Below are 57,671 nucleotides of genomic sequence, written 5' to 3'. Positions count from 1 at the left end.
GAGCAATTTAAAGCATTAAAAGGGGTAATTAAGGGGCATTTAGAGCTGATGGATGCAGTCATGCCACCTATTCCTCAAAATTCGGAACACGTATAAGGAGCACCGCCGTGCAGACATTATGGACTATACAAGATTGGCAACAGGCTTATACAAATCAAACTATTCAGTTGAATGACTTAAAGCGTTATGTTGCTGAACTCTGCAATGATGATCACGCTTGGATTTCAATAGCCAGTGCAGAGCAAATACAGGCGCAGATTGATGCATTGGTCCATCAGGATATCGCTGATCTTCCGTTATATGGCGTGCCATTTGCTGTCAAAGACAATATTGATGTTGCTGGATTTTATACCACTGCGGCGTGCCCAGACGCGGCTTATTTAGCAACGCAAGATGCAACCGTAGTGGCTAAGCTTAAATCTGCTGGTGCAATCGTGGTGGGCAAGACCAATCTAGATCAATTTGCCACGGGATTGGTTGGCGTACGTTCACCCTATGGGGCAGTAAAAAACAGTTTCAATCCGGATTATATCAGCGGTGGATCAAGCTCTGGCTCAGCGGTTGCAGTAGCAAATGGGTATGTACCATTCGCCCTCGGCACTGATACAGCAGGTTCTGGCAGAGTTCCCGCGGGTTTCAATAATATTGTCGGACTCAAACCAACCAAAGGCTGGTTTTCAGCCACAGGTTTAATCCCTGCATGTCGAAGTATTGATGTGATCTCAATTTTTGCAACTCAAGTAGAGGATGCTTGGACGGTAGCACAATTGATGCAAGGTTATGATGCGACCGATGCTTATTCAAGACAGCATCCGAGAACAGTCCCGACACAATTTTCGAAGGGCAAGATTGCAATCCCAGATCACTTAGAATTTTATGGTGATACTCAAAGTGAGCAAGCATTTCAAACAGCCATTGCTCGAATGAAATCGCTCGGATTTCAAGTTAAAGAGATTGATTTCACAGTATTTAATCAATTGGCTGCTGCATTGTATAACCGCTCATGGGTTGCGGAGCGTACGCATGCCGTCGAACACAAAGTTCGACGTGAGCAATGTCATCCGGTAATTAAGCAAATTATTGATCAAGCTGATCACTTCAATGCTGTAGATGTGATGCAAGATGAGTATCAGCGTGCAGAATGGGCTAGGCAGATCAATCTTCAATTAAAAAATTATGATGCGTTGATGGTGCCAACAGCTCCTACGATTTATCGCATTGCAGATGTTGAAGCAGATCCGATCCAAAAGAATTCGCATATGGGGGCTTATACCAATTTTGTTAATTTTGCTGATTTATCAGCATTGGCACTCCCAAATGTCATCCGTGATGATGGTTTGCCAAGTGGTATCACTTTAGTTGCTGGCGCTTGGATGGATCAAGCTTTGGCACACTTCGGTCAGCAATGGCAAGCGACTTCAGGATTAAATTTAGCAACGTCAAAGCAAGGTTATCAAATTCGTAAATCAATAGGATCTGAGCACACCGTTAAATTGGCAGTGGTGGGAGCACATCTTACAGGCATGCCGCTGAATTTTCAGTTAACGAGCAGACAAGCCACCTTGGTTAAAAAAACGCGTACTGCGCCGTATTACAAACTATTTGCTTTAAAAAATACTCAGCCACCTAAGCCGGGGCTACAACGAGATACATCAGGTCATTCTATTGAAGTGGAAGTGTGGGATATACCAAGAGCATTGTTCGGTGACATTGTCGCTGAGGTCCCAGCACCACTTGGTATTGGCAATGTACAACTCATTGATGGAACATGGGTGAAAGGCTTTATATGTGAAAAACATGCTTTAGCAGATGCACTTGATATCAGTCACTTTGGTGGATGGCGTGATTATATTCAAGCCTCAAATTTTACCAATACTAAATTTAAGTGCACGAGCATTGGTGAGGTGGTGCAATGAAAACGATGGTATGGGGAGTCATTGGAACTGCACTGTTATTCGTGGGTTGTGATAAAACCGCAAAAATTCCAGAACCAAGTCAACATGCTCAAGCAGAAAAATCAATGCAACCGATTCGGATTGGTTACAGTGATTGGCCGGGATGGGTGGCATGGCAGGTTGCTATTGAGAAAGGGTGGTTTAAAGAAGCTGGATTAAACGTAGAGTTTAAATGGTTTGATTATTCAGCCTCTATGAATGCTTTTGCAGCAAACCAATTGGATGCGGTTTCTGTTTCACATGGGGATAATTTGGTCATCGCCTCAGGTGGAACGCGTGGCATTATGATTTTAGCAACTGATTATTCATCAGGGAATGATGTCATTCTTGCAAAAGAGGGCATTCATAGTGTGGCAGATCTTAAGGGTAAAACGATTGCAGTCGAAAAAGGGCTAGTCGATCATAATTTATTGAATACCGCACTTTCAGATCAAAATATATCAGCCAATGAAATCAAACTAATTAATGCAGCAACCAACGAATTACCCCAAGTGTTTAGCAGCCAAGCTGTTGATGCCATTGCTGTATGGCAACCTGTAGCAAATCAAGCTTTAAAAAGCGTAGCTGGGTCCAAAATCATTTATAGTTCTCAAGATAAACCAGGATTAATCTATGATACGTTGACGGTAAATATGACGCATTTATCTAGGCATCAAGCAGAGTGGAAAAAAGTGCTACAAGTATGGGATCGAACCGTCAAATATATTCAAGACCCTGTGACGAGAAGCGATGCTTTGATGATTATGTCAAAGCGTGTTGGTGTAGAACCTGAGCAATATGAACAATTTATTCAAGGCACACATTTGTTGGATCTTGAGGAAAATCAAAAGGTATTTAAACGTTCTTCCACTTTAGATTCTATTTATGGATCAACTTATCATGTCAATAAGTTTAATCTTGAAAATGGAGTATATACGGTAAAACTAGATATTGATGGACTGATTTATCCAAAATTGGTTGAATCATTTAAATAAAAAAAGCCCAGTGCAGAGGGGCTTGCACTGGGCACAAAGTTGGACTGAATGATTGGTCGGTAGAGCAACAGACTTGCCTACCTTGTATGGATTAAGAATAGATAAAAATGAAAAAACTAGGAAACGGATTAAAATTATAAAATCAATCGTTTTATGCGATGAATGCATTAGCGTGTATGAAGTGTCTATAAATCAACAAAAAATCACATATTTTTCACGAATGAACAATTAACATCGAAGTTTAATGCGTATAAAAAAGGATCATGTGCGTTGTATACAACAGCTGACATTTCTAGAATTATTGAAATGGCATGGGAAGATCGGACACCCTTTGAAGCCATTCTGCTGGAATACGGATTAAACGAAAGTGCAGTTATTCGATTGATGCGACAACAATTAAAAAAAAGTAGTTTTGAAATGTGGCGTAAACGTGTTGCGGGGCGGAATACCAAGCATCTTCACAAGCGCTCACCAGATATTTTAAGAGCTTACTGTATTCGACAATATAAACCGAAGTAGGCCTATTGGGAGATAAAGCTTTGCGTATTTTAAAACAACGAAAATGGTGGATTCTCATTCTGCTCATTTCGATGGGTGGGATATATTTCATTTTCCGTTGGTGGCAAGGTCCTGTTGTCGAAACTTACCTAATCGAAGAAAAACCACTGATTCAAACAGTGGTTGCTTCAGGTCGTGCTGAAAATGTAGCACGTAGTGAAATTGGGAGTGAAATTTCGGGTGTGGTCATTGAGCGACGCGTGCAAGAAGGTCAACGAATAGCAGCAGGAGATGTACTGTTAATTATTCAATCTGATGATTTAAAAGCACAAGTCCGTGAAGCAGAAGTTGCGCTAGAGGAATTGCGGAAAATTCGCTATCCACAAGCGCAGGTTGAATTGAAAACGGCAGAATTCCAATTACAACAAGCCAGTCGCGAAGCAAGACGTCGTCAGCAAACGGAACCGGGAGTGCTTTCTGTTGAAGAAAAAGAACAAGCTTTAGAAGCTGAACGCTTAGCCAGAAATCAATTATCTGCGGCAAAACTTAAGGCGCAAAGCCTTGCTCCAGGTCAAGTGGAAGAAAAAACCTTAAGCGAAAGATTAAATGCGCTACGTGCCCAATTGGCAAAAAGTGAAATTCGGGCACAAGTATCGGGTACGATCTTGACGCGTGAAGTCGAAAAAGGGGATGCGATTCAACCTGGAAAGGTGCTCTTTACAGTCGCAGTTGATAGTCCAACGCAAATTAAAGTGGCGGTGGATGAGCAAAATTTACCTTATCTGAAATTAGGTCAAAAAGCGGAAGTGATTGCAGATGCTTATCCAGAGCAAGCATTTCCAGCTGAAGTTAACTTTATTGCACCTAATATTGATCCTCAACGTGGTACGGTTGAAGTCAAATTGGCGGTGAACTCTGTACCCAATTTTTTGAAGCAAGATATGACGGTCTCAGTGAATGTCGAAACAGCACGTCGAAATAAAACCAAAGTAATAGCCAATGACGCGCTTATTGACCCTTCAACCACGCAAGCTGAAGTTATGGTGGTAAGAGAGGGCAAGGTCCAACGTCAATCTGTAAAATTAGGGTTGCGTGGGACTGCCATGTCTGAAATCTTATCAGGGTTGGATCACAATGATCAGGTCGTTATAAAGCCTGATCAAGTAAAAGCGGATCAGCGTGTCAGAACTAAGCAGGTACAAGCACTTTGAAGATGAAGCGTTTATGGACCAATTGGCTCATCGCTGTTGGGTTTTTACGCGAGGGTCGCAGTCAAACACTGATGATTATTGGTGGTGTTGCTATTGGTGTTGCCGTTATTGTCTTTATTAGTGCATTAATTCAGGGGCTTCAGTCCAATTTGATTGAGCGTACGTTGGGTACTCAGGCACATATTAGTTTACATGCACCAGATGAGGTCAATCGCGTCGTTAAAGTGCCTGAGGGCGTAGCACACATCATCCATGAAGATCAAAGGGCTCAAAGACTCAAGTCGATCAATAACTGGCAAGAAGTTCTTGAAAATCTAGACAATATCAAGACGCTCAATGCCGTTTCTCCCATGGTTTCAGGGCCTGCACTGGTAAAACGGGGGGAAGCGATTCAGTCAGTTGCGATTATGGGGATTGATTTACCACGGTATCAACGTATTGTACCTTTGCAAGAGTATCTAAAAACTGGTCAGCTTCGTTTAAAAGCAGATGATGTACTCATCGGAAGTGAGTTGGCCAAAGACCTTGGTGTGCGCGTAGGCAGTAAAATTCGCGTTGATAACGGTCAAGATATTAACGCCGTCATGAATGTAACGGGTATTTTTGAACTCGGGGTCAAAGAACTAGACTCACGCTATATGTATATCGATCTAAAGCGGGCACAGTCTTTATTGGGTTTGCCGGGTGGGGTTACCATTATTGATCTTCGTATTTCTGATATTTTCTCCGCAGATCAGGTCGCAACTCAAATTCATCGTCTCACTGGATTAAAAGCTGAAAGTTGGATTGAAAGTAATGCGCAATTGATGAATGCGATTTCAGCGCAAAGTCTTTCAACCAATATGATAATTATATTTGTTGGAATATCTGTTGCATTTGCGATCGCTAGCGTACTCTCCATTACAGTGGTACAGCGTACACGTGAGATCGGAATCTTGCGTGCGACAGGTGCGAGCCGTGAACAAATTTTGATGATCTTTCTCATTCAAGGTGCGATTTTCGGCTTACTTGGTTCTATTGTTGGAATCCTGACCAGTTATGCATTGGTTTGGTCATTTAATGAATTTGGCCCAGGATTATTTTACATTCCAATTTCACCTTATTTGATTGGATCAGCTTTATTACTTGCAACATTGAGCGGTTTAATTGCAGCGGCGATTCCTGCCCGTCGTGCAGCGCGTTTAGATCCTGTGGAGGCAATCCGTCATGTCTAATCATGATGAAGTACTGCGTTTAGAGGCTTTGAAAAAGTCTTATAACATTGGACAACCAAATGAAATTGAAGTGCTGCATGGGATTGATTTTGCGATACATCGTCAAGATTTTGCTGCGTTAATTGGACCTTCTGGTTCAGGTAAGAGTACGTTATTAAATATTTTAGGTTTACTCGATCAACCCACCAGTGGTGAAATTTATTTACTTGGTCAACCAACCAGTCAAATGGAAGATCAACAAAGAACGGAATTGCGTGGAAAGAGCATAGGATTTGTGTTTCAGTTTCATCATTTGATTCAAGCGTTCACCGTTATTGAGAATGTTTTGATGCCTCTAATGTTGGCGCATGGCAAACCCAATCAACAAGCTTTGGATCGAGCACATGATTTGTTAAAAGCGGTAGGATTGAGTCAATTTGCACAACGAAAAGCCAGTCAACTTTCTGGTGGGCAGCAACAACGTGTCGCAATCGCCAGAGCTTTAATCACTCAGCCTGCTTTACTCCTCGCTGATGAACCTACAGGTAATCTAGACAGTCAAACAGCGAGCGAAGTCTTTGAGCTGTTTCGTGAAGTAAATGAGCAACAAAATTGTGCGGTATTGTTAGTGACCCATGATCCACGATTATCCGCTACATGTGATCGAACCATTCAACTGGTAGATGGGCGAATTGAACGTGATGAAATGATGTCGTGATTAAACCAAGGCTGCATTTAAAATGGTGTGGTCAAAAGGATTGATGTTGCATGCTTTATCCTGACCGTTTGTGTGATCAGGATATAGCGCCTTATTTAGAATGACTGACCTTGGTCATTCTTGGAATTTTAGGTAAGTCGGCGAGTGCTGGATCAAGTTCATCTTCTTCAGCATGTACCAAAGCATCTACACGTTGTCTTAAATATTTAAATTTTTCAGTGAGCATCAATTCATGCTGACGTGGTCTTGGTAGATCAACCTCAATGATTTCCTTAATTTCGCCAGGATTGGCCTTCAATGCCACAATCCGATCGGCCAGTAAAATCGCCTCGTCCATATCGTGTGTCACAAAAATAATCGTGATATCGATATTGGCCCAAAGATCGATCAGATGCTTTTGCATTTTTTGACGCGTATGAGGATCTAAAGCTCCAAAGGGTTCATCCATTAAGAGAATTTTTGGCTGATTCACGAGCGCGCGAGCGATGGCAACGCGTTGTTTCATCCCTCCAGAAAGTTCATGAGGGTATTGCTGCTCAAATTTTTCAAGTCCGATAATGTTGATCCATTCGCGGGCTTGCGCCTCAGCTGTAGCATTGCTGGCACCTCGCATGAGTGGACCAAACATGACATTTTCTTTTACCGTTTTCCATGGAAACAGTGTGTAGCCTTGGAAAACCATGCCACGCTCTGGACTCGGTCCGGTGATGGTTTCACCGTCTACCAGTAATTCACCACTGGTATATGGATCAAGACCTGCCACAATACGGCTAAAGGTAGACTTACCGCATCCTGAAGGACCAATAACACAGATAAATTCACGTTTATGAATTTTTAAATCTAAAGCATTTAAAATGGTGCGCTCAGTTTTTCCGTGGCTAAATTTCTGGGTGAGATTTTTCGCTTCTAAAATGACGGGACGAGCGTAAATTTTGTCAAAGTAAGCGCGGGCATCAAAATCTGAGGGTTGAATTAGTGAAGACATTAGCGAGCTCCCGTTTTCCATTTAAATAAGTGCTGTCCAAGTTTCATTAAAATCACGTCGCAAATCAGACCAATCAAACCGATAATCAAAATTGCGGCGAAAACATTGTCAAAGTTTTGATAGCGAGCTTGTTGAGTGATGAACCACGTGATACCGGATGTACTTCCTATGAGTTCCGCAACGATTAAATAGGTCCAAGCCCAACCTAAAAGTACACGAAGGTTTCGATAAATTTCTGGGAGTGCAGCAGGGATGACCACATAAAATAAACTTTTGATTTTATTGGTTCCTAAGGTGAATCCAGCTTCAATAAGACTGCGGTCGACCAGACGGGTGGTATTGGCAATAATCAGAATTTGTTGGAACAAGGTACCAATCACAATAATGGCAATTTTAGGTGCGTCATTAATGCCCAAAATCGCAACAGCAAGAGCGCCAAAGGCTGGTGCAGGCAGATAGCGAAAGAACTCTACAAAAGGTTCAGTTAACTGAGAAATTTTATGAGAAAAACCGCAAAGAATACCCAAAGGAATCCCGATCAAAGAAGAAATAAAAAATGCGGTAAACACCAGTTTAATGCTGTGCCATAAACTTTCATGAAACCATGGTGCATTTGCTTGAGCGGGTGGCGTTGTAAATGCGGTCACTAAGGCTGTAGCGACTTCATCTGGTGCGGGTAGGTAAATGGGATTGACCAAAATTCCCCGAGGTGGTGGCAGTCCTTGATCGACTGCCAATTGCGCTTCAGCATAATAATCTTCTCTACTGACACGGCTATCGAGTTGTAAAAATGTTGTGCTACCAGAATCTGTGATTTGAACTTGGGGATGCCAAATAAAAGGCAAATAACTCACTGCACACCAGATTAAAATTGGAATTAAAAACGATCCAAAACCAAGCAAAAATTTATGCTTTTGACTCAATTCTCGTGCAACATAGCTCATCGTTGCCACCTCAGTAATACAAAAAATAAAATTCGTATGATTAGGTTGCAAAATCGATGCCATTTTCGAAGCGTGCTTTAAAAGCGCTAAATTTTTAAGTTTTCATTCATTTTTCTTATGTACATTCTTTCAATATCAAGGTTTCGATCATCAAAATATGATGGAGAATTACAACTCTTCACTTGATGGTGATCACTATCACGTTTTAAATGCAGATAGAAAAGATGAGAGCCTGCTTAAATGAGATCGGCTAAATTTGCGACATTCTTAGCATGTATGTTCATGTTCCAAAGCCTTTGGAATGTGGCGGCGGCTTTTTGTGTTCATGAAAGCGACTCAACATCGACACAAAGTTTTCACTTTGGTCATCATCAACCTGTACTTTGCCAAGCCGATCTTTCAAATAAAAGTCCGAAGTCCCAAATTGAAAAAGGCTTCGTGCTTGGTGATGATCAAAGCGTGACGCTAGAAGAAAAAGCGCAAATCGATGTTTTGGATCATCAAGATCATCTGCCGTCAATGTCTCAGTTTATTCTTGCTGTAAACGAGAATTTGCCTTCATCACAACACATCGAAAAGATTTACCAAAATCACTTTCTTTGGATTAATGCCTATCAATCGCCTCATTTAGGTAAAATCCCTCCGCCTCCTGAATTAACCCCGCTATTGGTGGGGTAGCCTAAAAATTTCCCACCACTTATTTTTAAATTAGTGGGAAATTCATATGTCTTTTAAATTAAAACATTCCATTCGATTATGGCTGGTTTTAGGTTCGCTTAGTTTGGGTGCAAATGCTCAAGCAATGACAGTCAATTCGCTTGAACAAGCACTCGTTCAAGTGTCTCAATATCAACAATCAGAACATATTTGGCAGCAACGACAACAAATGTCAGAACTTGCTGTTAAGCAAAGTCGACTTTGGCAAAACCCGTCCATCAATCTCTCTCGAGATGGTTTTGGTTCGAGTCAAGATCAAGAATTGAGTCTTGGTATTAGTCAGCCGATCGACATTTTTGGTCAAAGACGGATTCAAAAAAATATAGCGCGTTTGGCTGGGCAACAAAATGAATTGCAAGAAAAGTTGTGGGAAGCACAAAGCCAATTAATCGTGAAGTATGCTTGGTCACAGTTTTTAATTTCGCAATCTGAAGCACAAATTCAAAAGTCTCAACTGCAAGTCAGTCGTGAAACTTTAGACAGCGCTAAAAAACGATATCAGGCAGGAAGCATAGCCTTGGTTGAGTATGAACGAGCGCAGATTGAAGCGGCAGAAAATGAACGCAATTATCAGCAAGCCATTTTAAATAAAGAAATTGCAAAACGTAATCTTTCTAATCTCTGGGGAGAAACTGAAGCAGAGGTGAAGGTTGATTCAAATCGGATTTATTGGCCTGACCAAGTTGAACAGAATGTTCAAAATTATATTTCTGCAGGTTATTTAGAAAAGCTTTATGCACTCAATGTTGTGCAGGCTAATCAACGAATTGAGCAGCTTAAAATTAGAGCAAAACCAAATCCAAACTTGAATGTAGGGATGACGCGAACAAAAGCGCCCAATGAGACAAACGATACTAGTTTATCTGTGGGTGTCGATATTCCGTTCAATATTTTTAATCGTCAACAATACCAAATTCCGCTTGCACAACGTCAGCAATCTCTACTTGAGCGTCAACAACAAAGAGAACTCAAACAACAAATTTTAGAGATTGCAAACTCATTTCATCAGGTGCGTGGCTTAAAACTGCAGTATGACGCTGTACTGAGACAAAAAGACTTGTCTGAAAAAGTACAGATGCGCTCTTTGCTCGGTTTTAAAAATGGAAAACTTTCAATCACTGAGGTGCAACAAGCAACGACACAATTACAAAATATTCGGCTCAGTCAAATTCAGCTCTTAAGAGAGGCATGGCAAACCGCACTAGCTGCTGAGGCATTAAGTATCGGTATTAGTTATGAACAAATTAGTCGTTCAGATGCCTATACCCAATTACTCAAAGAGGCTGTGTCACAGTCAGAAAATTTCATCAATATAGGGGCAGAATAAAATGAGATCTATACAACAAGGAAAAATAAACCAAGCATTCCTCATCGCCCTCATTATTGGGGTGACGATAGTTATCGGGATTTGGATTTTTTTCAAAGATAATAAGAAAACAGCAATTGTTGAGAGTGAAGAGCAAGCTGAAATGTCGAATGGCGCAGAAGCTGAGCATGCAGAAGAAGATGAGATTGAACTCACATCTAAACAGCTAGTCGAACATAGTATAAAAATAGAATCAGCTCAATTAGGTGCAATTCCGCGATACACAAACTTGCCTGCAAAATTGATGGTAAATACAGATCAACAAGCGCATATTTCCCCTAATTTTGCTGGTCATGTTGAACAAGTGAATGTAGCACTGGGACAAGAAGTAACTAAAGGTCAAGTACTTGCAGTATTAAGTGTCCCAGAGCTCATTGACCAACAAGCGAATTTGAGAATGGAGCAATCCAATTTAGATTTGGCACGCCAAGATTTGCAACTTGAACAACGGATGTGGTCGCAGGGGATCTCCGCAAAACAGGATTTGCAACGTGCTGAAAATGCATATCGTCAAGCACAAATCACAGTGCAAAGTGCCAATGCACGTTTACAAGCTTTGGGAGCTTCAGCAGGTTCTAATGGTCGTTTTACCATTCGTTCGCCTATCTCGGGCGTGATCAGCCAAAAAGACATTGTGGTGGGTGAAAATGTGCAACTTGCAGATCAGATTTTCATCATCGAACAATTAAAAGATTTATGGCTCGAATTTGTGCTACCTGCAGATGCGAGTAATCAAATTGGTGCACAACAAAATATTCAATTCAAATCTTTACAGTCAGGTCAGACTTATACAGCAGTTGTGCAATCGTTAACGTCGCAAGCAGATGCGCAGACTGGTCGCTTGATTGTTCGCGCTAAAGTTCAAGGAAAGGCAAGTGAGTTAAGGCCAAATTTGATGGTAAATGTTGAACTTCAAAGACCTGATGCATCGAATGTATTACGCGTTGCAAAAAATGCAGTGCAACAAATCGGGGGTAAATCAGCAGTATTTATTGTTACAGAACAAAAAAATGGAAAACTCCACTTTAAAGCGCAACCCATTGAAGTAGGTGAAATGTCTTCAGATGGTCAATGGGCAGAAATTAAGTCTGGTCTTCAGACGGGGCAAAAATATGTCAATCAAGGCAGCTTCTTACTGAAATCGGAGTTAGAAAAAGGAGAAGCTGACCATGGGCACTAATCATGACATGCCGAAGGCTGAAGGGCTATTTGAGCGAATTATTCAGTTTTCAATTCAACAAGCGATTTGGATCATGCTGTTTGCTTGTGCTTGGATTGCTGTTGGTGTTTATAGTTATCAAAAATTGCCAATTGATGCAGTTCCAGACATTACCAATACACAGGTTCAAATTAATACCCAAGCCAATGGATTTACTGCGCTCGAAGTTGAGCAACGCATTACGTATCCAATTGAAAATGCCATGGCGGGGATACCAGATCTTGAATTAACACGTTCGATCTCTAGGTATGGTTTATCTCAGGTCACCATTGTCTTCAAAGATGGCACTGATATTTACTGGGCACGTCAACAAATTAATCAGCGTGTGCAAGAGGTTCAATCCGAATTACCTGATGATATCGCACCTACCATGTCTCCAGTATCTACGGGACTGGGTGAAATTTATCAATGGGTATTAAAAGCAGACCCGAAGGCTAAAAAGCCTGATGGTGCTTCATACACAGCAATGGATTTACGCGAAATTCAAGATTGGATCGTGCGTCCACAATTGCAACGCGTAAAAGGCGTTGCTGAGGTGAATAGTATTGGAGGATTCAATAAAACATATGTTGTTTCGCCAGACTTGAATCGTATGCAACAACTACAAGTCAGTTTGACGCAACTTCAACAAGTACTTACTGAGAACAATGAAAATCGTGGAGCAGGATTTATTGAAGATGGAGGTCAACAACTTACAGTACGAGTTCCTGGAACACTGAATACGATACAGGATATTGAAAGTACAACGGTGGTTACCTTAAATGGAAATCCTGTCCGTGTTTCAGATATTGCTTCAGTGTCGATTGGACATGATCTTAGAACAGGCGGAGCGACCTATAACGGAGAAGAAACCGTACTCGGCATCGCCATGATGATGATGGGTGAAAACAGCCGTAGTGTTGCACAAGCTGTTGATCAAAAAATTCAAGAAATTCAAACCACACTGCCCGAAGGCGTAAAAATTGAAACTGTTTACGATCGTACCACCTTAGTCGAGAAAGCCATTAAGACAGTTCAAAAGAACTTAGTCGAAGGGGCGATTTTGGTGATTGTGATTTTATTCATTTTCTTGGGAAATATTCGAGCAGCTTTAATTACAGCATGCGTGATTCCACTTTCGATGTTATTTACATTATCAGGTATGGCACAGCAGAAAATTAGTGCCAACCTTATGAGTTTAGGTGCGCTAGATTTCGGAATTATTGTAGATGGGGCGGTGGTATTTGTCGAAAACTGTATTCGCCGATTAGCTCATGCCCAAGAACAGTTAAGACGACCTTTAACACGTTCAGAGAGATTTAAAGAAGTATTCCTTGCTGCTCGTCAAGCGCGCCGTCCTTTAATTTTTGGTCAAACGATTATTTTAGTGGTGTACTTGCCCATATTTGCTTTAAGTGGTGTTGAAGCAAAAATGTTTCACCCTATGGCACTCACCGTAGTATTAGCTCTTATTGCTGCGATCATTTTATCCATTACTTTTGTTCCTGCTGCAGTGGCTTTATTTGTAACAGGTGAAGTAAAAGAAACTGAAAGTAGATGGATGTTATGGTTAAAGAAAAAATATCTAAAAGCATTAGATATGACTTATTTATATCGAATGGTCATGTTAACACTCGCAGTTAGTATTTTGGTTTTAACAGGGTTGTTGGCGACACGTCTAGGAAGTGAATTCGCACCGCAATTAAGCGAAGGTGATTTTGCTATTCAACAAATGCGTTCACCCAGTACCAGCTTAGAAGAATCATTAAGAATGCAGGAAATGACTGAGAAACTTTTGCTTCAAAATTTTCCAGAAATTAAAAATGTTTTCGCACGAACGGGTACTGCTGAAGTGGCTACAGATGTGATGCCACCCAATATCTCAGATGGATTCATCATGTTGAAACCTCGCCAAGAGTGGCCGAATCCCAAAGAAAGCTTAGATGATTTAAGGTCACGTATTGAAACTTTTTTGGAGACTTTGCCTGGTAACAATAGTGAATTTTCTCAACCCATTGAATTGCGTTTTAATGAGCTCATTTCTGGAGTCCGCAGTGACATAGGTATAAAAATTTTTGGCGATGATATGCAGGTGTTAAATAATGAAGCTGCCAAAATTGCCAAGATTGTGCAAAAAATCAGTGGCAGTACCGCAGTCAAAGTAGAACAGACTTCAGGTTTACCCTTATTAAATATAGACGTAAATCGTTCTTTAGCAGCGCAATATGGTCTTTCGGTTCGTGAAATACAAAATTTAGTCGCTTCAAGTATCGGTGGTCAACAAGTCGGTGAAATTCTACAAGGCGACCGCCGTTTTGATTTTGTTATTCGACTTACTGATCAAGATCGGACAGTCATGGGGATTGCACAATTACCCATACAACTCCCCAATGGTGGGACAGTAAGACTGGCAGATGTGGCTACAGTTTCAAATATTGATGGTATGAATCAGGTGAGTCGTGAAAATGGCAAGCGTAGGATTATTGTGACGGCAAATGTTGAAGGGCGAGATCTTGGTTCATTTGTCCAAGAGTTGCAATCTAGCCTCACGACATATGCATTACCGAGCGGCTATTGGATTGAGTATGGTGGGCAGTTCGAGAATTTGGCATCTGCCAAAGCTAGAATGACTATCGTGATTCCATTGGCTTTGATTACGATTTTTATCCTGCTGATGGCTGTATTCAAAAATATAAGAGAAAGTTTATTGGTCTTCACGGACGTACCCTTTGCTCTCACGGGGGGAGTCTTATTTTTATGGTTACGTGATATTCCCATCTCAATGTCTGCGGGTATTGGTTTTATCGCTTTATCAGGTGTCGCTGTTCTGAATGGACTGGTTATGTTGACCTTTATTAAGGAGCTAAGAAGTGAATACAGTTTAAAAGATGCCATTTGGCAAGGTGCAATGTTGCGATTACGTCCTGTGCTGATGACTGCTTTTGTGGCGTCTTTAGGATTTGTTCCAATGGCGCTCGCTACAGGTACGGGTGCCGAAGTACAGCGACCGCTTGCGACAGTGGTTATCGGTGGAATTATTTCATCCACCATACTGACGCTACTACTTTTACCTGTATTGTATAGGTGGATGAATCAAGCAAAAGCAGAACAATAAATTAAACAATAGCATTACGTATATGAATCAGATTCTCTCGTTGTTTTACGTAGGGGATCTGATGAGGAGTATAAAATGGGTAGTTCGCATAATCATGATCACAGTCATGTGGAGGTCAGTAAAGACAACGCAAAGAAACTAACTTTTGCTTTAGCCTTAACCACGACATTTTTAATTATTGAAGTTGTTGCTGCATTTATTACTCAAAGTTTAGCTTTGCTGTCAGATGCTGCACATATGTTTACTGATGCTGCTGCTCTAGCCATCGCGTTGGTTGCAATTAAGATTGGTCAAAAGCCTGCAGACAATAAGCGAACTTTTGGTTACCAGCGATTTGAAATTTTGGCAGCACTATTTAATGCGGTGATGTTATTTATCGTTGCAATTTATATTTTGATAGAAGCGATTCATCGATTAAGTAATCCTCCTGAAATTCAGAGTGTTGGAATGATGATAGTCGCCGTCATTGGCTTAATCATTAATTTAATTTCGATGAAGATTCTTTTTTCGAGTAGTAAAGATAGCCTCAATGTCAAAGGGGCATATCTAGAAGTATTAAGTGATGCACTTGGTTCTGTAGGTGTGATCATCGGTGCTGTGATTATTTATTTTACAGGCTGGGTACTTATTGACACGATTATCGCAGTCCTGATCGGATTTTGGGTCTTACCACGTGCTTGGATTCTCGCCAAGCAAAGTGTAAATATCCTACTTGAAGGTGTGCCTGATGAGATTGATATTGAAAAGCTCCGTACAGATTTATTATCGCTTGAAGGAGTTAAGGACATTCACCAATTAAAAGTTTGGGCGATCACATCCAAAAAAGTCATGCTCACAGTTCATTTGGTTGCACCGAATGTCGATCCTAAACGTTTACATCAACAAGCTTTTGAAATGTTAAGTCATGATCACCATATTACTGAAATGACCTTGCAGATAGAAGATGATGCATATCACCATGAACTAGAACATCAGCATTAAAAAAAGCCCCGAAAAGCGCTTTTTTACATATAGAGAATTTAAATTGATCTACACAGATTCAAGTGTTGCGGTTTGGGTTGAAGTGTGCAGCCCATTCGTTGATGACTTACGGTATTGAGCACCACGATGATCATCTGGAAGTAATGGTCCATGACCAAACAACTTTTCTCTCAGTGTCCCCTTGGTATATTCTGTAGGGTAAACACCGCGACGTTGTAACTCAGGAACGACGTATTCGACCACGTCTTCAAAAGATTGATGTGCCAAAATATAAGCCAAATTGAATCCATCAATGCCAGTTTCATCCACCCATTCTTGAAGACGATCGGCTACTGTGCTTGGTGAGCCGACAATCACGGGGCCATTTCCACCTACACTGGTCCATTTTGCAATTTCTTCAATGGTCCAAACTTTATCTGGATCTGCTTCTACGTAAGATTGCAACATAGACTGAATGGCATTGGTATGAATATATTCAACCTGGTCTGTAGCTTTGAATTGTGAAAAATCTACACCAGACCACCCTGAAGCGAGTGTTAATCCACCATCATAACTACCGTAAGATTGATACTCTGCAAATTTAGCCTGTGCTTTTTCGTCAGTTTCATCGACCACAATCGCAAGCATCGTATAGATTAAAACAGCGTTTGGATCTTTACCTTCTTCAATAAGATTATGGCGAATTCCTTGTGCTAACTTTTTTACAGCAACTTTCGTTGGTGCAGATATAAATACGCATTCTGCATTTTGACTGGCAAATTTTTGTCCACGCTTTGATGCACCTGCTTGGTATAAAACAGGTGTGCGTTGCGGAGAAGGTTCACAGATATGAATACCTGGCACGCTAAAATATTTACCTTCATGTTGGATTGGATGAACTTTGGTGTGATCCGCAAAAATACCAGCGGCTTTGTCGCGTCGTACCGCATCATTTTCCCAAGAACCTTCCCAAAGTTTATATAAAACTTCCAGATACTCGTCTGCAATATCATAACGATTGTCGTGACTCACTTGGGTTTTTAAACCTAAGTTTTTAGATCCGCTTTCTAAATATGAAGTCACAATATTCCAACCCGCGCGACCTTTGGTGAGATGATCCAATGTGCTCATACGTCGTGCGAAGGGATAAGGATGTTCGAATGAAATAGAGGTGGTTACACCAAAGCCTAAATGTTGGGTGACTGCTGCCATTGCTGGAACAATCTGAATTGGATCATTCACAGGAACTTGAACAGCACCATTTAAAGCATGTTGAGCCGATTGATGATACACATCATAAATACCCAAAACATCTGCAAGAAAAATACCGTCAAAAATACCTTTTTCTAATATTTTTGCTAAATCAGTCCAATATTCCAAATCTTTATATTCTGTAGAGCGATCGAGCGGATGACGCCATAAGCCTGGGGACTGATGTGCAATGCAATTCATTTCAAAAGCATTAAATCGTATATGTTTAGTCATAATGAAAATATAAAATAATTAAATGTTTATATTCTGATTATATGAAATATCATACTTATTATTTAATGAGAAAAACTGCAATATACATAATAAAAAAATAAATGATTTGATTATGTTTGAAATCAGATTAGTAAATAAAATAATCGTATAAAAAATTAAAATAATTAGTGCTAATTTAATTTTATTCAATTTTTTTTGAAGAGAATAAAATGACCGCACAAATAGATATAAAATTGCATGAAGCTGAAATTTCAAAAGAATTCTACCAAATTCATCAGCCAGCGCATGTGATTAAGACAGATCAAGAAGCGATTCAAATCGCACAACAGCTCGCTGAAGATTTTGCAAAGGAAGCCTCCATTCGTGATCATGAACGCCGTTTACCTTTGAGTGAAATTAACAAGTACTCTCAATCAGGGCTTTGGGCAATTAACATTCCAAAGCAATATGGCGGTGCAGGAGCGAGCTACAAGACTCTCGCTGAAGTTGTTAAAACCATTTCTAGCGCTGATCCATCACTAGGTCAAATCGCACAAAATCATTGGGTGTTTCTAGAGCATATCCGTTTAGATGCCACCGAAGAACAAAAACAATTCTTTTTTAAAGCAGTACTGGGTGGAGAGCGTTTGGGGAATGCTTTCTCAGAAAAAGGGTCTAAGACGGTTGCCGATCTCACCACAAAAATCGAATTTGATGCTTCTGGCAATGGGATTGTGAATGGACAAAAATTCTTTGCGACTGGAGCTTTACTGGCACACCGCATTCCAGTTGTTGCGATTGATGCTGAAGGAAAACCATTTGCTGCAATCGTGCCACAAGGGACAGAAGGTGTAAAAATTACCAATGATTGGAGTGGGTTTGGTCAGCGTACAACGGTCAGTGGATCAGTCGAATTAAACAACGTTAAAGTAGATGCAAAATATATCGTTCCAATTTATCAAGCTTTTGTAAGACCGACAGCAGCTGGAGCAATTTCTCAATTTATTCAAGCTGCTGTAGATGCTGGGATTGCACGTGGTGCGATTCAAGAAACGATTCATTACGTTCGTAACTTTGCACGTCCATGGATTGATTCAGGTTTAGATAAAGCAAGTTCAGATCCATATACCATTGCCAATATTGGTGAATTGAAAATTAAGCTGCGTGCTGCTGAAGCCGTTCTGGATTTGGCAGGATTAGCGATTGATTTAGCACTTGCTGAACCGATCGAAGATCATATTAATGAAGCAACATTGCTCGTGGCTGAAGCAAAAGTCTTAACGACTGACATTGCGATTTTAGCAGCGAATAAACTATTTGAGCTTTCTGGCACGCGTTCGACCTTATCAGAATTAAATTTAGATCGTTATTGGCGCAATGCCAGAACACACACTTTGCATGATCCCGTGCGTTGGAAATACAACATTGTAGGAAATTATTTTCTAAATGATGTCCCACCACCACGTCATCCATGGAGCTAAGGAGAAATTTATTATGACTATATTAAATCAGAATGAAGAACTTTCACTTGGTGCCAACTATGAAGAGGTTGCAGCAAAGTTTCGACCGATTTTTAAGCGGATTGCAGAAGGGGCCGTTCAACGAGAAACCGATCGTGATTTGCCTCATGAACAAATTAAATGGTTAAACGATGTAGGTTTTGGTGCATTACGTGTACCAAAAAAATATGGCGGTGCAGGTTTTACCCAACAGCAACTTTTCCAAATCTTAATCGAGTTGGCGACAGCGGATTCAAATATTGTGCAAGCTTTACGTGGACATTTTGCATTTGTCGAAGACCGTTTAGTGGCCCATAAAGATCAATCACAAGCGTTTTGGTTTAAGCGATTTGTAAATGGTGAAATCGCAGGAAACGCTTGGACAGAAGTCGGTAATGTTGAGATAGGCGACGTCATTACCCGAGTGAAACAAAATCAACAAGGCGAATATGAAGTTTCAGGAGAAAAGTTCTATTCTACAGGTACTATTTTTGCCGATTGGATTGATCTTTTTGCCTATGATGAGACCACTGATCAGCATGTGATTGCAGCGGTCTCAACTAAAGCTAATGGAATTAAAGTACATGATGATTGGGATGGATTTGGTCAAAAAACCACTGGAAGCGGGACGCTAAAAATCAACCAAGTGTCGATTGAACGAGATCATATTTACCCGTTTGATCAGCGTTTTAAATATCAAACAGCTTTTTATCAAGTTGTACATCTAGCAACACTGACCGGCATCGCATTTTCTGCGGTGGAGACCTTTAGTGAGGAAGTGCGTAAGCGTACTCGAATCTTTAGCCACGGGAATGCTGATCTTGTCCGTGATGATGCTCAGATTCTACAAGTGATTGGTAAGGCATCTTCCCAAGCATTTGCCAGTCAAGCCATTACTTTAAAAACAGCTGCAGCACTGGATGATGCATATTTAAGTCACTTTAATGCTTCATCTGAAAAAGATCATGAGATTAACCAAATTGCGGAACTAGAATCTGCTCAAGGGCAGGTAGTCATTTCAGATCTTGTACTTGATTTAACAACTAAACTATTCAATAGTTTGGGTGCTTCAGCCAGCGCTTCGTCGAAGCAGTTAGATCGTTTCTGGCGTAATGCAAGAGTTGTATCCTCACATAATCCGATTATTTATAAGGAGAAAGTGGTGGGTGCTTTTGTCGTGAATCAAACTGAATTGCCATTTGTATGGCAAATTGGTAATAGTCCTTTGGCGAAACACTTGAAAGCTCAAGTGGCTTAATTGATGTAATTTCGATGATGCTGCTAAGAAGGTCCTGTTAAGGACCTTTTTACTAGGTTCTTAAATAAGAGTCTAATAGCCTAAGCGATTTAGATAGATCACTTTAAAAAACACTAAAAAAAGACACTAAAGAATAGTGTCTTAACGATTTAAAGCGAGCTTAAGAAGCCTTATCTGTTTGCAGAAGCCCTGATTCATCAACTTTACCGATACGCCATTGATAAGGGGGCAACGCACCATTTACGCTAAAGTCTCCGACAATTCGATCTTTATAAATTCTTGGGTTGTGTGATGCGAGCGTACGAATATTTCGCCAGAAACGATCTAAAGCTAAGTTTTTATCAGTGGCTGATGCTCCTAGAGCATCAAAAATGATGGTCGAAGCATTTAATGCAAGTGTGGTGATAATGGTTTGAGATTGAGCAACCTCTAATTCTGCTATGGCATTTTGATCTGCTTCGAGTTGTTCATTATCATTCAACCCAGCTTCAAAAGCACGTTGTATAGCCTGTGCATTTTTTTCAATAATTGCTGCAGTGGTGTACGCGACACCACGAATTTGACCCACCACTTGTAGGATTTGAGCATCATTACGGACGAAGGAAGCATTGGCATGCGTATAATTTCTTTCACGTTTATAAACCTCAGCTGATACTTCATAGCTTGCTGCTCTTGTAAGCCCTGAAATAATTGCCAATTGAATCAGTTGATAGAATGCTGCTGAATATTTAAAGCGCTGTTGGTCTCCGATGACATCTTGTTGATTCACAACAACATCAGTGAACTTAGTAGTACCACTTGCTGTAAGAATTTGACCAAAACCATTCCAGTCATCCACAATCTCAACACCTTCAGCATGTCGAGGGATTAGAATACTGGCTGATTCTCCATACAAATCAGTAATACCCACATCAATCCAGTCTGCATACAAGCTTCCTGTGGTATAAAATTTTTGTCCATTCAATATCGTGCGTCCCTCAGCATCTTTGGAAAGTCTCGTTTTAAATTCATGAATGGACTCATTTCCACCTTCAGACCATGCGCTTCCAATAATTTGACCTTGAGCCACTCTAGGAAGCCATATAGATTTAAACTGTGGGTCGCGGCTGAGCAGTAAATCTTCCACAAAGCCAAAATGTACGCGAAGTGCCTGCGGTAAATTTGCATCAGCTTCGGAAAGTTCGATTAATAGATTAAATAATTCTGGAATAGTTGCATCAAATCCACCTTGCGAACTGGGTAAGCGAAGTCTCGTAAAACCGATGTCTTTTAACCATTGAATCTGTTCAAAAGCTAAAATTCGCTTTTCTTCGCGTTCTGATAGCGAAGCTTTGATTTTTTCAAATGTTGGTCTAAATAACGAGGCGAGGCTTTCATAACGTGAAGATGGTCCTTGTCCCCATACAGCATTAATTTGTGTGGTCAGTGCGCTGGGACGGTGTTGTAATGCAGTTTGAGTTTTTAAATTAACGATATTCATAATACTCAGTCTTTATTTTAAATTAAAATAAAATAATAGCGCTTATAAAATGGGTGAAAATCGATTTATTGTGATATGTAAATATAATATATTGGATTAATAAAAAATTAGATATTATCTTAAATAAAGAAAATGATATTCAATAAAATGAATTGAGATATAATAATATTGTGATTGAAAAAAGGATTTAAATTAAATGATTAAAGATTTTAAATCGAATACTTATATTTGTGATGATCATGTCATAGATACGATTTATTGGTTGATGCACCACCAAGATAGTTATGATCGGTTTGAGTTTGATGCATTTAGTCAAAAAATAACGGTACACCATGCCAATGGAACAGATGAAATTAAGCCGGGACAGTATCTTAATGCCAGTTATGGCATATTGATCACATCATAAAAAACCGAAGCAAAGCTTCGGTTTTTAATTAAGCGAAGCTTTGAAATTAACTTGCCATTGCATCTATAGTCAGCTCTGATACAGTCGGCTTCGCTTTTTCTGCTTTTAGACCTAACTTATCGAATAACTGCTTATCTTTGCCTTCACCAGCATTAGGTGTCGTTAAAAGCTTTTCACCTGAGAACAAAGAGTTAGCACCTGCCATAAACGCTAAAGCTTGATCAGAATCAGAAAGAGATTCACGACCCGCTGAAAGTCTTATATAACTTTTTGGCATGATAATGCGCGCTACGGCAATAGTGCGAATCCATTCAGTCACATCGAGTTTTTCAACATCTGCTAAGGGTGTGCCTTCGATCGGTACAAGCATGTTGATTGGTACCGATTCTGGATGAATAGCTAAGGTCGCAAGTTCATGTAATAGACCAATACGATCTTGAGTATCTTCACCTAAGCCAACAATTCCACCGCTACACACTTTCATGCCTGCTTGGCGTACAAAGTCTAAAGTATTTAAACGATCATCATAAGTGCGTGTGGTAATCACATTTGGATAGTACTCACGAGAGGTATCTAAATTGTGATTGTAATAATCTAAACCTGCTTCTTTTAAACGTTCCGCTTGTGATTGATTGAGCATCCCTAAGGTCATACAAGTTTCAAGTCCTAGGGCCTTTACCTCACGTACCATTTCAAGTACATAAGGCATATCGCGTTCATGAGGATTTCGCCATGCAGCACCCATACAAAAACGAGATGATCCAGAAGCGAGAGCTTCTTTGGCTTCATTAATTACTTTTTCAACAGCAATTCTTTTTTCGGCCTCAAGTTTGGAATCATAACGTGCAGATTGAGAACAGTATTTACAATCTTCAGGACATTTACCCGTTTTGATCGATAGTAATGTGCTGACCTGAATGGTATTTGCATCAAAGTATTGACGATGCACGCGTTGTGCTTCGAAAACTAAGTCCATGAAGGGTTGTTCATAGAGTTTTTGTATTTCTTCACGCGTCCAATCATTGCGTACTTGCATAATTTATCCATCAATTAAAAAGCTACTTATTTGATCATACTGTAATTTTAATAATGCAAAATCGTAAAATATGACAATAATGACTCAAAAAAATTATCAAATTTGCCAACTCAATAGAAATTAATCATTGTGGATTTAGTTACAAACTTGACTATTTTTATGCGTTTTTCGCCGCAGAATTATTTTTTGGGAACTTGATGTTGAGAACTTGTTGCTAACGTGTGCTTAAAATTTCAGATCATGCTCAAAATGGTGATTTTGTCTTGTCAAGTCATCTTGGAAAAGTAGTGTTAATTGTTTCTTTTTGAGTGTTGTTCTTGTACTGCCCAGTCAATATGGATTTGCACAATCTCACTAGACTGATTTCTTTTTAGTATCAATTGCTCAATATTGTTTGGATGATACGGTGCATTCCCGATTCCAATCGCAATATTCCGCATAAAGCTTTCATAGCCTGTTCTACGCAGTGGACTGCCTTCTGTGTTGGCTAAGAATGTTGCTTCGTCCCATTGCCATAATTCTATTAAAGAAAGACGATCCAGCCCATGACGGGGATGGAAATCAGCAACCGTTGTGGTTTGTGCGAAACTATTCCAAGGACAAATCAGCTGGCAATCATCACATCCAAATACGCGATTACCTATGCCACGGCGTAGTTCTTCAGGAATCACGCCTTGGTATTCAATGGTCAGATAAGCAATACATTTTCGGGCATCTAATTGATATGGCGCTACAATCGCCTGCGTTGGACAAATATCAATACATGCTGTACATGAGCCGCAATGTGCACTGGCAGGCTCGTCAAAGGGTAATTCAAGAGAACTAAACAGTTCACCGAGTACAAAAAAGGAACCCGATTTTTTGTGGATGAGCAGGGTATGTTTACCTGTCCAACCCATACCAGCAGATTCAGCGAGTGATTTTTCAAAAATAGGGGCTGAATCGGCGAAAGGTCTTGATTCAAACGGACCGACTTTTTCACGAATAAGGTTTGAAAGTGTTTTTAATTTACCGCGCATGGTTTTATGGTAATCCCGTCCGCGTGCATATCGCGCAATAACGGCAGAATTAGGGAAATCAGGTACTGTTCGAGGTTGAGGTCGTTCAACCAAATAATTCATTCTGACGCAGATAATACTTTTTGTATGGGGAACCAACAGTGTTGGATTAGCACGTTTTTCCAAATTTTCTTCGAGGAACTTCATGTCACCATGAAATCCTTGATCTAAATATGCTTTTAATCGAGGTAATTCATCTTGAGCATCAGGTCGGGCAATGACACAATCAGCGAAGCCCAGTTCCAATGCTTGAGATTTAATCCAAGCTTTAAGCGCATGAGGATCAAATTGCTGTGTTGGAATACGAGCTGGTATAGATGAGAGAGATTGAGTCATAAATAAAAAAAGGAACGATAATGCATCAACAAGTTTATCACAGCAGTGAGATACAAGCTTGGGAACAGCGCTGGTTTGACGATCAAAATAGTGCTTTTGGTCTTATGCAGCAAGTTGCTTGGATGATGGCACAAGAAATCATCACAATTCTTCAAGGTATTGAAAAAAAGAAAATCCGTATCGCAGTCTGCTGCGGCAAAGGAAATAATGCAGGGGATGGTTATCTTGTTACGTACTATTTAGCACAGCACTCTTTATCACGACATTGTTCATTCAACCAAAATCTAGAAATCGATATTTTTTCTTTTTCACAAGTCGATCATCACTCGGCTGACTCCTTGCAGAGTGCTTATAAAATGAGTCAATCCATACCACTTAAGCAGTTCACCGATCTGAACCATTGTAAGGGTTATGATGTCTATATTGATGCATTATTTGGAATTGGAATTAATCGTACTTTAAGTGAAGACTGGCAGAGAATTATCCATCATATTAATGAGCAAGACGGCGTCAAAATTGCGATTGATATGCCGAGCGGTTTAGATGCAAATACAGGTCAACCATTACCAATGGCTATTCATGCTCAGCATACGCTTACCGCACTCGCATATAAGGTAGGGCAATTTGTAGGGCGTGCACAGGATTTTATAGGACATCTAAAACACATTCCCATTTTACCATGTGACTCAGATTTAAAACCTGTGGCCCGATTAAGCCCAGTCAAAACAATTTTGCCGCGACGACACTCTACAGGACATAAAGGAACGTATGGGCATGTGCTCGTGATTGGCGGTCATGCACAAATGGGAGGTGCGGTGATTATGGCGGCTGAAGCTGCATTTGCCGCTGGGGCGGGTAAAGTCACGATCGTGTGTGATGCTAAACATCATTCAGCAATTTTGTCACGATCTCCCAATGTAATGGTGCAGGATATTAATCGTTTCGATCCATCACAACGAAAAAATTTGCTACAGCAAGTCGATTCGATTTGTTTTGGAATGGGGTTGGGACGTGATGATTGGGCAGCTGAGCAATATGATCAATGGATGAGTATTCTGTCCTCTACGAACAAACCGACTGTACTCGATGCTGATGCATTGTGGTTCTTATCTGAAAAGCCCATTCGACTCAATGAGAGAACTTACGCAACGCCACATCCTGGTGAGGCTGCAAAACTTTTACACTCTAGCGTGGCGGAAGTTGAGCATGACCGCATCAAAGCAATTAAACGATTACAAACACTGTATGCTGGTGAATGGGTATTAAAAGGTGCAGGAAGTTTAACGATTGACGCGCAGCAAACCATTTGGATTTGCACCCAAGGTAATCCAGGAATGGGTACAGGTGGAATGGGGGATATCCTTGCAGGAATGATTGCTAGTCTTAAAGGACAATTGTCTAATTCCATTCAACTTCATGAAATTGTTAACTTACATGCCATGGCAGGTGATGTATTGGCTCAACAGGGTGAACGTGGTTTGTTAGCTCAGAATATGGCTCAAGCGATTTATCAAATAGTAAATCTAAAATAAAATTCAGGGATAGATATGCGATATTTAAAATTAACGATACAAGGTCTTGTTCAAGGGGTCGGATTTCGTCGCTGGTTTATGGAACAAGCCTTAAAGTTGCATTTAACTGGTTACGTTAAAAATATGGATAATGGGGATGTGGAAGCTATCATTGTTGGCACATATAAAGATGTAAATGACATGATCAAACTGGCCATGGCAGGGCCTCATAATAGTAAAGTTAAGCAAATCTTCTATGAAGACTTAATTGACATCAAAGAGCGTGATTTCGATAACTTTCAAATTCGCCAATAAGTGCATTGAGTGTCGAGAGACTTTTAACGTCGACGACTACTGCTGCGGCTTCGTCCACGTGCCATTCCACCTAAAGCATTTAAGACAGCCAATTTACTCATACTGCCAGAGGCATGTGCATGGCAAATTGCTGCGGCAAGTGCATCTGCAGCATCGGCTTGTGGTTTAATACTTAAATTAAGTATGCGCATAACCATCATTTGAACCTGTTCTTTATCAGCAGCGCCATAGCCAACAACAGATTGTTTAATTTGACGCGCAGTATATTCAGCCACTTGTAGATCTAAATTGACCAATGCCGCTATAGCTGCACCGCGTGCTTGACCAAGTTTTAAGGCAGAGTCAGGATTGACCGCCATAAATACCTGTTCCACAGCAGCTTCGGTAGGACCATGAAATTTAACGATTCTTTCAATGCCTGAAAAAATTCGTTTTAGACGCTCAGGCATGTCAGGTGTTTCAGTGCGAATTGTTCCAGCATCAACAAAAGTGAGTTTTTGCCCCTCTTTTTGAATAATACCGTAACCTGTTAGACGTGAACCAGGATCAATTCCGATAATTAATGACATTCCATGACTTTAAAAATAAAATAATGCCCATATTGTTACATAAGCGTATGAAAAAAGCTTGATACAGATTGAGCAGATGATTACGACCCTATATTTAAATTTTTGAGATTAGATTACATTTCATGAAATTAGCTCTTATTGTTTTAATCGGTATAGTCCTTGAAATCTTCGTATGGGTCGGTGTGGGTGATCTAGTCGGAAGTATGTGGTATGTATTCTTCTGGTTTATTGCTGCATTCTTTATTGGTTTAAATATGGTTCGTTCTCATGCATCAGGTTTAATGCCACAGATGCAGCAAATGCAACAAGGTCATATGAGTGCTGATCCGAATTTGACCAATAACTTACCTAAAATTATTGCGGGTATTTTCCTTTTGATTCCGGGGTTAATTTCCGATCTATTCGCCTTACTTATTCTAATTCCACCTGTTCAAACAGCATTTAAAGCGGTGATGATGAAAACCATGATGAAGCGTCAGCAAGCCATGATGGAAAAAATGATGGGTGGTATGATGGGAGATATGGGCGGCATGGGTGGTCAAGCAAATGGTCAGAATCCATTTGCAGATTTAATGCGCCAAATGCAAGAAATGCAAAGCCAGCAGCACGGTCGTGGTTCAAATGACTCTACTATCATTGATGGTGAAGCAAGAGAAATTACACCTGAAGCAAAGAAAATTGAAATGAAAGACGTTAATCAAAAGTAAATTGCGCATGTTCAAAACCAGATGTAATGTCTGGTTTTTTTATTTTTGTATCTCGATTTTCCTAAAAAACAGTATAATTCAAACAATTTTTATTCATTTTTGATTTATGTCTCTATTACTTACCATCTGTGTCCTACATCTTGTTGCTCAATTGAGTCCTGGACCTGATATTTTGTTGATTGCCAAATGCGCAGCGTCAACCACAAACGCAAACACGTTGAAAGTTATTTTAGGTATTTCTATTGGAATTTTATTTTGGGTGATTTTAACTTTATCAGGTTTTGCACTTTTGATTGCCCAATTCCCATGGATTCAACAAGTCTTAATGTTAGTCGGTGGTTTATTTTTGGCAAAAATGGGCTGGGCGATGCTAAAGGGTGGTTGGCAAACCTATAAGTCTTTTAAACTTCATGCAATTGATGAAAATCAGTCACCTCTAAAAGCTGAAAAATATTTTTTGATGGGGTTGTTTACAAACCTATCCAATCCTAAAACACTGATTTATTTTAGTAGTGTATTTTCACTTGCCTTAACCGCTTCAGCACCAGAGATGTTGAAAATACAACTTGCAGTCATTATTCCGATTCAAACGTTTTTAACCTTTACGTTTTTGATGGTCGTTTTAGCGCGCCCCAAAATTAAACAGCTCTACCAGCGTTCAGGGCATTACATAGACATGGTATCGGGTGGTCTATTTTTGATCTTTGCAGTCTGGTTGTGGATCGATGCGCTTATTTTGCTTAACTGAATCCTGATCTAACTCTTCTGTTTGAGTCAGAACGAGCGTGTCTTGCTGATAACGTCTTGGTCGCAAAGTTGCTTCAGTATTTTCAGAACCTTGATAAGAGCGACTTCTGTTTGCTCTTTCCCTCAACCCGCCTTTCTTAATTAATTGAATCATCGTCATATCATCATTTTTTCACTACGTTTATTTTACTTCAATTTATGATTTCCATGCGGATTTGATGGGTGAGTGCGTGAATAAAATATGCATAATCTCTAGAAGAAAAAAGAATGATAGAGCAGGTTGTCAAAAAAATTTCATATAGATATCTGATAATACAAGATATTGAATGAAGACATAGATGGTTGCTGTTTTATAGCTACATCATAAGGTTGATTATTGGTGAAGGCTTATATAGTATAAATATTAGCCTCTAAGGTGATGTGGATAAAAATAAAAAAGACAGTCAAATCGGGAGGATGAGTATGCTGTATCAGTATCATTGTGCGTGTTGCGACAAGGTGGTTGCTTCGACAGACAAAGTGTGTTCTGAATGCGGATCACAAAATATCAGAACACCTTATGGTTTTTGGATATTTTGTATCATTGCGTGTTTAGCCGCAGCCATTGTGTTTAAAGTGGCCCATTTATATTTACAAGATAACCAAAATGTCCCTGTGAAGCAGTCGTTTTTGGACACGCTTCATCAAAGTGATAAAGCAAATTGAATCTATAAAAAAGCCCACATCAATGTGGGCTTTTTTATTTGGAAATTACAAACCAGCTGATGCTTTAAGCGCTTCAACTTTGTCTGTCTTTTCCCAAGTGAATGCAGTATCAGAACCTTCACGACCAAAGTGACCATATGCAGCAGTTTGCTTATACATCGGTTGAATGAGATTCAACATACGTGTAATTCCATATGGACGTAAATCGAAATGCTCACGTACCAATGCAATAATCAATTCTTCAGAAACCTTAGCAGTATTGAATGTATTGATTGAGATAGATGTTGGTTCAGCAACACCAATCGCATAAGACACTTGAATTTCACATTTATCGGCTAAACCAGCGGCAACAATATTTTTTGCAACATATCGACCAGCATAAGCAGCAGAGCGGTCTACTTTAGATGGATCTTTACCAGAGAAAGCACCACCACCGTGACGAGCCATACCACCATATGTATCTACAATGATTTTACGACCTGTTAAACCACAGTCACCGACTGGACCACCAATCACAAACATACCCGTAGGGTTGATGTGGAATTTGGTATCCGCATGGAACATATCTGCTGGAATTACTTTTTTCACGATTTCTTCAATGACAGCTTCTTTTAAATCAGTCTGTGAAATCTCAGGATCGTGTTGAGTCGATAATACGACCGCATCTAAACGAACAGGTACGCCATTTTCGTATGCAAAAGTCACTTGGCTTTTCGCATCTGGACGTAACCATGGCAAACTTCCGTTACGACGAAGTTCTGCTTGTTTTTCCATAAGACGGTGCGCATACGAAATAGGAGCAGGCATTAAAACATCTGTTTCGCGACTCGCGTAGCCAAACATTAAACCCTGATCGCCAGCACCTTGATCTTCAGGTTTTTGACGATCTACACCTTGAGCAATTTCAGGAGATTGTTTGCCAATCATGTTGATGACAGCACAAGTCGAACCATCGAAACCTAAATCAGAATGATGGTATCCAATGCCATTTACGGTTTGGCGTACAATTGCTTCAAAGTCTACATTTGCAGTTGTTGTGATTTCACCTGCAAGAACAACAGCACCTGTTTTTACAAGCGTTTCACAAGCAACCCGCGCATATGGGTCTTCTTTTAAGATTGCATCCAAAATAGCATCACTGATTTGGTCAGCCATTTTATCTGGATGGCCTTCGCTTACAGATTCTGAAGTAAATACAGCGTACTCGCGCATAAGTCCTATCACAGTTATTTCTAAAGACGCAATATGGTACATCGACTTAACGTTAAGGACTAGCTTAACCTGACTAAAAAGCATGAATTTATGTCATTTTTGTGTTTTTTTAATTGATATCATCATCTGTTAAATTGATAAGCGAAAACTTTTGTACAAGACTTATTCTTTTTAAAACTGAACTGAAATAAAAAACAGCTTAAGTTGCTTCGAAAGAATGTGAATATATGATTCAACATCAGTACTTTAAAAATAGGCCACGCGACCAAAAAATATTGGATTGAATTGAATATTGATAAAACCGACTCGCTTTGTATGAATTTTTTCGCTTTAGGGCTGAAATATACGTTTCTGGGCTTTACGCTGTTTGATTTTTTTAAGACAATACACCCAGTTTTTGAATTTTATTCATTTCCCATCTTTAATTTATCGGACACTGATCTATGACAACCCCGCTGAATGAACGTCGCATTGCTAACGCAATTCGTGTACTTGCAATGGATGCTGTGCAAAAAGCAAATTCTGGACATCCAGGTGCACCAATGGGGATGGCTGATATTGCTGATGTTGTATGGCGTGAATTCTTAAATCACAATCCGACAAACCCTCAGTGGGCTAACCGTGACCGTTTTGTATTATCAAATGGTCATGGCTCAATGCTTCAATATGCATTATTACATTTGACTGGCTATGATCTTTCAATTGAAGATTTAAAAGCATTCCGTCAATTGCACTCAAAAACACCGGGTCACCCAGAATTAGGTTATGCACCTGGTATCGAAACAACCACTGGTCCATTGGGTCAGGGTATCGCGAATGCTGTTGGTTTTGCTTTGGCTGAAAAAACCTTAGCAGCGCAATTCAACAAAGAAGACATTAAAGTCGTTGATCATTTCACTTACTGTTTCTTAGGTGACGGCTGTTTAATGGAAGGTGTTTCTCATGAAGCATGTTCATTGGCAGGTACTTTGGGTCTAGGTAAATTAATTGCTTACTATGACGACAATGGTATTTCAATTGATGGTGAAGTAGAAGGTTGGTTCTCTGACGATACAGAACAACGCTTCTTAGCTTATGGCTGGCAAGTATTGAAAGTTGATGGTCACGATGCAGATGCATTACGTGCGGCAACTTTAGAAGCGAAAGCTGAAACGAAGAAACCAACAATCATTATCTGTAAAACGATTATTGGTTTAGGTTCACCAAACAAACAAGGTAAAGAAGATTGCCACGGTGCACCGCTGGGTAATGACGAAATCGCCTTAACACGTGAAGCGTTGGGTTGGACTGAAGGTCCATTCGAAATTCCTGCTGATGTTTATGCAGCGTGGGACGCGAAAGAAAAAGGTCAACAAGCAGAAGCCGCTTGGAACGAAGTATTTGCACAATATGAAGCAAAATATCCAACTGAAGCGGCTGATCTTAAACGTCGTTTAAGCGGTGAATTACCTGCTGACTTCGTTGCAAAAGCGGATGCATATATTGCTGAAGTAAATGCACAAGCTGAAACGATTGCAACTCGTAAAGCAAGCCAAAATGCAATCCAAGCATTTGCCCCAATGCTGTCTGAAATCTTAGGCGGTTCTGCTGACTTAGCAGGTTCTAACTTAACACTTTGGAAAGGTGCACAAGGCGTTCAAGACAATGCTGCAGGTAACTACGTACACTATGGCGTGCGTGAGTTCGGTATGACTGCAATTGCAAACGGTGTAGCACTTCACGGTGGTTTCATTCCTTACGTAGCAACATTCTTGATGTTTATGGAATATGCTCGTAATGCAGTACGTATGTCTGCACTGATGAAACAACGTGTGATTCATGTATACACACATGATTCAATCGGTTTGGGTGAAGATGGTCCAACACATCAACCAATCGAGCAAATTGCATCTTTACGTGGTACACCAAACCTCAACACATGGCGTCCATGTGACACAGTTGAAGCGGCAATTTCTTGGAAATCTGCTTTAACTCGTAGTGAAGGTCCAACAGCGTTGATTTTCTCTCGTCAAAACTTAGCTTTCCAAACCCGTACAGAAGCACAAATTGCCGATGTTGCAAAAGGTGGCTATGTATTGGCTGAAGAAAAAGGTGAATTGAAAGCGATCATCATTGCAACAGGTTCAGAAGTTGCATTGGCAATGGAAGCTTATGCACAGCTTGAAGGTGTGCGTGTTGTGTCTATGCCATGTGCTGAAGAATTTGTTAAGCAAGATGCGGCTTATCGTGAGGCAGTTCTTCCATCTAACATTCGTGCACGTGTTGCTGTAGAAGCAGCACATGTAGATTACTGGTGGAAATTTGTAGGTCTTGATGGTCGTGTGATTGGTATGACTACGTATGGTGAATCTGCACCAGCGAAAGATTTGTTCCAACACTTCGGTATTACGACTGAAGCAGTTGTCGCAGCAGTGAAAGAAATTACTGCTTAATTCTTAGAATTAAGTGTTTTAAAAGGCGTCCCAACTGTGGGGCGTCTTTTTATTTTTATGTATCTATATAGATACATTCATTCCCTAGATTTCAGATTGGAAGTGAGTAGCGCAATGAGTTTGTATGAGCAAATTAGTGATGAAATTACTTTAATGGATGCGGGTGAGCAAAAGTGGATTGGTGAAGACTTACCACTTGAAGCGATGGTAGCAGTAGAATTATTGCTACAAGATATGGCTGAAGAGAAAATCATTAAAGTACGTCGAAAAAATCGTGAAAAAACTTCAGGATTAAAACAGATTGATCGTATTCTGATTGAAAAGCTTTAACAGTCATAAAAAAGCCTCCTATGAGGCTTTTTTATTATCCTATTTTTATTACTTTACCGTTAATTAGCCGTAGTTCAGACACGGTAAAATTTAATTTTGGATCAGCGTTTTGTTGAATTGTCCATTCACCACTTACTCTGAAAGATGCAGCTGAAGCGTAAGTATCTTCCATAAACTGGAAATACGTGATTAAGCCATCTTTAACTATTGCTTTAATTGAAAAAGGTGAAGTAAAAGTGCGCTTAGCGTGAACAGATGTATAAGTAAATTGACCGAACACAGCCACTGTTTCATCTTCAGCTAAAATATCTGTGATTTGAAAATCATCGATCGTCCAATAAGTTCCGACATTAGAAAAAGTATATATATAGACATCACGACCTGTAGAAGTACCAGCCCAAGGTTCAATTTGTTTAAGTTCAGGATTGTTGAAATTTAGCGAAGTATAAATGGCATCTTCAGCCACTAACTTTTCTGAAGCAATCGCTACTCTTGATTTATCAGTATTATATAAAAAAGCCAATACGACATCTTTAGGTGCTTTAGTTTTAAGCGCTTTATCAATCGCTTGTTGTTGTTCACTCATCATTATTCTCCAGTTTAGTATAGTAATCTAAGTATTATAAATGAGACAAAATATTATTATATTGTATAAATGTTTAATTTAATCTCATATTTAAGATATATGTTAATGTTAACTGCTTATTAGTAGAAAGCTTAAAGATGAAAAACATGATCTATACACAAGTGATAGTCATAATCTGATCAAATTGATTTGATAAAAGTGACACTTTCTTAAGGTGCGTTCTAATCTTGCAACAAACTGTTCTATCTGTACTGATGCAAGAATTTCAGAATGCTATACATTATTCACTATCCATTTCATAAATGTTTTTAAAAAATTTGAGGAAAAATTGATGAACTTTAAAACAATAGCGTTAAGTGCCGTAGTACTTTCTGTAGCAACAGTTTCAGTTGCTAAACCAGTTGAGTATAAAATCGATCCAACTCATACAGCGACAGTATTTACTTGGGATCATTTTGGTTTTTCTACACCATCAGGTAATTTTAGCGATATCCAAGGGACGATCAAAGTAGACAATGAAAAGCCTGCGAATTCAGCAGTGAATGTTACAATTCCACTTTCAAGTATCAATACAAATGTTAAAGCATTAGATGAACATTTATTGAAACCAGATTTCTTTGATGCTGAAAAATATCCGAATATCACTTTTAAAAGTACTAAAGTTCAACCAAATGGTAAGAACAAGTATAAGATCACAGGTGATCTAACGATTAAAAATGTTACTAAGCCTGTCGTACTAGATGCTGTTTTGAATAAACAAGCTGAACATCCTATGACGAAAGCGCAGTCTATTGGTTTCAATGCAACGACTTCATTTGACCGTTCTGCATTCGGTGTTGGCGCATATGTGCCTAATGTAGGCGATAAAATCACGGTGAATATTACAACTGAAGCTTCAGTCGCAACTGATAAGAAATAATATTCTTCAAAAAAGTACATTTTAGAAAGCACCTACGGGTGCTTTTTTAATCACGATTAAAAATTAAGAAACATCCAAAACTGATAAAAATACTACCTGTTATAAGATCAATCTTCTTGCTGATTTTTTGATATATTGTGTTTACTTGTTTAGCAGAAAAAATAAAAGCAACTATCGCAAACCAAATTAAGCTTTCAACAAAAATTAACATTAACAGTGAACTCTGCTGTATCAGAGTTGCATCACTATTCATCGCAAGCGCGAAAACACTACTGAAGTAAACTAATGCTTTAGGATTTGCCATATTGGTGAGAAAGCCTTGAATGAGTAAAGAACTGTATTTTTTCTTGACTATGCCTTTTGTAACGTAAACTGAAGCAGCTACTGATTTCGTTAGCCCTGATTTACAGAGTTGAATACCTAAATAAATGAGATAAACCCCTCCTAAGATCATCATAATTGTTTGGAGCCAAGCCATTTTTTGGAATAGATAGTGTAATCCACTCATAGCACAAATTGCCCAAACTAAAATACTAAGAGAAATTCCTAATGCTGCAAAAAGTGCATGTATGCGAGACTGTCGAACCGCACTTTGCGTGACAAATAAAAAATCTGGTCCAGGACTAATAAGTGCAAAGAAATGAATGATGGCTAAACTGAACAGTGGTGACATTTATATCTTCATTATAATTTTTGGATATTGAGTTTAGGTATAGCACAATCCAATATCCTGATCTACAGTTGGGTTGAAGGCTATCAAATCAAAATCATTTAATCTGTTCAATAAAACGGCTTAAGATTGAACTTGCCACAGATTCAAGTTTTTCAGCATAACGATGGTTATCTGCACGTAATTGAGTAATATCGATACCCGCTTTACGCAATTCGCAAGTATGACCAATCAACCATTTCTCTAAACTATCTGAGGTCACTTCAGGATGGAACAGGAGTGCTAAAATATTAGATCCAACTTGAAAAGCCTGATTTTTATAAATTTGAGTGCTCGCCAGAAGTTTCGATTGCGAGGGAAGATCAAAGGTATCACCATGCCAATGCAAAACTGGTACACCATTTAAAGAATTTAGAACGTTGTCTTGTTCATTTACAATATCTACCGTACTCCAGCCAATTTCTTTGGTGTGGCCAGCATATACTGCACCGCCCAAGGCTTTTGAAATGAGTTGAGCACCTAGACAGATGCCAAGCGTAGGGCGTTGGAGTTTTAATCTTTCTTTAAGTAAGTCTATTTCTGTTTGTAGGAAAGGGTAATCTTCTGTCTCATAAACACCAATTGGTCCACCCAAAATAATGGTCAGACCTTCGTACTTTAATGCTACTGAAAGATCATCCACACCTGCATCAAAATATCTGACCCGATAACCCAGTTGATATAGTGTCTCCTCAAAAGAACCTAGATCTTCAAAGGCTAAATGCTGTATTGCATATACTGTTTCAGGAAGCTTTCTCATGATGTGACGTTCTTAAAAGAATGATGAGGAGATTATAGTATAGAACTTTTGGAACTAAGGCTTCGTCCATAAAACAATATAAAACGATTTATTTCGCAATCCCATTTTTTAATAATGTCTTGAGCATAGCTAGACTAGAATTGAGAATATCTTTTTTTAAGCGTTCATCTTGAACTCCACGCGCTAATAGTACGGAGCCCACCATTTGACAGAGTATTGCCCAAGCGAAATCAGGTTCTGGAGCGTGTTGCGCGAATAGTTTGTAACCACGCTTGAGTTCGTTTTCAAAACATTTTTTAATGTCAGCATCAGCGCGTGAAACTTCAGCAGTAAGTGAGGGTAAAACACAGCCTTTTTCTGGGTGTTGAACGTGTAATAGAGAAAGATATCGGTTCATTTCAAAATCTAACCAAGATTCTGGATCTTGATGAAGATTCATTTCCCACTGTTGAATACTTGCTCCGATTTCAGATTCGATTAAGGCTTTAAATAAGTCGTTTTTTGAAGAAAAGTGAGAATAGAAAGCACCGCTGGTCATATTTGCAGCGTGCATAAAGCCATCAACCCCAGTATTGTTAAAACCTTGTTTTTTTGCGAGTTCACCACTGGTTTTTAAAATTTCGCGACGTTTTTCTTCTTTGTATCCTGCTTTATATCTCATATTGAATATTCAATAACCATTGACTGTGCCTCAAAACTATAACATAGTGATCGTTATGATAACGATCGTTATTTAATGGAGAGATGATGAACGATCAGCAGTCAGAAATTAATCATTCAGAAGAAAAATCAACATATAACAAGGTCGCACTGATCATTGGTGCAGGAGATGCCACAGGCAGTGAGATCGCAAAACGCTTTGCACGAGGTGGATATACTGCTTGTATGACTCGACGCAATGCAGACAAGCTTGCACCTGTCATCCGAGAGATTGAAGCACACGGTGGTAAAGCTTATGGATTTGCTTCAGATGCAAGAAAAGAAGATCAAGTGATTCAACTGATTGACACAATTGAACGTGACATTGGTCAGATTGAAGTATTGGTTTTTAATATTGGAGCAAATGTGCCGTGTAGCATTCTAGAAGAAACAGCACGTAAATATTTTAAAATCTGGGAAATGGCTTGTTTTAGTGCTTTTTTAAATGGTCGTGAAGTCGCTAAACATATGGTCGCAAGGCAGCGCGGCACTATCATTTTCACTGGTGCAACAGCAAGCATCCGTGGTTCAGCATATTTCAGCGCTTTTGCTGGCGCTAAACATGCGTTAAGAGCCTTAGCCCAAAGTATGGCAAAAGAGTTAGGGCCTCATCATATTCATGTTGCGCACATCATTATTGATGGGGCGATTGATACTGATTTTATTAAAGATACTTTCCCTCATTTGTATGAAAAAAAACAGCATGACGGTATTTTGAATCCTCAACATATAGCTGATAACTATTGGCATATTGCTCATCAACCAAGAGATGCTTGGACACATGAATTGGATTTGCGACCATGGTCTGAACAGTGGTAATCATATTTAATAAGGATAAGACATGACTACACAACAACAAAAAGTTGAATTTTATTTCGATCTTGGCAGTCCATTTAGTTATTTGGCTTTTTATAAGCTACAAGAAATCACCAAAAAATATAATGCAGTGATTGATTACACACCAATTTTATTGGGTGGAATTTTTAAGTCGACTGGTAACAAGAGTCCAATTGAGGTGCCTGTTAAAGGGATCTATTCAATGCAAGACTTAAGTCGTTGGTCAGATTATTATCAGATCCCGATGCAGATGAATCCATATTTTCCAATGAATACATTGACTTTAATGCGTATATTAACGGGAGTCAAAATCTATCATGATGAATATTTTGAAGTGATTTTGACCAAGCTTTTTGATGCGATGTTTAGAAAGCCCTTGAATTTAGCCGATCCAGAAGTTCTGATAAATTTATTTCAAGGTGATGCAATCGACGGTCAGCAACTTTTGGATTTAAGCCAAGATCCGGTGGTAAAACAAAAATTGAGTGATGAAACAAACAATGCCGTACAACGAGGGGTATTCGGAGCACCTACATTTTTTTTGCGGGAAAATATGTACTGGGGGCAAGATCGCTTGCATTTTGTAGAGCGCGAATTACAAAAATAAGTGAAAAAGAAATTAAATTGAGACTCAGCTAAATTTATTAAAAATATTGATGTGATATAACGAATAAGAGAGTACGAAATTAACAGCTTGAGGGAGTCACGATGACCCATAATGTTTTAGCTTACGCAGCGCTTGATTCTAAAAGTCCATTGGTTCCATATACGTTTCAGCAACGTCAAGCTCGCCCCGATGATGTCATTATTGATATTGAATACTGCGGTGTATGTCATTCTGACTTACATCAAGCGCGTAATGATTGGGGTTTTAGTCGTTACCCAATTGTACCTGGTCATGAAGTAATTGGTCGCGTAAAAAGCATCGGAGCATCGGTAACGAAGTTTAAGGTTGGAGATCTGGTCGGAATCGGGTGTATGGTAGATTCATGTCGTACTTGTTCAGCTTGTCACCAAGGTTTGGAGCAATATTGTGAAGCTGGCAATACACAAACGTATGGTAGTTTAGATCGCCATGATCAAACACCTACTTATGGTGGCTACGCACAAACGATCATTGCGAGCCAAGATTTTGTATTGAAAGTACCTGAAAATTTAGATACTCAATCCATTGCACCCATCTTATGTGCAGGGATCACGACATGGTCGCCTTTAAAACATTGGAATGTCGGTAAAGGCTCTAAAGTGGCTGTTGTTGGACTCGGTGGTTTAGGTCATATGGCGATTAAACTTGCTCATGCGCTTGGTGCAGAAGTGACTTTATTTACACGATCAGCAAATAAAGAACAGGATGCACGTGATTTAGGTGCAGATCATGTCGTGTTATCAACAGATCCAACACAAATGAAATCAGTGAAAAATCAGTTTGATTTAATTATTGATACTGTGCCTTATGATCATGATCTAAAGCCTTATATTCCGACACTTGCATTGAGTGGGACACTAGTATTGGTAGGCTATCTCGGAGAATTTAGCAGCAATTCCGTACCCATGATTATGGGAAGAAAATCAATCGCTGGATCGGTGATCGGTGGGATTCAAGAAACTCAAGAACTACTTGATTTTTGTGGTCAGCACAATATCGTGTCAGATGTTGAAGTCATTGATATGCAAAATATTAATGAGGCATTTGAGCGAATGCTTCAAAGTGATGTGAAATATCGTTTTGTGATTGATATGAAAAGTCTACAAGCCAGCTAATCCATTAAGCTCCTGTAGCAGAAAAGAAGCGGCAATCAGCCGCTTCTTTAGTTTTTGTTTTAGAAGAAACCCATTGGTTTAGTTGAGTAACTCACCAATAAATTTTTAGTTTGTTGGTAATGATCCAGCATCATTTTATGATTTTCACGACCAATCCCTGATTTTTTATAACCACCAAAAGCAGCATGAGCAGGGTAGATATGGTAGCAATTTGTCCAGACTCGACCTGATTGAATTGCACGTCCTGCACGATATGACGTATGCGCTGATCGTGACCAAACACCAGCACCTAATCCATAAATGGTGTCATTGGCAATGTTGATAGCATCGTCGAAATCTTTAAATGTTGTCACAGCCAAAACTGGTCCAAAAATTTCTTCTTGGAATGTTTTCATGCTGTTATTGCCTTTGAAAATCGTCGGCTCAATATAAAAACCTTGTCCAATTTCTTCACGTGCTTGACCACCCGTAAGAATTTGAGCACCTTCTTCACGACCTGTCGCAATACAACCTAAAATTTTATCTTGTTGCTCTTGCGAGGCTTGAGCACCAATCATGGTTTCTGTATCAAGTGGATGTCCCGTTTTAATTCGCTTCACGCGCTCTACAGCCATCTCTAAGAATTTATCTGCAATACTTTCCTGGACTAAAGCACGTGATGGACAAGTACAGATTTCTCCCTGATTCAGCGCAAACATGGCAAAACCTTCAAGCGCTTTATCTAGATATTCATCATCCTTATCCATAATGTCTTCGAAGAAAATATTTGGAGATTTGCCACCCAGTTCTAATGTCACTGGAATAATATTTTCGGTGGCATATTGCATAATTAATTGACCGACTGCAGTTGAGCCGGTAAATGCAATTTTTGAAATACGTGGATTTGTGGCAAGAGGGCGTCCTACTTCAACACCATAACCATTGACGATATTCAGCACACCTGGTGGTAAAATATCTTGTATCAGTTCAACTAAAACTAGAATACTAACTGGAGTTTGCTCAGCTGGTTTTAAGACAATACAGTTCCCCGCTGCTAATGCAGGAGCAAGTTTCCACGCCGCCATTAAAATCGGAAAGTTCCAAGGAATAATCTGTCCAACGACACCCAACGGCTCATGAAAATGGTAAGCGATAGTATCTTCATCAATTTCTGAAATACCACCTTCTTGTGCGCGGATACAGCCAGCAAAATAGCGGAAATGGTCAATACACAGTGGAATATCTGCAGCTAAGGTTTCACGGATAGGTTTACCATTGTCCCATGTTTCTGCCACAGCAAGTAATTCTAGATTCTCTTCTAAGCGATCTGCTATTTTTAATAAAATGTTAGAGCGAGTTGTTGCAGACGTTTTGTTCCATTCAGTTTTAGCGGCATGAGCTGCGTCTAAAGCGAGCTCAATATCCTCGACTGAAGAACGGGGAACTCGAGTAAAGACTTTCCCATCTACGGGAGAAAGATTATCAAAATACTCACCTTTTACTGGAGGAACCCATTTCCCACCAATGAAATTTTCGTATTGTGCTTTAAATTGAACTTTAGAATCTGGTTGATTGGGATCAGCGTAGCGCATAGTGTCCATCCTTTGGTTGTGCTATAAAGTTATGGAAAATATCTTCGTCTTTGGTATTAGATATCTTCTATTATTGATGAGTTAACATAACCACTATAAGGTTGGAAAAAGGTTGGAATGATGAAGGTTTACAACTGATCAACAAATACTATAACTATAATAAGTACAACACATGCATATTGGGAAATGTTGAGATAATAAGGAATGAACTCAATGCAGACTCTAATCAAGCAAAGACAACAAATAGAAACACTTAGAGAAAAAATCAGTCTTTCAACTGTACAGGCGAAACAACTTGGTCAGCATATTTTAAAGTCTTGGCAAAGATCGAAGTTGGCAGAAATTCCGAAAGAGCGAATGGTAGCGCCGTTGATCACAACGAGTACTGTTGAAAGTAACAGCCTAAATCAAGCATTGAAAATATGTGAACAAGAGTTAAAACATGTTGCACAACAATCATCTATGGTACTTGCGGTAGGCGATATCAACAGCACCATTATTTGGACGGAAGCTAGTCAACAAATGCGTAAGGCTGCAGAACGTGTTCACTTTATTGAAGGCGGTCAATGGCGGGAGGAAGTGGTTGGAACCAATGCTTTAGCATTAACCTTGAAAACTGAAAAATCAAGTTGTGTGTTTTCAAATGAACACTATATGGAGTCTATTCATGATTGGGTGTGCTATGCAGCGCCAATTGTTGATCCATTTTCGAAGCAACTCATTGGTGTATTAGATTTATCAACGACATGGGATCATCACAATAGTTTTGGACTACTCGCAGCAGAACGTTGTGCATCTTTAATACAATCAGCATTACTGAATTATCAACGCCAACATTTATTTATTCGTACCTTTGGAATTCCTCAAGTCATATTTAACGGACGTACCTTGGTGGTTACCCCTAGACAGATTGAAATTTTGACAATATTGGCATTATGTCCTCAAGGGCTTAGCTTAGATTCGCTTCATCAAGCTTTGTATGGGGAGCGAAAGGTAAGCATGGGAACTTTAAAAGCTGAAATGTCCCAGCTTCGAGATTTATTGGGTGGAATGTTAGGCTCAAGACCCTATAAATTACTGGCGCATATTGAAGCTGATTTCCTCCAAATCGAAAATGCTTTAGACGTTGGATTTGTTGATAAAGCTTTACAGCAGGTCAATGGTGTAATGCTCGCAAAAACTGAAAGCCCATTCTTATGTTCTTGGCGAAATTGTCTAGATTCGCGTTTGAGTGAAGCAATTTTTAACTATTGTGATGTTGAAGTGCTTTTAAAATACATTGCACGAAATCCTGATGCAGTTGATGCAATCGAGCGTTTAATGGAGTTATCACCGCAAGATTATTCAACGCAACAACTTTTACAGCACTATCATAATTGAGCCGAATTAAAGTAAAACACAACGGCCTAAAGCATATTCTTCATATTGTTAACGTATTTTATTCTCATTTTTTTATACCTACAAAATTTTAAAGCCGCTGTTCCTGATGTAATGTACTACCAAATTCGATTGAGAACCAAAGAATAAAAAAAAAGAGAATCTGAAGTGTATCCAGATTCTCTTTTAGCTCTAGCAACTCAAAAGTTTACATTGCAGCTTTAAAAATGTTGATGACTTGTTGGAGATCTGCTTTACGTGGGTTAGTGAGCATGCAGGCATCTTTTTGTGCATTTTGAGCCATCACTTCTAAATCTTCCTCTTTAACCGAAAGCTCTTTTAATCCTGTTGGAATGCCAATAGATTGAGAGAGGATTTTTATCGCATCAATTGCTGCATATGCAGCTTCATTAATGGTTAATCCTTCAATATTTACACCCATTAATTCAGCTATTTTGGCATAACGATCAGGGCAGGCAATTAAGTTGAACTCACAGACATGGGGGAGCAAAATCGCGTTACACACACCATGCGGAAGATTATAAAAACCGCCTAATTGGTGAGCCATGGCATGTACATAACCTAAAGAGGCGTTATTAAATGCCATGCCTGCCAAATATTGTGCATAACTCATTGCATCACGTGCTTCAATATTCTCACCATTAGCAACCGCTGGACTCAGCCATTGACTGATCATGCTGATAGCTTTTTCAGCACAGGCATCCGTAATTGGATTTGCTGCTGTTGAAACATAGGCTTCGACGGCATGAGTAAGCGCATCCATACCTGTTGCAGCTGTCAATGCTGCAGGTTTTGCGATCATCAGTTTAGGATCATCTATTGCAATCAGTGGAGTGCAACGCCAATCGACGATTGCCATTTTTACATGGGTTTCTGTATTGGTAATAATACAGAAACGCGTCATTTCCGAAGCAGTTCCTGCAGTTGTGTTGATTGCAATAAGTGGTGTCATCGGAACGGTACTTTTATCGATTCCTTCATAGTCGCGAATGTGCCCACCACCTGCAGTCACTAAACCAATACCTTTAGCACAATCATGTGAAGAGCCACCACCTAAAGAAATAATAAAATCACAAGCATTATTATTGTAGGCTTCCACACCATCGTGAACATTAATATCAGTCGGATTAGGCTCGGCACCAGCAAATATATAGCTCTCCACTTGCGCTTCTTTTAAATAGCCAGCGATGATATCTGCGACACCAAATTTGTATAAACCTGCATCAGTCACAATCAGTGCTTTTTTAGCCCCTAAATTTTGAGCTTTGCTTCCAACTTCTTTAGCACTACCTGGTCCGAACAGTGAAACACAAGGGATATAAAACCCGTTTGTTTGGTCTGCAATATTTTTAAAAGCCATGGTGAGATTCCTTTTACCATTTATTGTTGTGTTCGGCGATATTTACCGTGTTTGCAGTATTGGACACGCTTGAGAAGATGTGTACCTACCAAATACCAACCCAATTTCTCCATGGCTCAAAACAAGAAACAGCAAGCAAGAAATAATATTTCAAATGGGTGAAAATGAGATTTGTAGCAAAGGTCTGTGAAGAGATGGGGAGGTTGAAGAATAGAAATATTGTATGACCAAGAGAAAGTCCATTCAGCTTGATCAATACACATTAACAATCAAGACCAGTAAAATGAGGTCTTAGATGAACAGAATTTATAGATTTTTTGAAGAAAGCCAAGCAAAGAGTTGGTCATACACTTGCTGACGAACCAGTTTTTTTGAAAGAACCAGATCATGCAGGCCATCTTTAATTGTCATTACAGTGACATCACCTTGTAATGCTTTTGCATATTTTTCGATCGTTTTTACATCTAAAATCACATCAGAGGTCTGAGCATCAATGTTGTATTTCTTGGGATTGGTCGTGCGACTTGAGTGCATAACAAGGAGTGGAACTGAAATTTTAGGACCAGATTGAATTTTCTGTTGTGCTTTCACAACAGCACCAATAAAACTCAAATACACTTTGGTGTAGGTTTTAGGTTTAAGCTTGAGATCAAAACTCCATTCACCGTTCAAATTTTCGTGCAAACTCTTCACGTAAAACTTATTTAACTCACTTGGTAATTGCATCAACGGAAATTGCTGAGCTAATTTTGCAATCATTGGAAGCGCATATTTCTTTTTCAATACATTCATATTGAAATCATAAAATGGGCTGTTGGCCCAGATTGCTTTAATCAATGGATAATCAGGGTGTCGAATTGAAAAATAAGTGGCAGTTAAACCGCCTGTAGAATGACCGCATAATAATACCGATTCATTTCCCTCACTCTGAATCGCATTCAATGCGGCATGAATATCTTCATCATATTCGGTTAGGTCTTTCACAAAATAAGGTTTTTGATGCGGAAGTAGTGATCTACCGTATTTTCTAAGGTCAATGGCGTAAAAATGAAAACCTTGGGCATTAAATTTTTTCGCCATTTCTTGTTGGAAGAAATAATCAATAAAGCCATGGATATACAGCACAGCTTTAGTTGATGAAATATCTGATAGACGACGTACTAATGTTGCAATAACCTCACCATCATAATCAGGCGAAAATTTGAAAATATGTTGCTCAAATTTTTCACCTAAAATGTCGGGTTGGTAGTGTAGCGTGGTCTCAGCACTCATTTTTTCGATCATCTATTGATTCATTCCCTGATTCAAAATTGTTTATATTGACTATAAATATTCTTTTAAAAGTTGTTCTGTCTCGTCAAACAATCGCTGAGCTAAACTACGATTTTTCGCATGTGCAGATTGAAAAGCTGGTGTTTGCAAACTTTTGTATTGACCTGTTTTCTTAGACCATTCAGGTGATAACGCAATTTGATGAATAAGATTTGCTGGTTTGTTGGGTGAGATTAAGAACAATTTTAAAGCGCGATATTGATAGTTAGGAAGCTCGCGATAAATTTCGGAATCCACACCACCTGGATGAATTGCATTACTGGTGATAGATGTGCCTTTGAGCTTTTCAGCTAAGGCATGACTAAATAGTAAATTTGCTAATTTACTATTTCCATAGCTGAGTACACCGTTATATTTTTTAACAGAATGAAATTTAAATTGATGTGTGTCAATTTTACCCAGAACATGCATCATGGATGCAAGATGAATGATACGGCCTGAAGGCGCGTTTTGAAGTAAAGGTAACAATTGTATTGTCCACACAAAATGTCCTAGATAATTGACACCTATTTGTTTTTCAAAACCATTAGCCGTTTCTTCTAATTTAGGCGTCATTAGACCTGCATTGTTGACCAAAATATCAATCTGTGAATATTTTTCTTTTAAAGTTTGTGCTGCAGATTTGACTTGATTTAAATCATTTAAATCTAATTCTACAATATCAATTTGACCATGACCTTTGGTGCTGATTTCTGCTTTAGCTTTCTGAGCTTTATCCAAATTACGACAGGCAAGTACGACATGATGACCATCTTCAACAAATTTTTTTGCTGTCGCTAATCCAATTCCTGTATTTGCACCTGTAATCACCACTGTTTTCATTATTGTCTCTAAAGTTCTTAGTATGAGATTGTTTTAATACAGTCAGAGCAGTGAGTCAAACGTACTTTCAAGAAATTTTCATATAATTATTGCATGATACGAACTGCTAATGTGACTCATACAAAAGTTACAGAATCTGAATAGCACAACTCATTTTAAGATAGAATAATATAGTTATATCGTTGTTATTTTTAAAATTCTTCCAGTCTTTCTTATTTAGGCAAACTGTATGCTGGCGTGTCCTCCGCAAAATCCAAAGCAACGTCATCAATATACTGCACAGGCATTAATTGATCATTGCGATACACTCAAAGCCGTATTTCAGGATCAGTGGTTATATCTATGGACGATTACGCCTGAAAATTTATTCGTAATTGATCAGGAAAATAATAGCTTAGTGATCGCAGATGGACTGCTCACAGTTGAGTGTATCGATGATTATAAAATTCAATTTTATACATCCCACTCAAATGTCGAGATTCAAAAAATTGCGGATTTTATGTTCAATGATTTTAGTTTTATCTTTAATCATAAGGCCTCACATCATTCTTTATATTTAAAAACGAAAGTGCAGTTATTTCGTCAAATGCTGGTTGAAGAAGTCTTTAAATGGGTCGATGGAGAAAATCGTGTTGAACAATGCCTTTATAATTTGACCGATCAGCAAGCGATGCAGTTAGATCGAATCATGATGCAAAGTGAGTATTATGATGAACCTCATTTGCTGAATTTCAGCCGATTTGGTGCTGAAATACCTTTGGAAGTTGAACTGAATTTTAAACATCTGTGTTTGGTCAATTCAGTCATGGGAGATAATTTTCTTGCAGTGCAAAAATTGATCCCAGTTTACGATCGGTTAAGCACTTCAGCAGAATTAATGTTGCCAAAACGGTTATATCGTATGGCACAAATTTCTTTCGAAGAACAATTTAGCTTATCTCAATTGGTAGACTTAGAGCCTGATTTCAATTTACTCAAACAGCATAACGAGCAAACACCGCATTTATTAGGTTTTACACGTTGGATCAAACGAGGGTATTGGCAGTATCAAGATATTTTCAATAAACAAAATTTTGTAAATAAAGATGTGCAGTATTGGGTAGAAGATATAGCGCAACAGTCACAACTGTTTATACACAAAAGAGCAGTAAATTGGTTATTTAAACAAGATTATCTTGTCATCGACTGGGTAAGTGAAAATTTAAAAGATCCCAATATTCGATTGGCCGTCACCGCTTTAAGTTTTGTGGATTGCTCTAAAGTACATCCGCATGTAATACAACTCTCGATTCAATATTTTGAACAGGTTATCGGTCGTTTATTTATTTCTGAGTGTTTACGTATTTCACAGCAACAAGCATGGTTTGAACTATCTGCTGAGCATCATTCATATGCATTGAATGAGGCACAAAATTCTCAAGATTTTAAAAAATCACAGCCACTCACGGCTTCTATTTTATATCTTAAGGAATGGTTGGACTTGTTATGGTCATTGGATCAGCAAGGATTGAGTTCAGTGAAATATGTCTTTAAACGTATTTCTCAAGTGATGCAGTCTTATATGTTGTTTTTAAATGACTTAGTTAAAGATCTGCCTGATGAAATCATCAAATTTATTGAGCCTTCAACACAACATCAAACGCATTTTCATTTTTTAATGCAGCAGTATCATATCAATCTAGATGAGTTTAGGCAGCGCTTTAAGCATCCAAATTCTCAATATAACCGCAGCAATAGTATTTTTGACTCTTATATCGCAGATTATCTCATTGATTTTTTTCAACAAGATCGAACCATTGCGAAAAACATGACTTGGCCCGCATGGTATCAGCAAGCAATACGTTGGCATCAACATTTACATTATGTGGATACATTGACGACTTTGAAATTGCGACATGCTGAGAGTCATTGGAAACGAGTATCACCGCAAGCAGTTATGTATACAGAGAATTGGAAATTTGTGGAGTTGAATGAGTTAGAGCAAATTATTCAAGAATCTGTAAATTATAAACATTGTTTGGCTTTATCTTATACCCAAAGAATTATTGATGGTGAATATGTGGCGTTCCATATGTCAAATTTGCATGATCCCTCACAGCATTTGACACTCGGTTGTTTTTTTAAATTCGATCAGCTTCATTTTGACCAACTGCGTTTGCCCAATAATGAAGTTGCTGATCTAAAGGTTGTGAGGGAAGCCAAAGAGTTTGTACATCAAGTCAATGAAATGTTGATTTGGAATTTTGGAGATCCTGAACAAATCAACAACTGATGCGCCTTAAATTGACGTATTCACGCGTTACCATGATCATAAGACTGATTTTTGGCTTAACTTTTTGATGAAATGTCGTTAGGCTATGAGCGTTTAAATTAGGTTAAGCACATATGAAACAAGAAACTGCACTGAAGTTAATGAAAGCAGGAGAAAATGTCTTTTTGACAGGTTCTGCGGGTGCAGGAAAAACGTATACGCTTAATCAATATATTAATTATCTTAAGGCACGAAAAGTTTCAGTCGCCATTACCGCATCTACAGGCATTGCAGCCACACACATGAATGGGATGACCATTCATACGTGGGCGGGGATCGGGATCAAAGATTTTTTATCAGATGATGATCTAAAACGCATGAAAGAGCGTAAATATCTCAAAGAGCATTTAGAAAATGCGCAGGTATTGATCATTGATGAAATTTCGATGCTACATGCGAAGCAGCTTAATTTAGTTAATCAAGTGCTCAAGTTTTTTAAAGAGTCTGATGAAGCATTTGGTGGCATACAGGTGATTGCCGCTGGAGATTTCTTCCAGTTACCACCAGTCGGACGCAATGACGAAAAAAATCGAGATAAATTCTGTTTTATGTCCCAGGCTTGGGTAGAAGCGAAATTTCGTGTTTGTTATTTAACTGAACAACATCGACAAGATGGCTCAGCCTTGAATGATATTTTGAATGCAATCCGTGCACAAAATATTCAAGCCGAGCATATTCAAGCTTTACAACAAACGCGTGAGCAAGATATTGGTGAAACATTTACACGTTTGTATACCCATAATATGGATGTTGATGCCATTAATTACCGTCATTTAAATGAGATTGATGGGGATGGTCATCAATTTTGTGCACAAATGGATGGTAATGAAAAATTAATAGAGACATTAAAATCTTCCGTACGTGCACCAGAAGAATTGACCTTAAAGAAACATGCCAAAGTCATGTTTGTAAAAAACAATTTTGATGTGGGTTATATCAATGGCAGCCTTGGTGAAGTCATTGGCTTTGAAGAAGTAGATGATCACGGGGTATTACCTAAAGTGAAATTAACAGACGGCATTGTTCTGGTGGTTGAACCTGAAACCTGGTCTGTTGATAATGATGCAGGAAAGACAATCGCGAGTTTTTCCCAAGTTCCTTTGCGGTTAGCTTGGGCGATTACTATTCATAAGTCTCAAGGGATGACTTTATCGGCGGCGGAAATCAATTTGGCGAATACCTTTGAAAAGGGTCAGGGCTATGTCGCCTTATCTCGTTTGAAATCTATTGATGGTCTGAGGTTGCTCGGCTTCAATGAGCAAGCATTAGAATTAGACAGTTTAGCAATTAAAGCCGACCGAAGATTTCAAGAACTCTCTGATGAAGCAGAAGCGCATTTTGGTGATGCTGATTTAGAAGCGCAACATAAGGCATTTATTCGGCACTGTGGTGGCACACTCAATGAGCTTGAGATTAGTCGTAATGAGAAAAAAATTGCCAAAAATGCAGGCAAAGCCAATTATGCCACCGCGACTCTCGATGAAACTCGCGAACTCTTTGAAAATGGTTATGAAATTCAGGATATTGCGGTTGAGCGTGGTTTAACGCCAGCAACCATTATTAACCACTTAGGCAAACTCCATCGTGAGCAGGGGTTAGATATCTCGGTTGCTCATCCTGGGGATGAAGTCGTTGAACAAGTACGTAAAATCTATAAAAAATTACTTAAAAGACAGAGTCCTGAACATTTCGGTGAAGATGGTGCGATCAAGTTGCGTCCGATCGTGGAAAATACCAATCCGCGTATGGGCTATGACCAAGTGAGATTAGCCTTATTATTCATTGAATAATGAGTTACGCATTTGAAATTGATTTTTTAACACACAAGCAAAGGGAATTAAGATGCCACAGATGATCGTTGAGTATTCGGATAATATTCAAAATTTAGATGCGCAAGCGTTACTTTTAGGCTTAAACCACGCTTTATTTGATACAGGTCTAGTGGGGCATCCTTCTGATATCAAATCACGTATTCGTGCTAATAGTGATTTTCTGATTGGTTTTGGCGAAGAGCCTCAAGCCTATATTCATGTTCGTTTAGGGATTATGACGGGGCGTAATGAAGAGCAAAAGAATCTTATTTCAGATCGCTTAAATGAGTATCTTCATAGCTTTAATGGTTATCATGCTCAAGGCTTAACGGTTCAATTGATCATTGAGTTAGCGGAAATGCCAAAAGAGCATTATCGTAAAGGTAGAGTTCAGAAGTAAGACAAAAAAGGCTGAAGTGATCTTCAGCCTTTTGTTATGCAGCAAAAGTCAGTATTTCGATATCTGCACTGTTTTGAATTTTTTCAGCCGAATAGCTATAGAGTTCATCGATAAAAGCGACATTAAAACTTCCGACAGTTTGAGCCTGCGTATAAGCGAGTTTTCCTGCGATAGCAAAGTGTACATGGGCAGCAATACATGCAATGGTTGGGTTTGTTACGCCAGCATAAGCTGCAATTAATGCACCTAAGGCGCATCCTGTAGCGGTAACTTTTGGCTGTAAATACGAACCTCCATTAATTTTAACCATACATCTATATGACTTAGAAAGAATAAAATCAGATTCGCCCGAAATTGCGATACATTCAGAGAAATCTAATAAAGTTTTTGCCTGTTCTACTACGGCAGCGCTATCGAGGGTACTGTCTACACCCTTAGATTGATTTTGTTGTCCTGCTAAGCTCCCAATTTCTGAAGCATTACCTCGGATAATGGTGGGTTTAAACCGCAATAGATCATTTGTAATTTCAGTACGCCATGGCAAAACAGCACTATAGCCAACAGGATCTAATACCCAAGGTATATTTTTTTTGTGAGCAGTTTCTGTGGCAATTTTCATTGCGGCAACTTGTTCTGTATGAGGTGTCCCTAAATTGATACTTAAAGCTTGACTAATACCCACGAAACTTTCAGCTTCAAAAGGATTATCAATCATGGCAGGTGAAGCACCAGCAGCTAACAGTACATTTGCGACATAGTTGGCAGCAACCTGATTGGTCATACAATGCACTAAAGGTCGAGTGGTTTTTAACAGATGCCATGCTTCAATGACCTGTTTAAGAATCTCTTGGGTTTGAACCTCAATATCTTTTGGAGCATTTGCTATCAAGTTTTCTGGATGATTCATAGTCGTTCGCTAGCGTGTAAAATAGTGGTCTTGGTGATTACAATTACGACAAATTAAACTGACATAGTCATCTGCGTCATAATCCACAGTAAGTTCATTCGAGCCACAATTCATACAACGTTTTTGTGAGTAGAAATTTAAACGTGGCTCGATTTTACTCCACGATCGCCAAACAGGTTGAAAAAAGATTGATTCATCATAGCCTAGAAAATGAAAAAATAAGATTTCGCTCATTTTACTTAAAGGTAAGTTAGGTAGCCTTGGCAGTGTTGAGGTTTCCCATTTTTCAGCTAAAGAACGTTCACGATATTGCTGTAAGGTCTTTTTTAAAAGGTTGGTATTGATAAAATTTTCATTACGGGCTTGGAGTGCTTTCTGATGGTGCAAATACTCAAGCGCAGTTTGAACTAAATAATAGATTTGACCCACAGCAAGAGAGTCTAATAATCTAAAACAAAAGGTTTGAAAACTCTGATTTCCAGCAATTTGAACGCCCCAAGTACGACAGTAGTATTGCGCAAATTGAATAATTTCTTGGTACAACAGAGTATAGAGTGCACTTTTGACTTCATCACTATTTTTAAATGGTACACCTTGGCTCAGATTTTCATAAAAGAGCTGACGTAACGCTTGAGTAATACTAAACAAGCTCGGCTCAGAATAGCCGTCAAGACGGACATTAATATAGTATTGACTGAGTTCACTCGAAAAGTCACGTGGGACAAGAATATTGTCTTTCAAAAGTTGTTTCATCAAATGATTTTGAAATAAATAACTTGGGGTAATGGTATGATATTTAATATTTTCCCAATCGATGAATTCTTGATGTTGGGTATGCTCATGGACTTGTTGATCTAATATTGAGAGTAAAAACAACTTGTGCATAAAGCTCAGTTGATGCAAATCGAGTTCTTGTATGTCTTTATTCTTCGATGCAATCTTACGTTGTTCTTGAATGCGAGTTTCCTGCATCAATTTCTTTCGTTTTGCTGTGCAGCGCTCACAATGGCAGTTGCGGTTTTCATCTTGAAAGACTTGATGGTGGCAATGGGAACATTGATGGAATAGGATTTCTTTATCAAATTCTTCTGCTTCAATAAAGTACATACTGGCCTGACAAAGTGGACAGAAACTACTTTCATCAGCATTTTTTTGGAGAATTTGCAACATGGCAGCACTTTAATTTCAAGATGAAAGAATTATACACACGATTGTTCAACATCGCTTGATTGAGTCAGTATTGAAAACAAATCTGACTGGTGTTGCGATCAATAAAATAAGCAGGTGAATGCCTGCTTATGTGAAATATATGAATAGATCGAACAGGAAAATCATTTCCTCAAGTGTTAGATCGACCTAGATAGAGGATTTAATAGGTTAAAGGGCAAGGGAGCTCTGAATCGGAAAAATGTTGCATTTTAGCTTGGATCAGTACCTGAGATTTCTTTTGAGATAATCTCTTGATTCCGAGTGCATCATAGTTTTTCAATACAGCTGTGACTTCTGATGTTTCAATAGGCATTCCCTCACTGGTTAAAAATGCTGCAATCACGCGATGATCAATTTTAGCAGCATCCATCATCTGCATGGTTTTGATGTTTTCTACTCTGACTATGTGGTCCCTGATGAGCATATTTGACCTCATTTATGATTTATAAGTTTTTTGATGATTACCGCTCTTAAACTGAAGCAATAATTATGCTTGAAAATAAAGAAGTGAATTTTTGTTACATTTCTATTGTGTATAGACAAGATAATTGAAGTGGGTGATAAAGAAACAAACTGTTGTTAATACAAATAAATTAAATTGAAAAAAACATGAATAGACCCATATTAAATAGAGCGTCAAACACAGACAATTCGTCAATTTTGACCTATGATCAATTGACTTCACATAAAAGCATAATCGCTGTAAAGAACAGCTTATAGGACGAGTTATGAATATCGCGGCAAATCCAGTGATCGAAGCAGATCAAACGATTTTTTTGAAAGATTATCAGAAGCCAGCATTTGTCGTGGATTCGATTGATTTAAATATTCAAGTCTATGACGATCATACGATGGTGACAGGCACACTAAAAATGCAACGTCAGACTGAAGGTGATTTGGTTTTGCTTGGTCGTGAGCTTGAGTTGAAGTCAATTACACTGAATGGTCAAGAGTTAGATTCTTCGCAATATCATCTAGATGATGAACAGTTAGTGATTAAAGATGCACCTGATGATGCATGCATCGTTACAGTCGTTGAAATTCATCCTGAATCAAACACACAACTTGAAGGTTTATACCAAGCAGCATCTGATCTGTTTGTTACACAGAACGAACCAGAAGGCTTTCGTAAAATTACGTTCTATCCAGACCGTCCAGATGTGCTGTCTGTTTTCACAACACGTGTCGAAGCGGATAAGAAATTTCCAGTCCTACTGGCGAATGGTAATTTAATTGAAGCGGGTGAAGTAGGCGAAGGACGTCATTATACCATTTGGCAAGATCCAACCAAGAAACCAGCCTATCTCTTTGCATGTGTCATTGGAGACTTAGCGGTTTTAAAAGATCGTTACGTCACTTCTGAAGGTCGTGATGTAGCTCTAGAAATTTATGCTGAAGAAAAAGATATTCCTAAGTGTCATATTGCCATGGAAGCACTTAAACATTCTATGCGTTGGGATGAAGAACACTATGGATTACCTTATGATTTAGACAATTATATGATTGTCGCGACCAGTGCATTCAATATGGGTGCAATGGAAAACAAAGGGCTTAATATTTTTAACACATCATGTGTTTTAGCTGATGAAGAATACACGACTGATGCTGCGATTATGCGTGTTCAATCTGTTATCGCTCATGAATATTTCCATAACTGGACGGGTAATCGTATTACTTGCCGAGACTGGTTCCAACTTTGTCTGAAAGAAGGTTTAACCGTTTTCCGTGATCAATCTTTTTCTGAGGATTTGCAGTCTGCTGCTGTTCAACGAATTGATGATGTAGCAGTACTTAAAGCGCACCAATTCCCTGAGGATTCAGGCCCATTGTCTCATCCTCCACGTCCAGATCATTTCGTAGAAATTAATAACTTCTATACAGCGACTGTGTATGAAAAAGGTGCAGAAATTAACCGAATGATGGCGACTTTATTAGGTAAAGAAAAATTCCGTAAAGGAACGGATGAGTATTTCCGTCGCCATGATGGTCAAGCTGTGACTGTGGAAGATTGGGTTGCTGCATTATCAGCAGGTTCTGGTGTGGATTTATCAGGATTTTTAACTTGGTATAACCAACCGGGTACACCTAAGCTTGAAGCCAAAGGTGAGTATGATGCTGAGCAGAAAACTTATCGTTTAAACTTTAAGCAAAGTTTAAAACCACATCCAAAATATCCAAACTTAAAAGCGGTTCCAATTCCTGTCGCTTTGGCTTTGTTTGATGAACACACTGGTGAGCAACTTCAACTTGAATGCTCAGCTTTAGTTGAAGATCAAGTCAAAGATGGTGTTTACTTATTCACGAATGATGAAGCAACGATCGAGTTTAAAAACGTGGCGAAGGTGCCTGTAATTTCACTATTACGAAATTTCTCTGCACCCGTGAATTTAGAGTTTAATTATACTGATGAACAGCTTGCGTTCTTATTACAGTACGAAACCAATGGCTTTAATCAGTGGCAAGCGACGCAAACATTGCTTGAGCGCATCTTATTAAATGACCAACCTGCTGACATATATATTGAAGCGATGTTAAAAACGCTACCTAGAGTAATTCAGCAAGATCCGCTGTTAGCTTCACGTTTATTTGATGTTCCGAGTGAAGGTTATTTGGGTAGTCGTATTGACCACGATTATCAACCGACAGCGATCTATGAAAAGCGTAATGCTCTATTAGATACTTTGTCTCGCCGTTTAGGTGATTTTGCTAAAGAAACTTATTTATCATTAGATCCAGCAACACAGTCAGATTTTTCCCAAGCTATGGGTACACGTGCTTTAAAGAACATCATGCTTTCTTTTATTGCGCGTCAAGGAGATGAAGCTGCATTTGACTTAGCTGAGCAACAGTATCGTCAAACACGTAATATGTCTGAACGTTTAGGTGCTTTAAAAGTGTTGGTGTGGAATGATGCACCGCAAGCTGCTGAAATTTTAGAAGATTTCTATGCGCGTTTTAAAGATGAGGCTCTATCAATGGATCAGTGGTTTATGATCCAAGCAGCTCATCCGAAAGCGACAGCAGAGACGATTCAAAAACTGACATCACATGCTGATTACGATCTTAAAGTACCTAATCGAATCCGTGCTGTAACTGGTGGTTTAAATTCAAACCCTGTGAATACTTGGAGTTTTGGGGTAGATCACATTATTCAGTTGGCTCAATATTTGGACGAAAAGAATCCGATTGTAGGCTCACGTTTGTTACAACTTTTGTCACGTTGGTACACGTTAGCCCAACCTCAACAAGCCGAAGTCAAAGCGAAACTCGAAGCATTGAAACCTATCGTGAAATCTAAAAATGTATCTGAAACTTTAAATAGTATGCTTGCTGTTTAAATCACAAATAAAAAACCAGTGCAATGCACTGGTTTTTTTTGACTCAACAGAATCAAGCTTGCATGGTCATTAGACTTGCATTACCACCTGCAGCTGCGGTATTAATACTAATTGCACGTTCAATAAAGAAGCGTTCTAAAGGAATGTCATAATTACCAGGCTCTAGATGTGTAATTCCGATGATCGCACCTTGTCGCTGAGCCACTTTATCTTGCAATTTTAACAGTTGATTTTTGGTGCCATGATGTAGAATTGCATCAAAACTACCTGTCTCAATATCAGCAATGATGGCGATACGTTGAGCGACTTCTTTAGGCATAGACTGTAAGTATTTTAAAACAAACGTATTCTCACCTAGAACAGTTGGCTGAGAGCCAACCGCGAGAATGGCATGAAGTTGATGAATCTGATCTATTTCTTGATCTGCCAAGCTTAAAACACGATGTCTCGGTAACACAACATATTGATTATTTTCACCTGTTGGTCCTTGTAATTCATAGCTATATCCGACACAACTTGGTTGCAACACCTTCATTTGATAATGAGGGAATGACTTATTGACCCAATCTTTATATTGATTCAATACGTTTTGATGTTCAGTCAATTCAACGCCTTTGCTCGTTGCATAAGGTTGTTCAATTTTTTTATGTGTACATTCATGCATTAACCGATAAATATACATCGGTCCACCAGCTTTGGGACCTGTACCAGATAAACCTTCTCCACCGAAGGGTTGTACACCGACAACAGCACCTACAATGTTGCGGTTAATATAGAGATTTCCAACTTCTGCTTTTGAAATTACGGTTTGTATGGTTTCATCGATACGCGTGTGTAAGCCCATAGTCAAACCATAGCCTTTGGCATTGATTTGATCAATAAGTCGATCAAGTTCGCCATATTTATACGTAATGACATGCAGTACTGGACCAAAAACTTCACGTTCAAGATCATCTAAATGTGGTAACTCAATTAAAGTCGGTTTAACAAATGTCCCTTGCTTGAGATGAGAGTCATCTTCATCCCACATGAGTTGTTGAACGTGATAACCCAGAGATTTCATTTTATTAATATGTTGATCAATGGTTTGTTTTGCTTCTCGATCAATTACAGGTCCAATATCAGTTTTCAATAAACTTGGAATGCCGACACGCAATTGCTCCATTGCACCTTTGAGCATTTTGATCACGGTATGTGCATTATCTTCTTGAACACATAAAATTCGCAGTGCTGAACAACGCTGACCTGCACTATCAAATGCTGAGCTGACAACATCTAATACCACCTGTTCAGTCAGGGCAGAAGAATCTACGATCATGGCATTTTGACCGCCAGTTTCTGCAATGAGAGGTATTGATTGACCAAATTGATTCAGTCGTTTTGCAACGGTTTTCTGCAAAATTTTCGCAACCTCAGTTGACCCTGTAAACATAATACCTTGAATACGATGATCACTACTGAGTTGTGAACCCACTGTTTCACCACGTCCTGGCAAGAGCTGTAAGACAGATTGTGGTACGCCAGATTCCCAAAGGATCTGAACTGCAATTGAGGCAATTAAAGGAGTTTGCTCCGCTGGTTTGGCGATTACAGTATTCCCTGTTACAAGTGCCGCCGCGATTTGACCTGTAAAAATTGCCAATGGGAAGTTCCAAGGACTAATACACAGTACTGTACCTAAGGGTTGAATAACGGCTTTGTGTTCTAGATCTTTCACTTGTGCTGCGTAGTAGCGTAAGAAATCTACTGCTTCGCGTACTTCAGCAATCGCATTGGCAAATGTTTTACCGCTTTCACGACTGAGCAGAACCATTAGCTCTTCAAGTCGAGACTCCATCACATTGGATGCTGTAATTAAATATTCTGCACGTTGATCTTTTTCTAAATTTTGCCAATCCTGCTGTGCTTCAGTCGCATTAACTAACGCCATTTCCACTTGCATGGCATGAGTCTCCGTCACTTCACCGACAATATCTTGATGGTTCGCAGGATTGAGAATTGCCATTGACTTTGTATCGTGTACGGATTCATCTAATCTCAGA

At 39.1% G+C, this 57,671-nt stretch carries 52 protein-coding genes (2 of these 52 cut by a window edge); 31 read left to right on the top strand and 21 right to left on the bottom strand.

The genetic code is table 11. From position 1 onward, the window contains the following. The 7 genes from BMW42_RS03480 to BMW42_RS03450 form a co-directional block, all read left to right on the top strand. Nucleotides 1-96, top strand: the 3' end of a protein-coding gene (locus BMW42_RS03480; RefSeq protein ID WP_035263841.1) for a CopG family ribbon-helix-helix protein. Its footprint begins 348 nt before the window's first position; 96 of the gene's 444 nt are visible here — the last part of the coding sequence; its start codon lies beyond the left edge, outside the window; its stop codon occupies nucleotides 94-96. A gap of 11 nt (nucleotides 97-107) precedes the next feature. Then, a complete protein-coding gene (atzF, locus tag BMW42_RS03475) occupies nucleotides 108-1,916 on the top strand; it encodes an allophanate hydrolase (protein ID WP_092766418.1) in 1,809 nt (602 codons plus the stop codon). Further along, complete coding sequence (locus tag BMW42_RS03470; protein WP_092766417.1) at nucleotides 1,913-2,929, top strand: ABC transporter substrate-binding protein; 1,017 nt, start codon at nucleotides 1,913-1,915, stop codon at nucleotides 2,927-2,929. Before atzF ends, BMW42_RS03470 begins: the two co-directional genes overlap by 4 nt. A gap of 270 nt (nucleotides 2,930-3,199) precedes the next feature. After that, the gene (locus BMW42_RS03465) at nucleotides 3,200-3,448 is read left to right on the top strand and encodes a TIGR03643 family protein (protein ID WP_228143077.1); all 249 of its coding nucleotides are present in this window, start codon (nucleotides 3,200-3,202) and stop codon (nucleotides 3,446-3,448) included. Between the two features lie 20 nt (nucleotides 3,449-3,468). Next, entirely contained in the window at nucleotides 3,469-4,638 is a 1,170-nt protein-coding gene (locus BMW42_RS03460; protein WP_035263863.1) for an efflux RND transporter periplasmic adaptor subunit, read from the top strand. A 2-nt stretch (nucleotides 4,639-4,640) separates the two neighbouring features. Next, nucleotides 4,641-5,852, top strand: coding sequence for an ABC transporter permease (locus BMW42_RS03455; protein WP_035263833.1), 1,212 nt, complete (start codon nucleotides 4,641-4,643; stop codon nucleotides 5,850-5,852). Continuing rightward, nucleotides 5,845-6,549 (top strand): ABC transporter ATP-binding protein, encoded by a 705-nt coding sequence (locus tag BMW42_RS03450; protein ID WP_092766415.1) that lies wholly within the window; start codon nucleotides 5,845-5,847, stop codon nucleotides 6,547-6,549. Before BMW42_RS03455 ends, BMW42_RS03450 begins: the two co-directional genes overlap by 8 nt. Before the next feature lie 91 nt (nucleotides 6,550-6,640). On the opposite strand, the gene BMW42_RS03445 is transcribed toward BMW42_RS03450, so the two are convergent. Beyond that, entirely contained in the window at nucleotides 6,641-7,534 is an 894-nt protein-coding gene (locus BMW42_RS03445) for an ABC transporter ATP-binding protein (RefSeq protein ID WP_416224313.1), read from the bottom strand. After that, on the bottom strand, nucleotides 7,534-8,478 hold the full coding sequence (locus BMW42_RS03440; protein WP_092766450.1) for an ABC transporter permease: 945 nt from the start codon (nucleotides 8,476-8,478) through the stop codon (nucleotides 7,534-7,536). Before BMW42_RS03440 ends, BMW42_RS03445 begins: the two co-directional genes overlap by 1 nt. 240 nt (nucleotides 8,479-8,718) lie before the next feature. Between BMW42_RS03440 and BMW42_RS03435 the strand changes: the two genes are divergently transcribed. The 5 genes from BMW42_RS03435 to BMW42_RS03415 all read left to right on the top strand — a co-directional run bounded on the left by BMW42_RS03435 (nucleotide 8,719) and on the right by BMW42_RS03415 (nucleotide 15,855). Beyond that, nucleotides 8,719-9,156 carry a cation efflux protein, CzcI-like gene (locus BMW42_RS03435; RefSeq protein ID WP_092766414.1) on the top strand — a complete coding sequence of 146 codons (438 nt, stop codon included), beginning with the start codon at nucleotides 8,719-8,721 and terminating at the stop codon, nucleotides 9,154-9,156. A 46-nt stretch (nucleotides 9,157-9,202) separates the two neighbouring features. After that, entirely contained in the window at nucleotides 9,203-10,522 is a 1,320-nt protein-coding gene (locus BMW42_RS03430) for a TolC family protein (protein WP_092766413.1), read from the top strand. 1 nt (nucleotide 10,523) lies between these two features. Then, nucleotides 10,524-11,741 (top strand): efflux RND transporter periplasmic adaptor subunit, encoded by a 1,218-nt coding sequence (locus tag BMW42_RS03425; RefSeq protein ID WP_092766412.1) that lies wholly within the window; start codon nucleotides 10,524-10,526, stop codon nucleotides 11,739-11,741. Then, nucleotides 11,731-14,874, top strand: coding sequence for an efflux RND transporter permease subunit (locus tag BMW42_RS03420; RefSeq protein WP_092766411.1), 3,144 nt, complete (start codon nucleotides 11,731-11,733; stop codon nucleotides 14,872-14,874). Before BMW42_RS03425 ends, BMW42_RS03420 begins: the two co-directional genes overlap by 11 nt. A gap of 75 nt (nucleotides 14,875-14,949) precedes the next feature. Beyond that, nucleotides 14,950-15,855, top strand: coding sequence for a cation diffusion facilitator family transporter (locus BMW42_RS03415; RefSeq protein ID WP_092766410.1), 906 nt, complete (start codon nucleotides 14,950-14,952; stop codon nucleotides 15,853-15,855). 48 nt (nucleotides 15,856-15,903) lie between these two features. Here BMW42_RS03415 and BMW42_RS03410 read toward each other — a convergent pair whose 3' ends face one another. Next, nucleotides 15,904-17,319: an LLM class flavin-dependent oxidoreductase gene (locus tag BMW42_RS03410; RefSeq protein ID WP_092766409.1), complete on the bottom strand. Its 1,416-nt coding sequence runs from the start codon at nucleotides 17,317-17,319 to the stop codon at nucleotides 15,904-15,906. Nucleotides 17,320-17,528: 209 nt separating this feature from the next. Here BMW42_RS03410 and BMW42_RS03405 point away from each other — a divergent pair, with 209 nt between their 5' ends. Together BMW42_RS03405 and BMW42_RS03400 are read left to right on the top strand one after the other, a co-directional pair. Next, on the top strand, nucleotides 17,529-18,779 hold the full coding sequence (locus BMW42_RS03405) for an SfnB family sulfur acquisition oxidoreductase (protein WP_092766408.1): 1,251 nt from the start codon (nucleotides 17,529-17,531) through the stop codon (nucleotides 18,777-18,779). A gap of 13 nt (nucleotides 18,780-18,792) precedes the next feature. After that, nucleotides 18,793-20,055, top strand: a complete 1,263-nt coding sequence (locus BMW42_RS03400) for an acyl-CoA dehydrogenase family protein (RefSeq protein WP_092766407.1) — start codon at nucleotides 18,793-18,795, stop codon at nucleotides 20,053-20,055. Between the two features lie 160 nt (nucleotides 20,056-20,215). On the opposite strand, the gene BMW42_RS03395 is transcribed toward BMW42_RS03400, so the two are convergent. Continuing rightward, nucleotides 20,216-21,535: an acyl-CoA dehydrogenase family protein gene (locus BMW42_RS03395; protein ID WP_092766406.1), complete on the bottom strand. Its 1,320-nt coding sequence runs from the start codon at nucleotides 21,533-21,535 to the stop codon at nucleotides 20,216-20,218. Nucleotides 21,536-21,731: 196 nt separating this feature from the next. On the opposite strand from BMW42_RS03395, the gene BMW42_RS03390 reads away from it, so the two are divergent. Next, nucleotides 21,732-21,941 (top strand): hypothetical protein, encoded by a 210-nt coding sequence (locus tag BMW42_RS03390; protein ID WP_092766405.1) that lies wholly within the window; start codon nucleotides 21,732-21,734, stop codon nucleotides 21,939-21,941. A gap of 46 nt (nucleotides 21,942-21,987) precedes the next feature. Here BMW42_RS03390 and bioB read toward each other — a convergent pair whose 3' ends face one another. Both bioB and queG read right to left on the bottom strand, forming a co-directional pair. After that, nucleotides 21,988-22,977, bottom strand: coding sequence for a biotin synthase BioB (gene bioB / locus BMW42_RS03385; protein WP_035263808.1), 990 nt, complete (start codon nucleotides 22,975-22,977; stop codon nucleotides 21,988-21,990). A gap of 290 nt (nucleotides 22,978-23,267) precedes the next feature. Further along, nucleotides 23,268-24,371: a tRNA epoxyqueuosine(34) reductase QueG gene (queG, locus tag BMW42_RS03380; RefSeq protein ID WP_035263807.1), complete on the bottom strand. Its 1,104-nt coding sequence runs from the start codon at nucleotides 24,369-24,371 to the stop codon at nucleotides 23,268-23,270. 20 nt (nucleotides 24,372-24,391) lie between these two features. Between queG and BMW42_RS03375 the strand changes: the two genes are divergently transcribed. Continuing rightward, nucleotides 24,392-25,903: an NAD(P)H-hydrate dehydratase gene (locus BMW42_RS03375; protein WP_092766404.1), complete on the top strand. Its 1,512-nt coding sequence runs from the start codon at nucleotides 24,392-24,394 to the stop codon at nucleotides 25,901-25,903. A 15-nt stretch (nucleotides 25,904-25,918) separates the two neighbouring features. Next, nucleotides 25,919-26,197, top strand: a complete 279-nt coding sequence (locus BMW42_RS03370) for an acylphosphatase (protein ID WP_092766403.1) — start codon at nucleotides 25,919-25,921, stop codon at nucleotides 26,195-26,197. Nucleotides 26,198-26,220: 23 nt separating this feature from the next. On the opposite strand, the gene ruvC is transcribed toward BMW42_RS03370, so the two are convergent. Continuing rightward, entirely contained in the window at nucleotides 26,221-26,766 is a 546-nt protein-coding gene (ruvC, locus tag BMW42_RS03365) for a crossover junction endodeoxyribonuclease RuvC (protein WP_035263804.1), read from the bottom strand. Nucleotides 26,767-26,888: 122 nt separating this feature from the next. Between ruvC and BMW42_RS03360 the strand changes: the two genes are divergently transcribed. Together BMW42_RS03360 and BMW42_RS03355 are read left to right on the top strand one after the other, a co-directional pair. Next, nucleotides 26,889-27,473 carry an FxsA family protein gene (locus BMW42_RS03360; protein ID WP_035263802.1) on the top strand — a complete coding sequence of 195 codons (585 nt, stop codon included), beginning with the start codon at nucleotides 26,889-26,891 and terminating at the stop codon, nucleotides 27,471-27,473. Nucleotides 27,474-27,579: 106 nt separating this feature from the next. After that, nucleotides 27,580-28,221, top strand: a complete 642-nt coding sequence (locus tag BMW42_RS03355) for a LysE family transporter (RefSeq protein ID WP_092766402.1) — start codon at nucleotides 27,580-27,582, stop codon at nucleotides 28,219-28,221. On the opposite strand, the gene BMW42_RS03350 is transcribed toward BMW42_RS03355, so the two are convergent. Then, entirely contained in the window at nucleotides 28,165-28,374 is a 210-nt protein-coding gene (locus BMW42_RS03350; protein WP_092766401.1) for a hypothetical protein, read from the bottom strand. The two genes, BMW42_RS03355 and BMW42_RS03350, sit on opposite strands and share 57 nt — an antisense overlap. A 308-nt stretch (nucleotides 28,375-28,682) precedes the next feature. On the opposite strand from BMW42_RS03350, the gene BMW42_RS03345 reads away from it, so the two are divergent. Then, a complete protein-coding gene (locus BMW42_RS03345) occupies nucleotides 28,683-28,925 on the top strand; it encodes a hypothetical protein (RefSeq protein WP_035263796.1) in 243 nt (80 codons plus the stop codon). A 45-nt stretch (nucleotides 28,926-28,970) separates the two neighbouring features. Here BMW42_RS03345 and metK read toward each other — a convergent pair whose 3' ends face one another. Next, nucleotides 28,971-30,137 (bottom strand): methionine adenosyltransferase, encoded by a 1,167-nt coding sequence (gene metK / locus BMW42_RS03340; RefSeq protein ID WP_035263794.1) that lies wholly within the window; start codon nucleotides 30,135-30,137, stop codon nucleotides 28,971-28,973. A 443-nt stretch (nucleotides 30,138-30,580) separates the two neighbouring features. On the opposite strand from metK, the gene tkt reads away from it, so the two are divergent. Together tkt and BMW42_RS03330 are read left to right on the top strand one after the other, a co-directional pair. Then, nucleotides 30,581-32,569 carry a transketolase gene (gene tkt / locus BMW42_RS03335; RefSeq protein ID WP_092766400.1) on the top strand — a complete coding sequence of 663 codons (1,989 nt, stop codon included), beginning with the start codon at nucleotides 30,581-30,583 and terminating at the stop codon, nucleotides 32,567-32,569. A 114-nt stretch (nucleotides 32,570-32,683) separates the two neighbouring features. After that, the gene (locus tag BMW42_RS03330) at nucleotides 32,684-32,899 is read left to right on the top strand and encodes a hypothetical protein (protein WP_035263790.1); all 216 of its coding nucleotides are present in this window, start codon (nucleotides 32,684-32,686) and stop codon (nucleotides 32,897-32,899) included. 34 nt (nucleotides 32,900-32,933) lie between these two features. Here the strand turns inward: BMW42_RS03330 and BMW42_RS14825 are convergent, their stop codons facing one another. Beyond that, the gene (locus BMW42_RS14825) at nucleotides 32,934-33,485 is read right to left on the bottom strand and encodes a nuclear transport factor 2 family protein (protein WP_228143076.1); all 552 of its coding nucleotides are present in this window, start codon (nucleotides 33,483-33,485) and stop codon (nucleotides 32,934-32,936) included. Nucleotides 33,486-33,816: 331 nt separating this feature from the next. Between BMW42_RS14825 and BMW42_RS03315 the strand changes: the two genes are divergently transcribed. Next, nucleotides 33,817-34,404 (top strand): YceI family protein, encoded by a 588-nt coding sequence (locus tag BMW42_RS03315; RefSeq protein WP_092766398.1) that lies wholly within the window; start codon nucleotides 33,817-33,819, stop codon nucleotides 34,402-34,404. Between the two features lie 46 nt (nucleotides 34,405-34,450). Here the strand turns inward: BMW42_RS03315 and BMW42_RS03310 are convergent, their stop codons facing one another. From BMW42_RS03310 to BMW42_RS03300, 3 genes are all read right to left on the bottom strand, one after another. Continuing rightward, entirely contained in the window at nucleotides 34,451-35,077 is a 627-nt protein-coding gene (locus BMW42_RS03310; RefSeq protein WP_092766397.1) for a LysE family transporter, read from the bottom strand. 94 nt (nucleotides 35,078-35,171) lie between these two features. Next, complete coding sequence (locus BMW42_RS03305) at nucleotides 35,172-35,873, bottom strand: glutamine amidotransferase (protein ID WP_092766396.1); 702 nt, start codon at nucleotides 35,871-35,873, stop codon at nucleotides 35,172-35,174. Between the two features lie 88 nt (nucleotides 35,874-35,961). After that, nucleotides 35,962-36,534 (bottom strand): TetR/AcrR family transcriptional regulator, encoded by a 573-nt coding sequence (locus BMW42_RS03300; protein WP_092766395.1) that lies wholly within the window; start codon nucleotides 36,532-36,534, stop codon nucleotides 35,962-35,964. A gap of 86 nt (nucleotides 36,535-36,620) precedes the next feature. Between BMW42_RS03300 and BMW42_RS03295 the strand changes: the two genes are divergently transcribed. The 3 genes from BMW42_RS03295 (at nucleotide 36,621) to BMW42_RS03285 (ending at nucleotide 39,170) form a co-directional block, all read left to right on the top strand. Further along, nucleotides 36,621-37,391 (top strand): SDR family oxidoreductase, encoded by a 771-nt coding sequence (locus BMW42_RS03295; protein ID WP_092766394.1) that lies wholly within the window; start codon nucleotides 36,621-36,623, stop codon nucleotides 37,389-37,391. 22 nt (nucleotides 37,392-37,413) lie between these two features. Next, nucleotides 37,414-38,016 (top strand): 2-hydroxychromene-2-carboxylate isomerase, encoded by a 603-nt coding sequence (locus tag BMW42_RS03290; RefSeq protein ID WP_092766393.1) that lies wholly within the window; start codon nucleotides 37,414-37,416, stop codon nucleotides 38,014-38,016. Between the two features lie 101 nt (nucleotides 38,017-38,117). After that, nucleotides 38,118-39,170 carry an NAD(P)-dependent alcohol dehydrogenase gene (locus BMW42_RS03285; protein WP_092766392.1) on the top strand — a complete coding sequence of 351 codons (1,053 nt, stop codon included), beginning with the start codon at nucleotides 38,118-38,120 and terminating at the stop codon, nucleotides 39,168-39,170. 59 nt (nucleotides 39,171-39,229) lie between these two features. Here BMW42_RS03285 and BMW42_RS03280 read toward each other — a convergent pair whose 3' ends face one another. After that, nucleotides 39,230-40,741 (bottom strand): acetaldehyde dehydrogenase ExaC, encoded by a 1,512-nt coding sequence (locus BMW42_RS03280; protein WP_035263774.1) that lies wholly within the window; start codon nucleotides 40,739-40,741, stop codon nucleotides 39,230-39,232. Nucleotides 40,742-40,945: 204 nt separating this feature from the next. Here BMW42_RS03280 and BMW42_RS03275 point away from each other — a divergent pair, with 204 nt between their 5' ends. Continuing rightward, the gene (locus BMW42_RS03275; protein ID WP_092766391.1) at nucleotides 40,946-42,121 is read left to right on the top strand and encodes a transcriptional regulator; all 1,176 of its coding nucleotides are present in this window, start codon (nucleotides 40,946-40,948) and stop codon (nucleotides 42,119-42,121) included. A 205-nt stretch (nucleotides 42,122-42,326) separates the two neighbouring features. Here the strand turns inward: BMW42_RS03275 and mdh are convergent, their stop codons facing one another. From mdh to BMW42_RS03260, 3 genes are all read right to left on the bottom strand, one after another. Next, nucleotides 42,327-43,499, bottom strand: coding sequence for an iron-dependent methanol dehydrogenase (mdh, locus tag BMW42_RS03270; RefSeq protein ID WP_035263769.1), 1,173 nt, complete (start codon nucleotides 43,497-43,499; stop codon nucleotides 42,327-42,329). 306 nt (nucleotides 43,500-43,805) lie between these two features. Then, a complete protein-coding gene (locus BMW42_RS03265) occupies nucleotides 43,806-44,771 on the bottom strand; it encodes an alpha/beta hydrolase (protein WP_092766449.1) in 966 nt (321 codons plus the stop codon). A gap of 51 nt (nucleotides 44,772-44,822) precedes the next feature. Further along, nucleotides 44,823-45,653 (bottom strand): SDR family oxidoreductase, encoded by an 831-nt coding sequence (locus BMW42_RS03260; protein ID WP_092766390.1) that lies wholly within the window; start codon nucleotides 45,651-45,653, stop codon nucleotides 44,823-44,825. 229 nt (nucleotides 45,654-45,882) lie between these two features. Between BMW42_RS03260 and BMW42_RS03255 the strand changes: the two genes are divergently transcribed. From BMW42_RS03255 to BMW42_RS03245, 3 genes are all read left to right on the top strand, one after another. Continuing rightward, nucleotides 45,883-47,925, top strand: coding sequence for a hypothetical protein (locus tag BMW42_RS03255; RefSeq protein ID WP_092766389.1), 2,043 nt, complete (start codon nucleotides 45,883-45,885; stop codon nucleotides 47,923-47,925). A 113-nt stretch (nucleotides 47,926-48,038) separates the two neighbouring features. Next, nucleotides 48,039-49,754: an AAA family ATPase gene (locus tag BMW42_RS03250; protein WP_092766388.1), complete on the top strand. Its 1,716-nt coding sequence runs from the start codon at nucleotides 48,039-48,041 to the stop codon at nucleotides 49,752-49,754. A gap of 52 nt (nucleotides 49,755-49,806) precedes the next feature. Next, entirely contained in the window at nucleotides 49,807-50,175 is a 369-nt protein-coding gene (locus BMW42_RS03245; RefSeq protein ID WP_035263762.1) for a 5-carboxymethyl-2-hydroxymuconate Delta-isomerase, read from the top strand. Between the two features lie 34 nt (nucleotides 50,176-50,209). On the opposite strand, the gene thiM is transcribed toward BMW42_RS03245, so the two are convergent. The 3 genes from thiM to BMW42_RS03230 all read right to left on the bottom strand — a co-directional run bounded on the left by thiM (nucleotide 50,210) and on the right by BMW42_RS03230 (nucleotide 52,715). Then, on the bottom strand, nucleotides 50,210-51,082 hold the full coding sequence (gene thiM / locus BMW42_RS03240; RefSeq protein WP_035263760.1) for a hydroxyethylthiazole kinase: 873 nt from the start codon (nucleotides 51,080-51,082) through the stop codon (nucleotides 50,210-50,212). A 9-nt stretch (nucleotides 51,083-51,091) separates the two neighbouring features. Further along, nucleotides 51,092-52,252: a hypothetical protein gene (locus BMW42_RS03235; protein ID WP_035263758.1), complete on the bottom strand. Its 1,161-nt coding sequence runs from the start codon at nucleotides 52,250-52,252 to the stop codon at nucleotides 51,092-51,094. A gap of 199 nt (nucleotides 52,253-52,451) precedes the next feature. After that, nucleotides 52,452-52,715 carry a hypothetical protein gene (locus BMW42_RS03230; protein ID WP_035263756.1) on the bottom strand — a complete coding sequence of 88 codons (264 nt, stop codon included), beginning with the start codon at nucleotides 52,713-52,715 and terminating at the stop codon, nucleotides 52,452-52,454. A 304-nt stretch (nucleotides 52,716-53,019) separates the two neighbouring features. On the opposite strand from BMW42_RS03230, the gene pepN reads away from it, so the two are divergent. Then, the gene (pepN, locus tag BMW42_RS03225) at nucleotides 53,020-55,629 is read left to right on the top strand and encodes an aminopeptidase N (RefSeq protein ID WP_092766387.1); all 2,610 of its coding nucleotides are present in this window, start codon (nucleotides 53,020-53,022) and stop codon (nucleotides 55,627-55,629) included. A gap of 52 nt (nucleotides 55,630-55,681) precedes the next feature. Here pepN and putA read toward each other — a convergent pair whose 3' ends face one another. Further along, nucleotides 55,682-57,671: the 3' portion of a trifunctional transcriptional regulator/proline dehydrogenase/L-glutamate gamma-semialdehyde dehydrogenase gene (putA, locus tag BMW42_RS03220; RefSeq protein WP_092766386.1), read on the bottom strand. The gene runs 1,760 nt beyond the window's last position; the window shows 1,990 of its 3,750 coding nt (coding positions 1,761-3,750); the start codon falls outside the window, past its right edge — the gene reads right to left on this strand; its stop codon occupies nucleotides 55,682-55,684.

Origin of the sequence: Acinetobacter sp. DSM 11652 (assembly GCF_900109815.1) — a bacterium.
In the GTDB taxonomy this organism is placed as follows: Bacteria; Pseudomonadota; Gammaproteobacteria; order Pseudomonadales; family Moraxellaceae; genus Acinetobacter.
This window is presented reverse-complemented; position numbering and strand designations above follow the sequence as displayed.

Coding starts and splice junctions, on each gene's coding strand:
- BMW42_RS03350 (WP_092766401.1), bottom strand. CDS start 28,374: ATGATTCAATTAATTAAGAAAGGCGGGTTGAGGGAAAGAGCAAACAGA.
- BMW42_RS03275 (WP_092766391.1), top strand. CDS start 40,946: ATGAACTCAATGCAGACTCTAATCAAGCAAAGACAACAAATAGAAACA.
- BMW42_RS03355 (WP_092766402.1), top strand. CDS start 27,580: ATGTCTCTATTACTTACCATCTGTGTCCTACATCTTGTTGCTCAATTG.
- bioB (WP_035263808.1), bottom strand. CDS start 22,977: ATGCAAGTACGCAATGATTGGACGCGTGAAGAAATACAAAAACTCTAT.
- BMW42_RS03315 (WP_092766398.1), top strand. CDS start 33,817: ATGAACTTTAAAACAATAGCGTTAAGTGCCGTAGTACTTTCTGTAGCA.
- metK (WP_035263794.1), bottom strand. CDS start 30,137: ATGCGCGAGTACGCTGTATTTACTTCAGAATCTGTAAGCGAAGGCCAT.
- BMW42_RS03455 (WP_035263833.1), top strand. CDS start 4,641: ATGAAGCGTTTATGGACCAATTGGCTCATCGCTGTTGGGTTTTTACGC.
- BMW42_RS03415 (WP_092766410.1), top strand. CDS start 14,950: ATGGGTAGTTCGCATAATCATGATCACAGTCATGTGGAGGTCAGTAAA.
- BMW42_RS03400 (WP_092766407.1), top strand. CDS start 18,793: ATGACTATATTAAATCAGAATGAAGAACTTTCACTTGGTGCCAACTAT.
- BMW42_RS03260 (WP_092766390.1), bottom strand. CDS start 45,653: ATGAAAACAGTGGTGATTACAGGTGCAAATACAGGAATTGGATTAGCG.
- BMW42_RS03470 (WP_092766417.1), top strand. CDS start 1,913: ATGAAAACGATGGTATGGGGAGTCATTGGAACTGCACTGTTATTCGTG.
- BMW42_RS03430 (WP_092766413.1), top strand. CDS start 9,203: ATGTCTTTTAAATTAAAACATTCCATTCGATTATGGCTGGTTTTAGGT.
- BMW42_RS03410 (WP_092766409.1), bottom strand. CDS start 17,319: ATGACTAAACATATACGATTTAATGCTTTTGAAATGAATTGCATTGCA.
- BMW42_RS03370 (WP_092766403.1), top strand. CDS start 25,919: ATGCGATATTTAAAATTAACGATACAAGGTCTTGTTCAAGGGGTCGGA.
- BMW42_RS03285 (WP_092766392.1), top strand. CDS start 38,118: ATGACCCATAATGTTTTAGCTTACGCAGCGCTTGATTCTAAAAGTCCA.
- BMW42_RS03360 (WP_035263802.1), top strand. CDS start 26,889: ATGAAATTAGCTCTTATTGTTTTAATCGGTATAGTCCTTGAAATCTTC.
- BMW42_RS03405 (WP_092766408.1), top strand. CDS start 17,529: ATGACCGCACAAATAGATATAAAATTGCATGAAGCTGAAATTTCAAAA.
- BMW42_RS03295 (WP_092766394.1), top strand. CDS start 36,621: ATGAACGATCAGCAGTCAGAAATTAATCATTCAGAAGAAAAATCAACA.
- mdh (WP_035263769.1), bottom strand. CDS start 43,499: ATGGCTTTTAAAAATATTGCAGACCAAACAAACGGGTTTTATATCCCT.
- BMW42_RS03290 (WP_092766393.1), top strand. CDS start 37,414: ATGACTACACAACAACAAAAAGTTGAATTTTATTTCGATCTTGGCAGT.
- BMW42_RS03425 (WP_092766412.1), top strand. CDS start 10,524: ATGAGATCTATACAACAAGGAAAAATAAACCAAGCATTCCTCATCGCC.
- BMW42_RS03305 (WP_092766396.1), bottom strand. CDS start 35,873: ATGAGAAAGCTTCCTGAAACAGTATATGCAATACAGCATTTAGCCTTT.
- tkt (WP_092766400.1), top strand. CDS start 30,581: ATGACAACCCCGCTGAATGAACGTCGCATTGCTAACGCAATTCGTGTA.
- thiM (WP_035263760.1), bottom strand. CDS start 51,082: ATGAATCATCCAGAAAACTTGATAGCAAATGCTCCAAAAGATATTGAG.
- BMW42_RS03245 (WP_035263762.1), top strand. CDS start 49,807: ATGCCACAGATGATCGTTGAGTATTCGGATAATATTCAAAATTTAGAT.
- BMW42_RS03375 (WP_092766404.1), top strand. CDS start 24,392: ATGCATCAACAAGTTTATCACAGCAGTGAGATACAAGCTTGGGAACAG.
- BMW42_RS03265 (WP_092766449.1), bottom strand. CDS start 44,771: ATGAGTGCTGAGACCACGCTACACTACCAACCCGACATTTTAGGTGAA.
- BMW42_RS03420 (WP_092766411.1), top strand. CDS start 11,731: ATGGGCACTAATCATGACATGCCGAAGGCTGAAGGGCTATTTGAGCGA.
- BMW42_RS03310 (WP_092766397.1), bottom strand. CDS start 35,077: ATGTCACCACTGTTCAGTTTAGCCATCATTCATTTCTTTGCACTTATT.
- BMW42_RS03255 (WP_092766389.1), top strand. CDS start 45,883: ATGCTGGCGTGTCCTCCGCAAAATCCAAAGCAACGTCATCAATATACT.
- BMW42_RS03250 (WP_092766388.1), top strand. CDS start 48,039: ATGAAACAAGAAACTGCACTGAAGTTAATGAAAGCAGGAGAAAATGTC.
- BMW42_RS03395 (WP_092766406.1), bottom strand. CDS start 21,535: ATGAATATCGTTAATTTAAAAACTCAAACTGCATTACAACACCGTCCC.
- BMW42_RS03235 (WP_035263758.1), bottom strand. CDS start 52,252: ATGTTGCAAATTCTCCAAAAAAATGCTGATGAAAGTAGTTTCTGTCCA.
- ruvC (WP_035263804.1), bottom strand. CDS start 26,766: ATGTCATTAATTATCGGAATTGATCCTGGTTCACGTCTAACAGGTTAC.
- BMW42_RS03280 (WP_035263774.1), bottom strand. CDS start 40,741: ATGCGCTACGCTGATCCCAATCAACCAGATTCTAAAGTTCAATTTAAA.
- BMW42_RS03330 (WP_035263790.1), top strand. CDS start 32,684: ATGAGTTTGTATGAGCAAATTAGTGATGAAATTACTTTAATGGATGCG.
- BMW42_RS14825 (WP_228143076.1), bottom strand. CDS start 33,485: ATGAGTGAACAACAACAAGCGATTGATAAAGCGCTTAAAACTAAAGCA.
- BMW42_RS03390 (WP_092766405.1), top strand. CDS start 21,732: ATGATTAAAGATTTTAAATCGAATACTTATATTTGTGATGATCATGTC.
- BMW42_RS03300 (WP_092766395.1), bottom strand. CDS start 36,534: ATGAGATATAAAGCAGGATACAAAGAAGAAAAACGTCGCGAAATTTTA.
- queG (WP_035263807.1), bottom strand. CDS start 24,371: ATGACTCAATCTCTCTCATCTATACCAGCTCGTATTCCAACACAGCAA.
- BMW42_RS03435 (WP_092766414.1), top strand. CDS start 8,719: ATGAGATCGGCTAAATTTGCGACATTCTTAGCATGTATGTTCATGTTC.
- BMW42_RS03445 (WP_416224313.1), bottom strand. CDS start 7,534: ATGTCTTCACTAATTCAACCCTCAGATTTTGATGCCCGCGCTTACTTT.
- BMW42_RS03440 (WP_092766450.1), bottom strand. CDS start 8,478: ATGAGCTATGTTGCACGAGAATTGAGTCAAAAGCATAAATTTTTGCTT.
- BMW42_RS03450 (WP_092766415.1), top strand. CDS start 5,845: ATGTCTAATCATGATGAAGTACTGCGTTTAGAGGCTTTGAAAAAGTCT.
- BMW42_RS03230 (WP_035263756.1), bottom strand. CDS start 52,715: ATGCTCATCAGGGACCACATAGTCAGAGTAGAAAACATCAAAACCATG.
- BMW42_RS03345 (WP_035263796.1), top strand. CDS start 28,683: ATGCTGTATCAGTATCATTGTGCGTGTTGCGACAAGGTGGTTGCTTCG.
- pepN (WP_092766387.1), top strand. CDS start 53,020: ATGAATATCGCGGCAAATCCAGTGATCGAAGCAGATCAAACGATTTTT.